73 protein-coding genes (2 of these 73 only partly in view) are annotated in these 53,035 nt (G+C 64.1%); 26 read left to right on the plus strand and 47 right to left on the minus strand.

All coding sequences use genetic code 11. The features are described from left to right. The 12 genes from G6N44_RS28045 to G6N44_RS28095 all read right to left on the minus strand — a co-directional run. Nucleotides 1-160: the 5' portion of a hypothetical protein gene (locus G6N44_RS28045; protein WP_163670548.1), read on the minus strand. The gene continues 116 nt to the left of window position 1, outside the view; the window shows 160 of its 276 coding nt (coding positions 1-160); it begins with the start codon at nt 158-160; its stop codon lies off the left edge, out of view. Between the two features lie 29 nt (nt 161-189). Then, entirely contained in the window at nt 190-1,038 is an 849-nt protein-coding gene (locus tag G6N44_RS28050) for a hypothetical protein (protein WP_088305642.1), read from the minus strand. Between the two features lie 310 nt (nt 1,039-1,348). Then, the gene (locus tag G6N44_RS28055; protein WP_163670550.1) at nt 1,349-1,594 is read right to left on the minus strand and encodes a hypothetical protein; all 246 of its coding nucleotides are present in this window, start codon (nt 1,592-1,594) and stop codon (nt 1,349-1,351) included. Between the two features lie 76 nt (nt 1,595-1,670). Next, the gene (locus tag G6N44_RS28060) at nt 1,671-2,330 is read right to left on the minus strand and encodes a hypothetical protein (protein WP_133062593.1); all 660 of its coding nucleotides are present in this window, start codon (nt 2,328-2,330) and stop codon (nt 1,671-1,673) included. Nucleotides 2,331-2,365: 35 nt separating this feature from the next. Then, entirely contained in the window at nt 2,366-2,959 is a 594-nt protein-coding gene (locus G6N44_RS28065) for a DNA N-6-adenine-methyltransferase (RefSeq protein WP_235683166.1), read from the minus strand. Beyond that, nucleotides 2,956-3,090, minus strand: a complete 135-nt coding sequence (locus G6N44_RS29740) for a hypothetical protein (RefSeq protein WP_264033066.1) — start codon at nt 3,088-3,090, stop codon at nt 2,956-2,958. The genes G6N44_RS28065 and G6N44_RS29740 overlap by 4 nt, the downstream gene beginning before the upstream one ends. Continuing rightward, complete coding sequence (locus G6N44_RS28070) at nt 3,090-3,788, minus strand: NYN domain-containing protein (protein WP_235683167.1); 699 nt, start codon at nt 3,786-3,788, stop codon at nt 3,090-3,092. The genes G6N44_RS29740 and G6N44_RS28070 overlap by 1 nt, the downstream gene beginning before the upstream one ends. Nucleotides 3,789-4,033: 245 nt before the next feature. Then, on the minus strand, nt 4,034-4,621 hold the full coding sequence (locus G6N44_RS28075) for a hypothetical protein (RefSeq protein ID WP_163670552.1): 588 nt from the start codon (nt 4,619-4,621) through the stop codon (nt 4,034-4,036). A gap of 109 nt (nt 4,622-4,730) precedes the next feature. Continuing rightward, the gene (locus G6N44_RS28080) at nt 4,731-5,162 is read right to left on the minus strand and encodes an ASCH domain-containing protein (RefSeq protein ID WP_088305647.1); all 432 of its coding nucleotides are present in this window, start codon (nt 5,160-5,162) and stop codon (nt 4,731-4,733) included. Next, nucleotides 5,159-5,629 carry a hypothetical protein gene (locus tag G6N44_RS28085; protein WP_133062594.1) on the minus strand — a complete coding sequence of 157 codons (471 nt, stop codon included), beginning with the start codon at nt 5,627-5,629 and terminating at the stop codon, nt 5,159-5,161. The genes G6N44_RS28080 and G6N44_RS28085 overlap by 4 nt, the downstream gene beginning before the upstream one ends. Nucleotides 5,630-5,745: 116 nt before the next feature. Next, nucleotides 5,746-6,585 (minus strand): ESX-1 system-associated protein, encoded by an 840-nt coding sequence (locus tag G6N44_RS28090; protein WP_133062595.1) that lies wholly within the window; start codon nt 6,583-6,585, stop codon nt 5,746-5,748. Nucleotides 6,586-6,705: 120 nt separating this feature from the next. Continuing rightward, complete coding sequence (locus G6N44_RS28095) at nt 6,706-7,017, minus strand: hypothetical protein (RefSeq protein WP_088305650.1); 312 nt, start codon at nt 7,015-7,017, stop codon at nt 6,706-6,708. A 413-nt stretch (nt 7,018-7,430) separates the two neighbouring features. Between G6N44_RS28095 and G6N44_RS28100 the strand changes: the two genes are divergently transcribed. Then, nucleotides 7,431-8,372: a hypothetical protein gene (locus tag G6N44_RS28100; protein WP_088305651.1), complete on the plus strand. Its 942-nt coding sequence runs from the start codon at nt 7,431-7,433 to the stop codon at nt 8,370-8,372. Nucleotides 8,373-8,426: 54 nt separating this feature from the next. On the opposite strand, the gene G6N44_RS28105 is transcribed toward G6N44_RS28100, so the two are convergent. The 7 genes from G6N44_RS28105 to G6N44_RS28135 all read right to left on the minus strand — a co-directional run bounded on the left by G6N44_RS28105 (nt 8,427) and on the right by G6N44_RS28135 (nt 12,984). Further along, on the minus strand, nt 8,427-8,783 hold the full coding sequence (locus tag G6N44_RS28105) for a helix-turn-helix domain-containing protein (protein ID WP_088305652.1): 357 nt from the start codon (nt 8,781-8,783) through the stop codon (nt 8,427-8,429). A 67-nt stretch (nt 8,784-8,850) separates the two neighbouring features. Continuing rightward, nucleotides 8,851-9,162: a hypothetical protein gene (locus G6N44_RS28110; protein WP_163670554.1), complete on the minus strand. Its 312-nt coding sequence runs from the start codon at nt 9,160-9,162 to the stop codon at nt 8,851-8,853. Between the two features lie 111 nt (nt 9,163-9,273). After that, complete coding sequence (locus G6N44_RS28115) at nt 9,274-9,927, minus strand: hypothetical protein (RefSeq protein ID WP_163670556.1); 654 nt, start codon at nt 9,925-9,927, stop codon at nt 9,274-9,276. Nucleotides 9,928-10,187: 260 nt separating this feature from the next. Continuing rightward, the gene (locus G6N44_RS28120) at nt 10,188-11,072 is read right to left on the minus strand and encodes a hypothetical protein (protein ID WP_133062598.1); all 885 of its coding nucleotides are present in this window, start codon (nt 11,070-11,072) and stop codon (nt 10,188-10,190) included. A 38-nt stretch (nt 11,073-11,110) separates the two neighbouring features. After that, the gene (locus G6N44_RS28125; RefSeq protein ID WP_163670558.1) at nt 11,111-11,710 is read right to left on the minus strand and encodes an AAA family ATPase; all 600 of its coding nucleotides are present in this window, start codon (nt 11,708-11,710) and stop codon (nt 11,111-11,113) included. Beyond that, nucleotides 11,711-12,667 carry a hypothetical protein gene (locus G6N44_RS28130; RefSeq protein WP_133062599.1) on the minus strand — a complete coding sequence of 319 codons (957 nt, stop codon included), beginning with the start codon at nt 12,665-12,667 and terminating at the stop codon, nt 11,711-11,713. A gap of 92 nt (nt 12,668-12,759) precedes the next feature. Beyond that, a complete protein-coding gene (locus tag G6N44_RS28135; RefSeq protein WP_163670560.1) occupies nt 12,760-12,984 on the minus strand; it encodes a hypothetical protein in 225 nt (74 codons plus the stop codon). A 133-nt stretch (nt 12,985-13,117) separates the two neighbouring features. Between G6N44_RS28135 and G6N44_RS28140 the strand changes: the two genes are divergently transcribed. From G6N44_RS28140 to G6N44_RS28165, 8 genes are all read left to right on the plus strand, one after another. Further along, nucleotides 13,118-13,468, plus strand: coding sequence for a hypothetical protein (locus G6N44_RS28140; protein WP_088305660.1), 351 nt, complete (start codon nt 13,118-13,120; stop codon nt 13,466-13,468). Between the two features lie 132 nt (nt 13,469-13,600). Then, entirely contained in the window at nt 13,601-13,801 is a 201-nt protein-coding gene (locus G6N44_RS28145; RefSeq protein WP_133062600.1) for a hypothetical protein, read from the plus strand. Between the two features lie 97 nt (nt 13,802-13,898). Further along, a complete protein-coding gene (locus tag G6N44_RS29155) occupies nt 13,899-14,075 on the plus strand; it encodes a DUF7461 family protein (protein WP_170309467.1) in 177 nt (58 codons plus the stop codon). 131 nt (nt 14,076-14,206) lie between these two features. After that, nucleotides 14,207-14,404, plus strand: coding sequence for a hypothetical protein (locus G6N44_RS28150; protein WP_163670562.1), 198 nt, complete (start codon nt 14,207-14,209; stop codon nt 14,402-14,404). A 38-nt stretch (nt 14,405-14,442) separates the two neighbouring features. Further along, on the plus strand, nt 14,443-14,787 hold the full coding sequence (locus tag G6N44_RS29305; protein WP_220099801.1) for a DUF6283 family protein: 345 nt from the start codon (nt 14,443-14,445) through the stop codon (nt 14,785-14,787). Between the two features lie 43 nt (nt 14,788-14,830). Then, a complete protein-coding gene (locus tag G6N44_RS28155; protein ID WP_163670564.1) occupies nt 14,831-15,232 on the plus strand; it encodes a hypothetical protein in 402 nt (133 codons plus the stop codon). Continuing rightward, nucleotides 15,229-15,414 carry a hypothetical protein gene (locus G6N44_RS28160; protein ID WP_163670566.1) on the plus strand — a complete coding sequence of 62 codons (186 nt, stop codon included), beginning with the start codon at nt 15,229-15,231 and terminating at the stop codon, nt 15,412-15,414. The genes G6N44_RS28155 and G6N44_RS28160 overlap by 4 nt, the downstream gene beginning before the upstream one ends. 1 nt (nt 15,415) lies before the next feature. Further along, nucleotides 15,416-17,233, plus strand: coding sequence for a type IV secretory system conjugative DNA transfer family protein (locus G6N44_RS28165; RefSeq protein WP_163670568.1), 1,818 nt, complete (start codon nt 15,416-15,418; stop codon nt 17,231-17,233). A 22-nt stretch (nt 17,234-17,255) separates the two neighbouring features. Here the strand turns inward: G6N44_RS28165 and G6N44_RS29935 are convergent, their stop codons facing one another. Further along, nucleotides 17,256-17,390 (minus strand): excalibur calcium-binding domain-containing protein, encoded by a 135-nt coding sequence (locus G6N44_RS29935; protein WP_407666186.1) that lies wholly within the window; start codon nt 17,388-17,390, stop codon nt 17,256-17,258. A gap of 94 nt (nt 17,391-17,484) precedes the next feature. Here G6N44_RS29935 and G6N44_RS29655 point away from each other — a divergent pair, with 94 nt between their 5' ends. Together G6N44_RS29655 and G6N44_RS28175 are read left to right on the plus strand one after the other, a co-directional pair. Continuing rightward, nucleotides 17,485-17,757: a hypothetical protein gene (locus G6N44_RS29655; RefSeq protein ID WP_235683168.1), complete on the plus strand. Its 273-nt coding sequence runs from the start codon at nt 17,485-17,487 to the stop codon at nt 17,755-17,757. A gap of 150 nt (nt 17,758-17,907) precedes the next feature. Continuing rightward, nucleotides 17,908-19,152, plus strand: coding sequence for a TerD family protein (locus G6N44_RS28175; protein ID WP_235683169.1), 1,245 nt, complete (start codon nt 17,908-17,910; stop codon nt 19,150-19,152). Between the two features lie 120 nt (nt 19,153-19,272). Here the strand turns inward: G6N44_RS28175 and G6N44_RS28180 are convergent, their stop codons facing one another. Then, nucleotides 19,273-21,021 (minus strand): hypothetical protein, encoded by a 1,749-nt coding sequence (locus G6N44_RS28180; protein ID WP_163670574.1) that lies wholly within the window; start codon nt 21,019-21,021, stop codon nt 19,273-19,275. 271 nt (nt 21,022-21,292) lie between these two features. Next, nucleotides 21,293-22,036 carry a hypothetical protein gene (locus tag G6N44_RS28185; protein WP_163670576.1) on the minus strand — a complete coding sequence of 248 codons (744 nt, stop codon included), beginning with the start codon at nt 22,034-22,036 and terminating at the stop codon, nt 21,293-21,295. Between the two features lie 210 nt (nt 22,037-22,246). Here G6N44_RS28185 and G6N44_RS28190 point away from each other — a divergent pair, with 210 nt between their 5' ends. Next, complete coding sequence (locus G6N44_RS28190; RefSeq protein WP_163670579.1) at nt 22,247-22,642, plus strand: hypothetical protein; 396 nt, start codon at nt 22,247-22,249, stop codon at nt 22,640-22,642. An 80-nt stretch (nt 22,643-22,722) separates the two neighbouring features. On the opposite strand, the gene G6N44_RS28195 is transcribed toward G6N44_RS28190, so the two are convergent. Both G6N44_RS28195 and G6N44_RS28200 read right to left on the minus strand, forming a co-directional pair. Next, the gene (locus G6N44_RS28195; RefSeq protein ID WP_163670581.1) at nt 22,723-23,013 is read right to left on the minus strand and encodes a hypothetical protein; all 291 of its coding nucleotides are present in this window, start codon (nt 23,011-23,013) and stop codon (nt 22,723-22,725) included. A 41-nt stretch (nt 23,014-23,054) separates the two neighbouring features. After that, complete coding sequence (locus G6N44_RS28200) at nt 23,055-23,270, minus strand: hypothetical protein (RefSeq protein WP_163670583.1); 216 nt, start codon at nt 23,268-23,270, stop codon at nt 23,055-23,057. Nucleotides 23,271-23,669: 399 nt separating this feature from the next. Between G6N44_RS28200 and G6N44_RS28205 the strand changes: the two genes are divergently transcribed. Beyond that, nucleotides 23,670-24,287 (plus strand): hypothetical protein, encoded by a 618-nt coding sequence (locus G6N44_RS28205; protein ID WP_163670585.1) that lies wholly within the window; start codon nt 23,670-23,672, stop codon nt 24,285-24,287. Nucleotides 24,288-24,369: 82 nt separating this feature from the next. Here G6N44_RS28205 and G6N44_RS28210 read toward each other — a convergent pair whose 3' ends face one another. Beyond that, a complete protein-coding gene (locus G6N44_RS28210) occupies nt 24,370-25,173 on the minus strand; it encodes an EspK C-terminal domain-containing protein (protein ID WP_264033073.1) in 804 nt (267 codons plus the stop codon). On the opposite strand from G6N44_RS28210, the gene G6N44_RS28215 reads away from it, so the two are divergent. Then, complete coding sequence (locus G6N44_RS28215) at nt 25,130-25,903, plus strand: hypothetical protein (protein ID WP_163670589.1); 774 nt, start codon at nt 25,130-25,132, stop codon at nt 25,901-25,903. The two genes, G6N44_RS28210 and G6N44_RS28215, sit on opposite strands and share 44 nt — an antisense overlap. A gap of 1,045 nt (nt 25,904-26,948) precedes the next feature. Here G6N44_RS28215 and G6N44_RS28220 read toward each other — a convergent pair. From G6N44_RS28220 to G6N44_RS28285, 14 genes are all read right to left on the minus strand, one after another. Then, nucleotides 26,949-27,605, minus strand: a complete 657-nt coding sequence (locus G6N44_RS28220; protein WP_163670592.1) for a hypothetical protein — start codon at nt 27,603-27,605, stop codon at nt 26,949-26,951. A 149-nt stretch (nt 27,606-27,754) separates the two neighbouring features. Then, entirely contained in the window at nt 27,755-28,105 is a 351-nt protein-coding gene (locus G6N44_RS28225) for a hypothetical protein (RefSeq protein WP_163670594.1), read from the minus strand. Nucleotides 28,106-28,148: 43 nt separating this feature from the next. Then, complete coding sequence (locus G6N44_RS28230; RefSeq protein ID WP_163670596.1) at nt 28,149-28,718, minus strand: hypothetical protein; 570 nt, start codon at nt 28,716-28,718, stop codon at nt 28,149-28,151. A gap of 291 nt (nt 28,719-29,009) precedes the next feature. Beyond that, on the minus strand, nt 29,010-29,450 hold the full coding sequence (locus G6N44_RS28235) for a hypothetical protein (RefSeq protein ID WP_163670598.1): 441 nt from the start codon (nt 29,448-29,450) through the stop codon (nt 29,010-29,012). Then, the gene (locus G6N44_RS28240; protein WP_163670600.1) at nt 29,437-29,736 is read right to left on the minus strand and encodes a hypothetical protein; all 300 of its coding nucleotides are present in this window, start codon (nt 29,734-29,736) and stop codon (nt 29,437-29,439) included. Before G6N44_RS28240 ends, G6N44_RS28235 begins: the two co-directional genes overlap by 14 nt. 198 nt (nt 29,737-29,934) lie before the next feature. After that, nucleotides 29,935-30,291 carry a hypothetical protein gene (locus tag G6N44_RS28245; RefSeq protein WP_163670602.1) on the minus strand — a complete coding sequence of 119 codons (357 nt, stop codon included), beginning with the start codon at nt 30,289-30,291 and terminating at the stop codon, nt 29,935-29,937. Between the two features lie 410 nt (nt 30,292-30,701). Beyond that, nucleotides 30,702-32,204, minus strand: coding sequence for an IMP dehydrogenase (locus G6N44_RS28250; protein ID WP_163670603.1), 1,503 nt, complete (start codon nt 32,202-32,204; stop codon nt 30,702-30,704). A gap of 233 nt (nt 32,205-32,437) precedes the next feature. Continuing rightward, complete coding sequence (locus G6N44_RS28255) at nt 32,438-33,586, minus strand: tetratricopeptide repeat protein (protein ID WP_163670604.1); 1,149 nt, start codon at nt 33,584-33,586, stop codon at nt 32,438-32,440. A gap of 83 nt (nt 33,587-33,669) precedes the next feature. Continuing rightward, the gene (locus tag G6N44_RS28260; RefSeq protein ID WP_163670605.1) at nt 33,670-34,068 is read right to left on the minus strand and encodes a type II toxin-antitoxin system death-on-curing family toxin; all 399 of its coding nucleotides are present in this window, start codon (nt 34,066-34,068) and stop codon (nt 33,670-33,672) included. Next, nucleotides 34,065-34,268: an antitoxin Phd gene (locus tag G6N44_RS28265; RefSeq protein WP_163670607.1), complete on the minus strand. Its 204-nt coding sequence runs from the start codon at nt 34,266-34,268 to the stop codon at nt 34,065-34,067. Before G6N44_RS28265 ends, G6N44_RS28260 begins: the two co-directional genes overlap by 4 nt. 60 nt (nt 34,269-34,328) lie before the next feature. After that, nucleotides 34,329-34,766: a hypothetical protein gene (locus tag G6N44_RS28270; protein ID WP_163670609.1), complete on the minus strand. Its 438-nt coding sequence runs from the start codon at nt 34,764-34,766 to the stop codon at nt 34,329-34,331. A 2-nt stretch (nt 34,767-34,768) separates the two neighbouring features. Then, on the minus strand, nt 34,769-35,110 hold the full coding sequence (locus G6N44_RS28275) for a hypothetical protein (protein ID WP_163670611.1): 342 nt from the start codon (nt 35,108-35,110) through the stop codon (nt 34,769-34,771). Nucleotides 35,111-35,227: 117 nt separating this feature from the next. Continuing rightward, nucleotides 35,228-36,079 carry a zeta toxin family protein gene (locus G6N44_RS28280; RefSeq protein ID WP_163670613.1) on the minus strand — a complete coding sequence of 284 codons (852 nt, stop codon included), beginning with the start codon at nt 36,077-36,079 and terminating at the stop codon, nt 35,228-35,230. A 3-nt stretch (nt 36,080-36,082) separates the two neighbouring features. Then, on the minus strand, nt 36,083-36,547 hold the full coding sequence (locus G6N44_RS28285) for a winged helix-turn-helix domain-containing protein (RefSeq protein ID WP_163670615.1): 465 nt from the start codon (nt 36,545-36,547) through the stop codon (nt 36,083-36,085). Nucleotides 36,548-37,060: 513 nt separating this feature from the next. On the opposite strand from G6N44_RS28285, the gene G6N44_RS28290 reads away from it, so the two are divergent. After that, complete coding sequence (locus G6N44_RS28290; RefSeq protein ID WP_163670617.1) at nt 37,061-38,005, plus strand: hypothetical protein; 945 nt, start codon at nt 37,061-37,063, stop codon at nt 38,003-38,005. A 79-nt stretch (nt 38,006-38,084) separates the two neighbouring features. On the opposite strand, the gene G6N44_RS28295 is transcribed toward G6N44_RS28290, so the two are convergent. Beyond that, entirely contained in the window at nt 38,085-38,921 is an 837-nt protein-coding gene (locus G6N44_RS28295; protein WP_163670619.1) for a CPBP family glutamic-type intramembrane protease, read from the minus strand. Nucleotides 38,922-39,228: 307 nt separating this feature from the next. On the opposite strand from G6N44_RS28295, the gene G6N44_RS28300 reads away from it, so the two are divergent. Next, on the plus strand, nt 39,229-40,524 hold the full coding sequence (locus tag G6N44_RS28300) for an integrase core domain-containing protein (RefSeq protein WP_163670621.1): 1,296 nt from the start codon (nt 39,229-39,231) through the stop codon (nt 40,522-40,524). A gap of 468 nt (nt 40,525-40,992) precedes the next feature. Here G6N44_RS28300 and G6N44_RS28305 read toward each other — a convergent pair whose 3' ends face one another. Together G6N44_RS28305 and G6N44_RS28310 are read right to left on the minus strand one after the other, a co-directional pair. Then, the gene (locus G6N44_RS28305) at nt 40,993-42,174 is read right to left on the minus strand and encodes a hypothetical protein (protein ID WP_163670623.1); all 1,182 of its coding nucleotides are present in this window, start codon (nt 42,172-42,174) and stop codon (nt 40,993-40,995) included. Nucleotides 42,175-42,464: 290 nt separating this feature from the next. Continuing rightward, entirely contained in the window at nt 42,465-42,857 is a 393-nt protein-coding gene (locus G6N44_RS28310) for a hypothetical protein (protein ID WP_163670625.1), read from the minus strand. A gap of 269 nt (nt 42,858-43,126) precedes the next feature. Here G6N44_RS28310 and G6N44_RS28315 point away from each other — a divergent pair, with 269 nt between their 5' ends. From G6N44_RS28315 to G6N44_RS29745, 6 genes are all read left to right on the plus strand, one after another. Further along, nucleotides 43,127-43,489 (plus strand): hypothetical protein, encoded by a 363-nt coding sequence (locus G6N44_RS28315; protein WP_163670627.1) that lies wholly within the window; start codon nt 43,127-43,129, stop codon nt 43,487-43,489. A 562-nt stretch (nt 43,490-44,051) separates the two neighbouring features. After that, nucleotides 44,052-44,204: a hypothetical protein gene (locus G6N44_RS28320; RefSeq protein WP_163670436.1), complete on the plus strand. Its 153-nt coding sequence runs from the start codon at nt 44,052-44,054 to the stop codon at nt 44,202-44,204. Nucleotides 44,205-44,213: 9 nt separating this feature from the next. Then, nucleotides 44,214-44,471 carry a hypothetical protein gene (locus G6N44_RS28325; RefSeq protein WP_163670629.1) on the plus strand — a complete coding sequence of 86 codons (258 nt, stop codon included), beginning with the start codon at nt 44,214-44,216 and terminating at the stop codon, nt 44,469-44,471. Nucleotides 44,472-45,258: 787 nt separating this feature from the next. Then, nucleotides 45,259-45,735 carry a hypothetical protein gene (locus G6N44_RS28330; protein ID WP_163670631.1) on the plus strand — a complete coding sequence of 159 codons (477 nt, stop codon included), beginning with the start codon at nt 45,259-45,261 and terminating at the stop codon, nt 45,733-45,735. After that, the gene (locus tag G6N44_RS28335; protein WP_163670633.1) at nt 45,732-46,316 is read left to right on the plus strand and encodes a 3'-5' exoribonuclease domain-containing protein; all 585 of its coding nucleotides are present in this window, start codon (nt 45,732-45,734) and stop codon (nt 46,314-46,316) included. Before G6N44_RS28330 ends, G6N44_RS28335 begins: the two co-directional genes overlap by 4 nt. Before the next feature lie 619 nt (nt 46,317-46,935). Next, a complete protein-coding gene (locus tag G6N44_RS29745) occupies nt 46,936-47,487 on the plus strand; it encodes a DUF4326 domain-containing protein (protein WP_163670636.1) in 552 nt (183 codons plus the stop codon). Here the strand turns inward: G6N44_RS29745 and G6N44_RS28345 are convergent. Beyond that, nucleotides 47,480-48,178 carry a sensor domain-containing protein gene (locus tag G6N44_RS28345; protein ID WP_157923470.1) on the minus strand — a complete coding sequence of 233 codons (699 nt, stop codon included), beginning with the start codon at nt 48,176-48,178 and terminating at the stop codon, nt 47,480-47,482. The genes G6N44_RS29745 and G6N44_RS28345 overlap by 8 nt on opposite strands. 2 nt (nt 48,179-48,180) lie before the next feature. Next, nucleotides 48,181-48,945 (minus strand): hypothetical protein, encoded by a 765-nt coding sequence (locus G6N44_RS28350; protein WP_088305695.1) that lies wholly within the window; start codon nt 48,943-48,945, stop codon nt 48,181-48,183. Between the two features lie 147 nt (nt 48,946-49,092). On the opposite strand from G6N44_RS28350, the gene G6N44_RS28355 reads away from it, so the two are divergent. The 3 genes from G6N44_RS28355 to G6N44_RS28365 are packed head-to-tail and all read left to right on the plus strand — an operon-like array spanning nt 49,093 to nt 51,061. Next, a complete protein-coding gene (locus G6N44_RS28355; RefSeq protein ID WP_163670638.1) occupies nt 49,093-49,617 on the plus strand; it encodes a hypothetical protein in 525 nt (174 codons plus the stop codon). Nucleotides 49,618-49,640: 23 nt separating this feature from the next. Continuing rightward, entirely contained in the window at nt 49,641-50,462 is an 822-nt protein-coding gene (locus tag G6N44_RS28360) for a DUF3137 domain-containing protein (RefSeq protein ID WP_088305697.1), read from the plus strand. 29 nt (nt 50,463-50,491) lie between these two features. Beyond that, entirely contained in the window at nt 50,492-51,061 is a 570-nt protein-coding gene (locus G6N44_RS28365; RefSeq protein ID WP_163670640.1) for a LemA family protein, read from the plus strand. A gap of 17 nt (nt 51,062-51,078) precedes the next feature. Here G6N44_RS28365 and G6N44_RS28370 read toward each other — a convergent pair whose 3' ends face one another. Beyond that, on the minus strand, nt 51,079-51,579 hold the full coding sequence (locus G6N44_RS28370; protein WP_088305699.1) for a hypothetical protein: 501 nt from the start codon (nt 51,577-51,579) through the stop codon (nt 51,079-51,081). A gap of 286 nt (nt 51,580-51,865) precedes the next feature. On the opposite strand from G6N44_RS28370, the gene G6N44_RS28375 reads away from it, so the two are divergent. After that, complete coding sequence (locus tag G6N44_RS28375) at nt 51,866-52,159, plus strand: hypothetical protein (protein WP_163670642.1); 294 nt, start codon at nt 51,866-51,868, stop codon at nt 52,157-52,159. Nucleotides 52,160-52,206: 47 nt separating this feature from the next. On the opposite strand, the gene G6N44_RS28380 is transcribed toward G6N44_RS28375, so the two are convergent. Beyond that, entirely contained in the window at nt 52,207-52,752 is a 546-nt protein-coding gene (locus G6N44_RS28380; RefSeq protein ID WP_237164558.1) for a hypothetical protein, read from the minus strand. Nucleotides 52,753-52,860: 108 nt separating this feature from the next. Further along, on the minus strand, nt 52,861-53,035 hold the 3' portion of the coding sequence (locus G6N44_RS28385; protein WP_088305701.1) for a hypothetical protein. Its footprint extends 95 nt past the window's final position; 175 of the gene's 270 nt are visible here — the last part of the coding sequence; its start codon lies beyond the right edge, outside the window; its stop codon occupies nt 52,861-52,863.

Here is a 53,035-nt window from a genome sequence, read left to right on the forward strand (position 1 = left end):
TTGGCTCGGTCTGGGGCCGGAGGCGCACCGGGGCGCGGCACTGGCCCGTCCAGGTGGTCTTGGCCGGGGGAAGCGCGGCCGGGGTGCCTGCGCTGCTGATGTGCGACGGTTCGCCGTCGTCCAGGGAGAGGTCACCGATGGTGCCTACTGTTTGAAGCATTGTGGTGTCCCCCTTCTTGATTCGTGCGATCAGCTGGTCAAGGCTTTGCGGTGAATGGTGTCGATGCTCTTGGTGACGTTCGCCGTGAGGCGTTCGGGGACGATGACGCCGGCGGCGTCGAGCAGCTCCAGGGCCTTGGTGAGGGCGTTGTGGGCGTGGGCCTCGGTGAGGGCGGGGTCGCGGGCCTGGCGCATCAGCTTTTGGGCCTGGTCGATCTTGCGGCTTTCCTCGGGAGAGAGTTTGTGGCCGTTGTGGCTGATGCCGCGGCGGGCCTTGCTGCGGGCGTTTTCGTCGGCGACGCCGAATGCTCGGCGCGCGTTCTCGGCGGCTTCGGCGAATGCGATGACCAGAGACGACTCGCTCGGAATGGTCTCGGTGCACAGGTTTCGCGCGGCGCCGTAGGCGGTGTAGAAGGCGGCTGTGGCCGGCTCGCTGACGTCACCGAGAAGGGGTCGGGTGAAGTACACAGATTCGGGATCGGTCTCGAATTCCATGAGCGCTTCGCTGGTCTTGTCGAGCGCGTTGAGGCCTTGGGTCCACAGGGCGATCTGGCCGTCGCGGCGGGCTTGCTGTTCACGCTTGTCGACACCGCGCTTGGTCAGGTGCCGCCAGGCGAACCACGCCAGCACAGCCATGACCAGGACGGTGAGAGCGATGATGGCGACGAGTCCCACGATGGTCCAGTCGGCGGGTTCGGCCGGCATGTTCGGTGCCGATGGTGCTGCCGGCGGGGTTGTGGCGGGCGCTTGGGAGCTGGAGTGGTCCTGGTTGCTGTTGGCCTCGATGATGCTGGCGCCCGACTTCAGCATCATGGGAAGCAAGTAGATGACCGCCAGTAGGGCAATGCCGAACGTGATGAGTGATCTCAACTCGCGCATCGAATTTGCGCCTTTCGTCGTTGATCGGCCGAGTCGGCCTTGGCGGTCTCCGCGCGCTTGAGGCGGCCACAGGCGTGGGAGACTTCGGTGCAACCCGTTATCGGGTTGCCACTCCCGTCCGGGTCGCCGTCGTCACTGCGGGTCCATTCCATGCTCGTTCGCTCACCACTGGTCGCGGGGCTGAGCAAATCGGAGCAGGGCCGTCATACTTATCGATTGTTGCGCTCAATATCGGTGCCCCGTATGGAATTTCGGTGCGAGTTCTGCGGCATTCCCCTGTTACCGAGGAATGCGTGAAAACGATGCGGACCTACCCCGCCTGCAGTCCTGCCGCGCGGGCGCGTTGCAGCTCGGCACGCGATCGTTGCGCCTGCACACGCGTTCCGCCCTCAAACCCCATCGCATAGATACGCGCGGCAACTCGGTGCAGTTCCCAGATGCCCGATTCGTCGAGCGGTGACCGGTCTTCCTTGTTGTCGCGGGCGAAGTGCTCCGAGAAGACGTATTCCTCGACCGCCTGGGTGACCTCGGTGGGAACTGGAATGATCTCGCTCATCGAGATCCCCGGCCGCCGCCCAGGCGTGCTGTGGCATGTGGTCGGTCCAGAATCGTCGCAGTGAGCGCCCGTCCAATTAGCACGGGGCCCACGCCCGGGTCCGGCGCGGCAAGATCGCGGGCTGGCGCCGCGGCGCCGCCGGGAGTACCACGGTGCGGAATCGCTCGGATAGCGCAGAGGGCTCCTCGGGAGACTTCGCGCCGTCCTCGGGCATCCAGCTCATGGGCCGCCGGCCGGGCGGCGCGGTAGCGACATCGAAGTCGTTGAGGTCAGTCGCGGCCAACAGGAGATGCACTCCAGGTTCGGGGTCGATGGCCAGGGTATGCAGTTCCGGGAAGTACTGGAGCCACCAGCTGTAGTCGTTGACCACGAGCACCAATGGTTGGCCGGCACCGCGGTCCCGGCGCCGCTGCAGCTGTCGGTTGAACAGGTCCAGGGTGACGTTCGGATCGTCAGCGTTGAGCACCGTGGACGGGTTGATCGTCATGACCCCGGGAAGGCCCAGAAGGTCAGTGCAACTGTGCGGTCGGGTGGGTGTTTCGAACAGCACCATTCGCAGCTGGTCGGGGCATGGGGGGATCTGCACGACACATTGGCCCGCCGCCCGCATGAGCTCAGGTGTCTTGCCGACACCCCGCGGGCCGATCCAGCGGACGTGCGGACGGTGCCCGCTCAACGTCACCTCGGTGGCGATACCGGAGGCCGACCGCCCCAACACCACTCTCAAATCCCTCACTGTTCCTACCCCTCACCGGATGTTTGATTCGGTCATCACGCGTCCTCGAACGGCAGCGTTGGGTCGCTGGCCGGTAACTGCCAACCGGTTTCTCGATCGACAAGGACAGCGCCCAGCTGTCCACGTTCGATCGCGCGGGCGAGGATGTCGACGTTGTTGCGCCCGAACGCGACCAGCACGCTGGGGGCGCCGCAGTCGTTGGCCGCCGCTGTTCCGTCGGAATGGTGAAAGACCAAGCGGCGCTGCAGAAAGCACACCGCGTCCGCGCGCCGCCACACGTGGTTCATGAAGCCTGTCGTGTCGGTCCGGGCGAAGATCAGCGCGATTCCGTCGCCGTGGTCAGCCAATCGCGACACCCACCGGTGCACCTGGGCCCCGTAGGGCGGGTTCAGCCATACCCGGCCAGACCAGGGTGCGCTCAGGCCATCGTCAGGAAGGCAGATATGACGGCGAGCGGTCGGCCAGCGCGTGGGGTCCGGCGCCGCACAGGGGTCGAGGTCGAACTCGCCCAGTGCTGCCAGGAGGTGTCTGGGCGTCAGCCATACATCGGTGCCCCCAGCGAACGGCTGGAAGGCCATCCCCCGACGGGTCGGTGCCGGGGTATCCGCAACGGCGAGCGGTGTACTCACAGCATTCCCGCACCTTGAGCGACGGCCAGCGTCAATGCCGCGCCCAACAGCATCACGAACAACGTCACGACGATCACGGCGGCAATGTGCTGGCGCCAATGCCCCAACGAGGTGTGGTTTCTTCCGTCCATCAGCCTTGCCCCTGCCTTGATCCGTAGCCAACCCGTTCGATGAGGTAATCGTGCTCGTCACGGCAGGCCGCGAAATCTTCGACTTCCATTCGGGTGCACCACAATCGCCCGGCCTCACTGTCGCCATGAAGGTGGCCTACCTGCTGGCCCGCACCCCCAAACCACTGGAACCCTTCGACCCGGGCTTCTCGGGATCGCTGCACTGCGGCGACCGCGGGATCCAGATCGTGGTCGTGACTGGCCAACACGACCAAATCCACATCGGGGCGCGCCGCGGCTTCCACGACGGCCAAGGCGCACAGCACATCGACACCTTTTTCGGTGACATCGACTTCTGGCTGTACCTGCGCTCCTGCCGGGCCCACACTGTAGGCAGCGCGCAGGACCCGGTAGCGCAGCGGCTGATGGACCACGCGCACCGCGGGGTCGGCCTCCCACCGCTGCTGGTGCGCCAGATTCCGCTGGTACCCGTAGAGGTCGAATTGAGGCTCGGGCAATCCTCGAAATACCACTACCTCGACCAGTTCCGCGGGCAGTGGCGACACCCGGTTGCGTACCGCGATGAGGCGACGGGCGAATCGCCCTGGCGAGATGAGGCTGTCTGCAGCGGCAGTGCTGGGGACGAAGTGGTCGCGGGCGCAGAGGTGAACGTTCTGGTAGTCGATGACAACGACGGCCCGCAGCGGTGTGATGGTCACCGGGTCACCGCCCCTGGGGCCGCGGGCGCGAAGGGTGTGGACGGCGCCAACCGCCCCTGCAGGCGATTGTCAGGTCGTGGACAGCCGTTCATGCCTATCGATTGTGGTCAGACACAACAGGGCCGCGTCCGGATTTTTTGGGCCAGTTTCTCCCCGGTCGCGGGGACGATCCCAGTGCCGCTCGGACAGTTGCGCCCCGGCCGGCACAGCCGTTCAGCCGCCACTCGCGGCCTCGGGTGTTGGGGTCACAGTTTGTAGCAGCTGTAGACCAGGCGGTGGCCGTCGAGGAGCTCGCTGAGATCGGTGATGAACTCCTCACCGATCGGGTCCCAGTTCCACATCTTGACCCCGAGGGTCCCGAATGCCCAGGGGTGCGACCATTCCCAGTCATTGAGGCCGACGTCTTCACCGCAGGATGCACACGCCACCTCACCGCTGCCGCCGTCAACCCACGTCAGCATGGCCGGCCGGAATGCCGTGACAAACCTGCCATCACCGTCGCCGGCGAGTTCGAGCGGTTCTCGATGACCGCATCGCGGGCAGGTCACCGAGTCGAGATCACTGGCCCAGTACACCGATCGAGTGGCGTCGATGGACAGGCCGTTGGTCCACAGGCGAGGCGCGGTAACGGGAACCGAGCCGCGGCCCACGATCGCGTAGGAATAGTTTTCCCCCGGTGCATAGCCGCCTTCTTCGGCGCCTAGCACGCAATCGCTGAGTTCGGCGGCCACGATCTGATCGTTGATCAGCCACGACAGCACCCGTTGCTTGAGCCTGGGTGCATCTTCGTCGGTCGCATCGACGTCGACCAGGGTCTGCGCATAGTCGCCCACACCTCGACCATAAATGCCGCCCACCACACCTGAGCGCACCAATTTCCACCGATGAACGTGCCGCCATCGCGCGCAGGCGACCACCACAACAACGTCGCAACCCCGACGTCTACAGGGCCTCCAGCCGGCGCACCACATCGGGCGGCGGTGTCCACAACCCCAGCGCCCCTTTGCACGCGATGGGTTCGTCTAGCGCGCGTGGGTGCTCCAACACCAAGTGGGTGATGCGATCGCGTTGGCGGCCACCGAATTCGACGTAGGACGACTCCCCCCACGGTTTGTGGCACCCGGCGTTTTCGTGGCAGTCCACCAGATCGACCAGCCCGATGATCGCGCCCATCGTCAACGCCGATGGATACAGGGACCGGCCTTTCGTAGCCTCTTCAATCAGGGGGCTGCGGTCACCGCGTTCTGACCATCGTTGTCCGGCATGGATGGCCAAAACGCCTCGGTACGACCACAGCTGCGTGCGATTCTCGATGTTCTTGCCGCCGTGGATGATTGCCCACGCCCACGGCTGTTGTACGGTGAGAGCCTTCACAATGCGGCGGCTGCCATAGCGGGCTGCTGCGCGGCCAGGGGCTCGACGTTGGCGAACTCGACCCAGCACGAGTCGTCGATCCAGTCGTCTTCCACGTCGTACTGGCCGATCGGGTATTGCGCTACGCCAGTGGGATATTCCCAGTCGACGTAGTTCACGATGCAGCCCTCGTAGGGCACTGTCCAGCCCCACCCTTCGCGCCAGAGGTGCGTCACACCGTGAAACTCGCGTTCCTCGTGCTCGTATCCACTAGGCACGCTGTTGTCATGGTTGATGTCATGCTCAATAGGCACGCCGCCGAACCAGTGCGGCTCTCCGCACCGCAGAAATCCTTTGCACCCGTTGCCGTCTGGGCAGATCAGGGTATAAGACCGTTCGTCGGGATGCTCAGGGAAAACGGCTTCACCGCGCTGGCGCGCTGCTTCACGGTCGGCATCCAAACCGATAACGAGGATGTGGTGGCTCACGACGGCTCCTTCGAGGGCGTGCGACGTCGCGTCGCATTCCATCGATTGTGGCCGCCACTATGGTGGGCCTGCGGGGGTTTTCGAGGCCAGTTTGACTGCCACGCCCTGCGCGGCTGTCAGTTCGCAGCTGAGCAGCTCTGCCGGATCACTTCTCCGAGTGCTTTCACGGCCTTCCAATACGCATCGTCGCTGACGCGATAGGTGGGGAGCCGGTTGGCGTACTCGAGTTCGTAGGCCGCTTGCGCGCGCAACAGGCCGGCCAGGAACTGGTCCTGGGTTGCGTCTGCCAGACGTCTGGCGTCTGCGGCCTGCGCCTTCAGTACCGGAATCACCGCCAATGCCACGGCTCGCTGTTCGGCGGGCCACTGCACCGACGAGACCTGCGGATCCATTCGGACCCAGTCCTTCTGTTTGCCGGCATAGCTGTCGGTGAGCTGGTTCCACTCCTCACACACAGGGTCCTTGCGCAGCGGCACGACAGGTTCAGCGGCCACCGCTGGGGGCGCTGGCGCGGTCTCGGTGACTGTGACCGACACCGGGGCGGCGGCTTCGGCCGACGGCCCCGCGGTGAAATGTCCAATCAGCCCTCCAGCCAAGCCTCCGACGATCAGCCCGATCGCCGCGGCGGCACCGATGGCCCGCTTGGCCTTGGCCCGGCCAGCTCCTGATGCCATGCGGCGCCGCTCGTGGCCGACGACGACGCCGAACGCGGCATCTCGGCGAGAGCGGATCTCAGTGACTGCTACTTCGATCGCGGCCGCCGGGGTGCCGATATCGGCGAGCTCTTTGACGAACCGGGCCACGCCGACGAGCTCACCGCTGTACCTGGGTCGGGGAGCAGGCTCCTCGGCTGGCAGGAACCGCTCGACGAAGTCGATCCGCAGGCCCGACTCCTCGGCCATCTCCGACGCGGAGAGCCAGCGGTTGGCCGCAGGATAGGACCCACTGCTGCTCATACGTTCGTCACCCTCACCCGAGCCTGCGCACCGTTTCGTCGAGGCATTGTAGGGCGACATTGCGCACGAGTGCACCGCCCAGGTTCAGTCGCGCGCGTCGGCCTTCTCTTCGCTGAGGCGTCACCAGATGTTGCGCGCCTTAGCCTCCCATTCGGCTTGGCCGGCAGCGACGTGGCGCAGTTGGGTCGCCAGCGCTCCAACGCCGTCCGGGGACGCTGTTCCTGCCGACTGGATCCGCTCGGCCAGGTCCCACACCGACCGTGCCAAGGCTCCCGGGCCTCCCGGGCCCGCTGACAGGACTTCGGCCAAGTCCTGTAGCCGCTTCACTACCGAAGCCAAAGCGGTCGGGCTATCGATCTGGGCCTGACCGAGCTGTTCTCCAATACCGGCAACGTCAATAGCTGCGGCACTGATCTGTTCCGAAGTCAACATTCCCCCCCTTGCTGTTCATCGCGTTGACCTGAGTGTATTGCCAGACTCGCTGGCTGGTGGGCTTGCCACTTTGTTCAGAGCTTCGAATCCGGTCCCGCGTTCGCCTTCCCAATGAGACGATCAAATCGGTTCCTAGCAAATCACGGGAGGGGCCGCTGATGACCCGGTTTCATCGCGCAAACGCCGACCCCGCGGTGTCCCCGCTACCTAGCCGGCACTGCGTGACGCAACGGATCACTGGGCGCCGGGCGCGACGTTCTGCGATGAGATCTTCACTCGTCGGAGTTGCCGTTGCGCTGGCCGCAGGGTGCTCGGGTAGCCCTCATATGGGTGCAGGCATGGGCGGGATGTCTGGAAATCTCCTTTCGGAGTGCGTCGATGCGATCGGCCCCAATTCCACACCGGAGCAACTCGTGGACGCCGCACTCGCCGCGGAGGTGACCAATCCCCTCACAGGTCAGCCGATCACTGTTTCGCAGCAATTGGCACAGGACAAAATTCCTGTCACAGAGAAGTTCCACCGCGATCTTGTCGAGAGCATTTTCACGGATGTCCCGGCCGGCGGTGACGCGGCGTTCGCCTCCGCCGCCTGCCAGGTGCCGGGCTGGGACATCCGAAACGGCAGCTTCGTCTACATGTTCGGCCCGATCCCGTCGAATGCAGCTGATCATGACAGAGTCGCCAAGACTCCCCACTTGCTTCGCGGTTTCGGCCGCCAGCAGTGCTCAGGCAGGAGCGGCGATCCCAAACGATGGGACCAAGAAGAGCACGCGCTCAAGACCACGATTGATGAAGCTAGAGCGGATCCCGAGGCCTACAAACGTTCGCAGCTGGCTGAGACCGACGAATACATAGCCAACGGCGGGAAGTTCCTTGCGACGAGCCCGCTGGCCGCTGATCCGGTGTTCCTCGCGATAGTCAAAGACTCGCGCGAGCGGCTCAACGCCGAACCCGCGCAAGAGACAGTCAAACGACTCGAGGCTGCCTTCGCGATCAGTCAACAACTCCCCTTTGAACACCAGTGCCCCCAGTTCCGCCATGGTGTACCGACATTGGGGCGCGAGAAACCATTCGAGTGGGCCGAAGGGTTCGGCGGTGCACAGCCCGAATCGATCTCGCTGGCCTCGACGGCCAGCAGCTCGGTCAGCGACATCACCTGGCAGTCGTGGGGTCAGCCCCGAGCCATCGGCCATGGAGTCACGTTCCACGGTGTCGACGAACCCAAGTCCGAGATCTTCGTCATCGCATTCGACCTAGGCGACTGCGACGGTCATCCTGCCTACCGCAAGGTGGTCCGGACTTCTGACCCCGACGAGTTCGACCCAGGCGACGCAACCGACGTTTGCCCTGAATAGACACCCGAGTCTTCCTGTGCGCCACAGTGACTTGCGCAGTCACAGAGCGGGCAACTACACGACCGGTTCGCCGGCGTAGGCGATCTGACCTCCGCTTCGGATGATGGCCTCGGCCGCGGCGCTGCGATGGAGGCGGGCCGGGATGGGCCGCAGCTGTGGGTGGGCCTCCCATAGTCGCTCATCGGTCTCGAAGGTGATTAACGGGTCGCGATCGCCTGCGGCGAGCTCGTCGACCAGCTGCGCATATCGCCGTTCGAGTTGGGCGATCTGCTCGACATTGCGTTCCGAGATCCCCTGGGCGCCGCGCTCCCAGCGGCGGACGTTTCGTTCGTCGACGCCGAGTACCTGAGCGAGTCCTTCAGCGGTGAGGCCGAGACGTTCTCGGCGGCAGCGGATTTCAGCCGGATTCATAGCTCAGCAGGCCTCCTTAGGCTCTGTATGTGCGGTGCGCGACGGAGCGCCGCGGCGGGCAGCGGGTTCACCACCACCCGGCTTCGCGGCCCTGACGATCGATTGCGCACAGTTCGACGACCGTGGTGGAGCACAGGCGCTTGTACTCATCGACAGCCTTTCCTGCCGCTTCCTGGCGGCTGGCGCCACGGCGCGCGATCGACGTGGTTACCCCGAAAGGATGACGGGCCTCAGTCTGAGCCGTCCACACGGGCCGGCGCACAGCGCCGGTGAGCAAGTCGACCGAGCGGACCTTGACCACCTCGCCGATCACGCGTCCGTCCAGCATGATCGCGTACTGCCCGATTCCGGTCCTGCGGAAGGTGACGGTTTCAGTCATGGGGTGCCTCCTTGGGCGGTTGCGGTCTGGGTAATCCCTGACCGGACTTCCACCACCGTACACCCGGTAAACCGGGTGTACAAGTGTTTGTCTCCTAGACTGCGCGCATGCCTACTGAGCAGCCGTCGGCGCCGCGTCGAGATCGACGACTGGCGCTGACTGCGTCGGATTCTCATCGGCACTGAATACATCGGCGACCACGGCCGCATCAGTGGCCGCGGTGCGCCATTCGATGATCTGCGCCCGATCGGTGCCCCCCGCTACCTGACGCTGCCACTCGCTGATCACCGTGTCTGTCAGGTCGGCGTGACGAATCACCCGACGCTCCACCAGAACGAACCCACCCTCAGTCAGCCAGTCGACGTAGCGCTCAGGCCCTATGAAGGCCCGCTCAAAGGCCCGCTGCCGGGCTCGTCGCACCCGCAGTCCTTGCGGTAGTCGCTTGAGCCGCGGCGACACCAACCGCACCGTCTTGGACCACGACAGGAAAGTGCCCCCGAACATGGCCGCCAGGTGCTGCCCGGCTCCTTCACCGTGTAGTCGCGCCTGTTCGACCATCGCGTCGCTGGCTCCGGTCGTGCGCGCGTAGCGGGCGCAGGATTGCGCCATCTCTTCGCGTTGCTCTCTGGGCTCGCCGGCATCGAGGTTTTTCAACCAGTAGGCGGCGGCCGAGACCTGACGTAGCGCGCGGGTCTGCTCACGAGCTGCGGTGCGGTCGCGGTATTGGCTGGCGCGCCGAAGCCGTTCCCGGTCAGTGGGAATCACGTCACTCTCCTTTCCTGAGCTCCCGCAGCGCGATTCGCGCTGCGACACGACGGTGTGCGCCGCAGGCCCAGATCCGTTCGGCCACGGGTGTATTCGAATCGCATACCTGCATCATGCGCTGGGGGTACGACATGCTCGGCGGTGCGAAATGTTCTGGGCTATAGGCGATAGGACTATCCACCGGCGCGAATCGCTGTGCGCAGCTGTCGTTTGATGCCAGCCGCGGGCAGCGCCGCACCCCCGGGTGCACACCACGCGTACTAGTGGTTGCGCATCTGTGCGACGGTGACCGGTCGCCACCGGGCCAAGCCACCCGGGCCGTCGAAGTGTTCCGGCGCTGCCCGCCACAGAGGCGGATACGCAGTGATGACGGGGTGACCCGACTCCCCGGCGAAATTGCGGGGATGATCGTGGCCCGCCTTCTCCGGTTCCAGGTGCGTGACAGCGACGATTGCAGCCGGCGCTGTCCAGATTTCGAACAGAGTGTGCGGCGGCAGCGCGTTGGGCCCCAACCCCAGGTCGCTGTTGACATACGAGGCACGTGCTCGACTGCCCGAAGACCATGGCTCGGCCACGCACGCGATGTCATTGATCAAGACGGCGTTCGGGTTCTGGCCAGCGCGCATACTCATGGAGCGGTAGAAGGGTATCGGGCTGGCGGTCAGCCCCAGCGCGTGTGCGATTGTCTGTGCCAGGTGACCGAATCTCACCGCGGCGGTCCAGATTTCGCGCTGCTCGTGGCGCCAGTCCCAGTTGGGTTCGTTCATGAGTCGCATGTGTTGTCTCTCGGCGACGGTGGCATGCTCACCAACCAGACGCCCTAGGGGCGCGAGTGGCATCGCGGAGCTGATCGCCAGCTCGGTCAGAAACTGCTGCCGCTTCACCAGGTTGTCGACGGGAATGTGTGTGTTGCCAAGGAAATCGCGTGCCGCGAATTCGTCGCGGAGGCGGCCGGTGTCCACTGAGACCGCGAGTAGCGCCAGGACGAGCAGTTCGCGGCGATTGTGCGGATTCTCGGGCTCCACGCCGCCCAGTAGGTCCTTGGCGGCACGACTGACTTGCCAGCCGGAGCCGCCCGCGTCGAGCCAGTCGTCCAGGGCCCGCCAATGATCCAGCAGCGCCCCATACTTCACCGGCGGTTTCACCGCGACATGTTGGGCATGCCGGGTGCGCCTCGGCCACCTCACAGGCGAGCCAGAGAGTCGATTGGTTCGAGGGTCCACTGAGCATTTCGGCTCATGTCCACGATGACCTCCTCCGGCACGAAGCGGCCACCGGATGCGGCCCGACGGCGGTTGCGGCGCAGACATTCGTCTACCGGCGTAAGCAGGGTGACACGTTCGTAGCGAGCACCGTGCCGTCCGGCCAGCGCTACCCACTGGGCCAGATGCTCGGCTTCGAGGTTGGTAGCGTCAATCACGATGGACTTACCATCCCGGAGCGCGAGAACGGCCAAGCGCCTCTCCACGCCAGTGACGATCAGTTCCTGCAACTCGGTGAGCCCACGGTACTTGCGGTACAGCAGGAATCGAATCTGGTCACGGTTGATGATGACGCGATGCCCCGGGTCGAGATCCCGCCAGGCGCGGGCCCAGGTGCTCTTGCCTGAACCTGGCAGTCCTTGCAGGATGAACACCACCGGATGAATTGGCATGCCATTATCGTAATGCGGTACCGCATTAATGGCAAGCCATATTTTCGGTGGGTCAACAACGCCCCAACGCCATCTACCTTTCGACCGGGCGCAGCCTGGAAAACTGATGATGCCGACCGCCAGCAGCACCTATCGAGGACAGGTGTCGAACTGTTCTCGCAGCTGGTTCTGCAACGCGATCTCATCAGCTGACAGGTACTTTTCGGGATGCTGCTCCAGGTGGGAGTCGGGGTAGCTGCAATCCCCGACATCAACTGACCCCTCGTACTGCTTGGTGATGTCCTGCGGCGCCGTATGCCAGGTCAACCAAAGCGGACGGCCGGGGCCCGCACCGACGATGCTGATGATGTCAACCAGCGCACGGTAGGTGGATTGACGGCTCACCACGACTCCAAGATCGGCGATCGTCGCATCACGCACAGCGATCCGGTTGAGTTGGGCCGGCATGGTCTCGATCTGCCGGTGGATGCGTTGCTCTTGGTCACGCGACAGCGGCAGGGTCACCCGCCAGTTCGGTGCCGCAGAGTCGACAGGTAGCAGATTCACGGTGCCGGCCGTGACACCGACGTTTCGAACCGCCTGCAGCACTTCCGGTATCGGCGTGGACAGTTGCCGGACCGTCAGCCAGTTATTGGTAGCCCAGTCGATCTGCACAGTGGGCGACGTCGAAGCGATGGCAGCTGCCAACGAGCGCAGCGCTGTGCTGTCAGTAGCAACATCGGCTGCATTGAGTGACTTGACGTCTCGCACGACGGTGACCGCTGGCACCTCGCCAATCCGCAGTCGCAGCCGTTTCAGGTAATCGGCCGAACCATCACCGTGCGCACTGGATACCGCTTGCGCAACGCCGCTGATCTGGCCCGCCTCGGCGGCCGGCATCTGCACGTTGAGCGTGGCTATCGAGTCCAGCTCATCCTCGTCGTAGCCCACCCAGGCCTTCGCCACCCCGGGCATGGAGCTGATCGTCACCTCCAGTGGGTCGGTGTCGATCATTCGCACAACCCGGCACGCCGCGGTCAGTCCCACCAACACGCCTACCACGGCCAGCAGAGCTGCCGCCCTCAACCTCCAGCGCCGAACATCCATCGTGGCATTCTCTCCGCACACCGCCCTGCATCGGAGCACCAATTTCGACCCGGGGATGTTGCACCGCACCGCGGTGCAGGACTGACGGCCGCTCAGCCGTTTCCTTGCCTCAAGGTGGCAATGAGCACAGAACGAACCGGAGCGTTCTCGTCCGCCGCCAAATCGACCAAGGCACGCATGACGTCGGCCTTACTCAGTGTTCGACGGCCCGTTTCGCGACGAAGGCCATACAGAAGCTCGTCCCACTGGCCAACCTCGTTTCCGTCGAGCCTGATCGACCAGTTCACCTTGCCGGGGTCCACATCGGGCGACGTCACAGAACGTGATTCTAGAGCTCCTGCACGCATGCGCGCAATACGTCTTGCGCGCATGCGCGCATGCATGTAAATTTGCGCACAGACACAGCGGGAAACGCATAGTGCCGCTCCCGAGAACAGGCAGAGGTGGCCCATGAGCGCGACTGCGACACCGAACCGCTACGCGAACAAGGCCGTCATGAAGCGCGACACTGAACGCGGCTCAGGACAAGAACGCATCGTGGCCGCCGCGACGCTCTACGGCTGGTCCGAGGTCGACTACCGAGCGATTGACATCCCATCCAGCGAGCGCGCTTGGACCAACGGGGATCACGTCTTCTACGTCCGCCTCGGTGAAGCGGGCCAGGTGCTCACGGCGTGGTCCTACCGCGGCGCTGTCGAGGACCGGGCCGCGCGCGCTCGCTCGTCAGTCATCGGCGCCGTGACCGACGGACGCGATAAGGCCAGCCGCGCAGTCGATCTGCTCGCACAGGCCACTCGATGAGCACCACCGCATCGGGCATCACACCATCCGCCGCCGCCGAGGCGACGACCGAACGACTCGTGCAGGCCGGTTGCCGTCGAAAAGGTCGAAAAGTCGGCCGCGCCTGCCAGAACCAAGGAGCATGATCGGATCATGGCGACACCCGCGCACCTGGCTCCACAAAACTGCTTCGTCTGCGGCGGCGCCGCGCACGCCGACACTGATCACACGTTCCGGTCCAATGCTGCAGCCCTCGCCGAGGCCCGCGAACACGATCGGCGCACCGTCCACCACTACCCGGGGGGCCAGACCTCATCGGCTGCGGCCTACGTCGCAGAACACCGGCCGTACTGACCGGTCTGCTCAGCAGACCGGCCCGAACACGACACCCGCAATTGCGTTCCGGCGCAACGCTGCGTCCCCGCAGACTATCGGCCCTACGGAGGATCACATGAGTGAGCTAGGCAAGCAGATCGCGGAACTGGACGACCAGTGGAAGCACGCTTGCGACGTGGCAACCGCCAGCATCGGCCAGCCGGATCGGGCAGAGAACGTCGCCTATCGAGACGAGCTTGCAACCCAACTGGCACAGCTGAAAGCCCGAGCTGGGTCGGATGTGCGGCGGTGACGAATGCCTGCGAGATGTTCGCCCTCAATCCAGATACCCTGCCGCGCAACGCACCCTTCGCCTTCACAGTCGCATCCGGGCCGGACGGAAGCAACCCCACCGCGACGACGAACCCGACGATAGGAGAACCCATGACAGCCCCCTTGATTGTCGGCGATCAGGTTCGCCATGCCGATCGTCGCGAGGACGGCATCATCGTGCAGCGTGTCGCAGCGTGGACGCCGAACGAACTCACCACCTACGCCCCTGACGCGGGCATGGTGCAGGTGAACTGGGATGGGGAGCGCCAGCCACACTGGGAGTACTACGCAGAGCTGATCCGCGCGTGAGCCCGGCCAGCCGCTCAGAGGTGGGCAAGCCGATCACCGTGCCACTAGAGCTATCGCACTGTGTTCGGCCCTGCGCGAATTGCCCATGGCGCACAGACTCCCCAGCAGGCGAGTTTCCGGCCGAGCGGTATGAGACATTGCGAGCGACAGCCGGATCTCCCGGACGCGAAGCGGGGCTTGGCGCCCCGATCTTCGCCTGCCACAAATCCGAGCCCGGCCGCGACCGCGCGTGCGCAGGTTGGCTTGCCGTCGCCGGCGTCGATCACCTCGGTATCCGACTCGCCGTCGCCCTCGGCCGCCTGCCGACCACCGTTCTTCAGCCCGGTGCAGACTGGCCAGAGCTGTTCAGCTCATACGACGAGATGGCGGAGCGGAACACGTGAAGTACGACATACGGATAACCCGAACGCCAGTGGAGGTCTCAGCATGACCGATGAGCTGCACTTCGCCCAGGCCTGCGTCGGCGCGGCCACGCACCTGCACACGACTGCAGACGAGCTTGCCGCCAACCCCGACGACCCAGACGCGGTCGGCAAGGCCGGCCGCGATACCCTCACGGCCCTCGAACAACTCGCCGGTATGCATCCGCCGGCGCCGATCCTCGCCTCGCTTCAGCGGATAGCCACAGACTTGAGCACAGCTGGCGCCAGAACCACCGACAAGACCCCTGACGACCAGATGCCCGACACGGCCCGTGGAGACCAGGTCCCCGACAAGGCCCGTGGGCACCAGATGCTCGACACGATCCGAGGAGCCGCCGACGCCATCGGCCAAATCGCCCAGGATTACGCGCGGCAGCACGCCAAAGGACAAGGCACCTGGCAATGAACGCGACTGTCCTCACCTGGCTCGTCCGCCGCGCCGGCATCCCGTTCGACGCCACCATCTGGGTACCTAAGACCGGCACCGTCGACGACGCGAAGGCCGAGGCCCGCCGCGAGCACGGGCCCAACGCCCAGGCCGTCCGCCGCCCCGGCGACCCACACTGGACCGAACTCGAAACCAGCTGACATGAACCCCAGCCCCGTGACCGCCGACGAGATGCCAGACCACATCGACCTGGCCCCCGGCGTGCAGCTGCCGCTGGAGATTGTGACCGCGGCTGTAGCAATCCTGGCAAATCGTGGAGCGGGCAAGTCCGGGGTCGCGCACCACCTCGTCGAGCTGATGTACGGCGCAGGCCTGCCCGTGGTGGTCGTCGACGTCAAGGGTGACTGGTGGGGGATTCGCTCCAGCGCCGACGGCACCAGCCCCGGGCTGCCGTTCTATATTTTCGGCGGCGACCACGGCGACCTGCCCCTGGAGCCAACCGCCGGCGAGCTGCTGGCCGATCTCATCGTCGACGACCGCATCCCCGCGGTCCTCGACCTGTCCCACATGAGCAAGACCCAGGCCCGCACCTTCGCCACGGCGTTCGCCGAGCGTCTCTACCACCGCAACCGTGACCCGCTGCACGTCGTGATCGAAGAAGCCGACGTCCTTGTTCCACAACGCGCTTCAGCTGCGACCGCCCGATTGCTCGGGGCGATGGAGGACCTCGCCAAACGCGGTCGTCAGCGCGGCATCGGCATGACGATCTGCTCGCAACGCGCCCAGGAAACCGCGAAATCTGTCTTGGACTTGATGGAGACCGTCATCCTGCTGCGCACGACCGGCCCGCGCTCCATCAAGGCCGTCCAGGAATGGATTTCGGTCAACGCCGACCACGACGACACAACCGCCCGCACAGTCATCTCCTCCCTGCCATCACTGCCCACCGGTCACGGTTGGATCTGGAGCCCGGGGTTCCTGCGAATCCTCGAACGCGTCGAATTTCCGATGTTCACCACTTTCGACTCCCACGCCACCCCCAAGCCCGGCCAGCGACGCATCGTCCCCAACAAGCGCGCAGTGATCGACCTGGACAAGCTCGGCGCCGAGATCGCCGCCACCCGCCAACGCGCTCAGGGCAACGATCCGCGCCGCCTGCGCGCCGAAATCCAGTCCCTGCGCAACGAATTGGCCGCAGTCAACCAGCGCGCAGACCAGGCCGCCGCGCACGCTGCCACCCTCAGCCACCAGTTGGCCGACCGCGACGACCAGCTCAACACTCTGCGCGCCCAGGTCGACGAGCTCACCCGCGACAACGCGCACACCGCCGCCGTTGAATCACTGCGCGCGGCGATCGACCTGATCGAGGCCTCGATCGACACACTGTCCACCGGCCGCCCTGCACCGCCCGACCCACCAGCTCCACGGGCTACGCCCGCCCCAACGCCCGTCGAGCCGACGGCCCCGCCGAAACCAGCGCCAGCACCGCCACGGCCGCCCAGCCCACCGTCAGAGCCCACCACCACGCGGTTCCGCGCGGGCGCCCACCGCATGATCACCGCCCTGGCCACCATGGCCCCACTGCGACTGACCAAAGCTCAGTGGGCAACCGTCGCGCACATGAAGCACACTGGCGGCACCTGGTCGACATACCTCGGCGAGATCCGCCGCGCCGGACTGATCCACGAGACCCCCGCCGGCTTCACCCTGACCCAGGCCGGCTGGGACTACATCGGCCACCGTCCTGAACCGATGACCGCCCACCAGTTGCAGCAGCACTACCTCGACATCTTGCGCGCCGGCGCCGCACGAATGCTCCAGGCCGTCATCGACGCCCACCCCGAAGGCCTCTCGAAAGCTGAGCTCGCCGACGTCTCCGGGGTGACCGCTTCAGGCGGGACGTTCTCCACCTATCTCGGCGATCTTCGCCGCAACGGCCTCGTTGAGCAACGAGGTGACCAGATCGTCGCCACAGACATCCTCATGTACGGCGCCAGTGCCCCACCCAGATCCCACTAAGGGCCGTGAAAGACTCAGCTGCTCAGCCAGCCTCGCACGCAACGCCGTCGCCATCTCGATCGAGATTGGGACTGTAGCCCGGCTCCCCGCGATGTAGCGGTGCCGCGCCGGCAGCACGAGCAGCAGCGCAGCTGGAGAACGGCGTCATCGCGGGCATGTATTGCTCCCACGGCCCTGAGTTTTCGGGCGACCCGCCGGGTACCGGTACGGGGCGTCCGCCGTCGCTCGGCGGCGGCTGGACCACATGCTCAGTGTCAGAGCTCGGCGCCACCGACGGAACGGCAGAAGTCTCGACGATGCTGGGTGCAGCAGAGGTGGTCGTAACCGTGGTCGTGGTGATCTGCGTCGTGGTGGTGGTCAGTGGGGTCGTGGTGGTCGCCGACGTTGGGGCCGGGTCCCGGCCATCCTCACTTTGTGAGCATCCGATGGCACCCACCAGGAGCATTGCCACCAGCGGTACGACGGCAATCGTGCGCACCGCGGATCCGACCGTGCACCACATCGACGTCATGGCCAGAGTTTAAGGACCTCCTCGACGGCGCTGTCGGCCGCTCCTGTCATAGTGCAGCGAGCGGTTCTGAGCAGGTCAACGCGACGATAGAGGGGAAACGGGCGTGGTGGATGTCTCCAAGGGGTCCAAGACAGATCTGGCGGCCGCCAGGTACACGGTCAGCGTGACAGCGAACAATGCGGCCGCGGTGGACCTGTTGGCGGTGGCACTCGATGCGAGTGGACAGGTCCGCTCCGACTCGGACTTCGTGTTCTTCAACAATCCCTCGGCCGCCGGTATCACGCTGGTTGACGGCCACACCGCCCAAATCGACCTACAGGCGGTGCCTGCCGACGTCGAGCGACTGGTGGTGGCCGCCAGCACCGAAGCGCAAGGGTTGCGGTTCGCCGATGTCACGGCCCTAGCCGTCAATGTCGGCTCGCAGGCAGACACAATCCGATTCATCCCGCCGGCGTTGAGCACCGAGACCGTGGTGCAGCTGGTCGCCTTGTACCGGCGCTCAGGCCGCTGGCGCCTCGACGCGATCGGCCAGGGCTACGCAGATGGATTGGCTTCGTTTGCACGCAATTTCGGGATCTCCGTCGACGATGAGCCGAGCCCGGTAACCCCACCAGAAGCGCCGCAGCCCGCACCGAGCACCCCGGCGGCCAAGCCGATCAACATGACCAAGGTTGCGGTCGTGCTGACCAAGGATTCCCCGACAAAGACTGCCACCATCGACCTCCGCAAGAGCCAGGGCGATCCCAACTGGGTCCTGACTGTCGGCCTCGAGTGGGACGGCCGAGGCGCCACCTACGACACCAATGGTCGCGTAAAGTCCTGGGGCACGGGCGATTTGGATGTCTATTTCTTCTGCCGCAATGAGGTTACCAACGAATACGTGGTCATCAGCGGGGACCGCGGCCGGCAAGGCAGCCTTCAGAAGTGGCCTCACGTGCAGCACTATGGCGACAGCCAAAACCCCGGCAAGGGAAACAAGCCCGCCGTCGAACAGGTGCAGGTCCTACCCCAGGAGAACGGCGATCTCCTAGTTAATATTTACCAGAGCGTCGATAATGGTATGGGCGCCATCAACACCTTCGGCCGGCCCCGGTGCGCGATCCGCTACGGCCGCGCCGGCCGCGACGGACTGCCCGGGCCCGACGCCGACGAGATCCTGGTCTATGTCGGCAACAACAAGAACTCGTACTGGGCCACAGTGGCCCACATCGACGTCCAAGACGGCATCCTCACCGTCGACGGCGACACTCGCTACAGCGCACGGTTCAACGAACGCATGCCCGGTCTAGACACCGCCGGCAAATGGGTTCGAGAGCCCGACGGCGGACCCGTCGGACAAAGCAAAAGCAAGAACAAAGGCCAAGGCTTGACGCGCTACAGCGGGCACTGCCAGCCGTCGAAACGCTAGCCAGGCAGCGGGCGCGCCAGAAACGCGGCCCGAGAAGGCCATTCAGTCTCTACCAACCCGCTGACATATCGACCTGCTGACCCAGGAATGGCGCACGGCCCGTGAGCCGGAGACCCGCACCTAACGGAACGCCAGGCCCACCACATACGCGGCGGGAACCGTCACGCTGTCATGCATCCCATCCGGAGTGAACTCCAACGAGCCGTTGGCCTGGACCGACTCAACAGTCCCGTCGATCTCCTCTACGCACCACCCCGCGCCATCGAACGATCGGCACTCGACTTCCAGTCGAGCTTCCATACTGCGCCCGCCACCAGCTGGAAAGCCGATTGAGAGCAGCTCGTAGTCGTCGACGCCGTAGACGAAGTGCGCACGTTCAAGTGCACACCTCACCGCGAACCACGACCACGGTTCATCGGCGTACGGCCGTGGCGGCACGGCTCCAGGACGCAAGGGCCGGGAATGTTCGTACCAGTAGGGATTGGCCGCCGAAGCATTGTCTCTGAGCGCCCGAGCTTCCTCAACCACACTCGACGGCTTCCGACGCGCCACGAATTCCCCTTCCACCAAGGCAACTCCGTGTTGACGCAGCATCTTGACCGACTGGCGCCGCTGGTCGGTGATCGGCTCACTCCGCAGCGGCGTCCGCAATTCGGCCGTGTGCGCCGCCGCCCACGCCGGGGCTCGAACGACGGCCACCTTCTCCTCGAAACCAAACGGGCGGCGCTCCACAGCGACTGGCCCACCGATCACCTCGAACTGCGACAGGTAGGCGATGGCCTCCATCCCATCCCCGGTGAGAGGCCACCACGGAATGCAAATCAGGTGAGTGCACTCATTGCTTGCGTCGAGGTGACTATCGAGCAGCCCTGCCGCGGCCATATCGAGCCTTGCGATCCAGTCCCGTATCAGCACGCGCCGGTGGTCCTGGGCGATCCTCAACGCCCAACTATGCACCGAATCGCCAGGCTCCACCGTCGGCTCATGCAGGGCACAGGTGGGCAATGAGGCCAAGTCATGGACATGGGGGAATTCATCGTCGAGGTAGGCGGCCGCGATCGCCGCGAGATCCGACCCAGTCGGGGAGCCACTCTTGAGGGCGTGCCTCCAAATGCCGGCCACCACACGCCACGGCTCAGCTTGTTTGTAGGTCGACGCCGGCGAGAACATACGGGTGTAGGCGTCCTGAGCGACCCCGCAGCCAGAGATCTTCAGCACCGCGGCCGACTCCTGCAACACCGCACTTTCGGTTTCGACCATGAGCACGGCCCGCTCCAAGACCGCAGAAATTCCAGGGTTCTCACCGATACTGTCGGCTACACACTCGGCTACCACTTTGACTTCGTCGCGGTACGCGCCCAGCGCGCTACGCAGTCCCGCTACCGCCTCTGTCCAATCCTTGCCCTTCACAGCACGCAGCCGCTCGTCCCAGACTCGACCAGTCAGCGGCTGTCTGGCTTTCCATCGGGCGAACTGTAACCACGTCCAAGCTTCGTCAGCGCTACGTCGTCCATCCTCCAGCCAGTCAAGTCCACGGAACAACTCTGCCGCCACGGCCACAAAAGCATCCGCTGGCGCGGAGATGGAAACTGCACGCGCGCAGCTCATGCATATAGAACCGATCGATTCTGAAAAGCCGAGAGCAGGCGACCGATCTGTTACCCACGGGGCGGGGCGTTTCTCGTTCGGGGAATACCACTGGCGAAACCCTGGCATGTGCTTGCATCGACTACGCCGGTGCGCCCAGTGGAACTTCGCTTTTGCCGAGGCCTGGTACAGCGGGATGGTCGCTTCGGCGAGGCTGCGCGGCAGGTCGATGCCCAACGCGGCGAACCGTTGCGGCGTAGCCGCGGCGAGGTCGGCGAGCATAAGGGCAGTATGCCCCTCCCGGAGGGTTCCGGACTGTAGTTGTGGAAGCGAGCCGCGCATCACAATTCACTTCACAAATCTTCTGCCCTGCAATCGGTCCCGCACCCCTATCACATCTGATGGCAACCGTCTGCCCCACTAGCGACACGTCCGGGAACCAAGAATTCAGCCCAATCACGCTGCGCACCTGCAGGTTGCAAGATCACAAGTACGAGCTCAAGGGGCAAGCGTGAGAGCGCGCAATCCCGCGTTGGAAATGCGACGCCGATCGTCAATTCCCTGTCTGCATACCGTCGAGCACCGCGTTGTACCGAGGGATCAGAGCCGGGTCGGTCGGGTGGCTGCCGCCTTCGGTGTAACGCAGGAAGACCGTGCCCTTCAGATAGCCCGACGGATAAATCGATGCCCACTTCGCCGCCGAGTCGACGTCAGGGAACTGATAGACCGAAAAGTAGTCGGTCGTCACCAGCTGAACGCAGCCCGCTTTCTGGCAGATCCGCGACGAGTTGTCCCGCGGATCCACAACCGGCAGGCCCGCGGCTGAGATCGCATCAACGACCTGCTGGGCGGTCAACGCCGCGGGCGCCGCTGTAGGCAGCGGGTCGGGCGGGCACTTCCCACCGTCGACCAGGGCGACCTCGTGCTGCGCCTCATCAAGGCCTGTGCGCGCCGCGCCAATGGCGCCGATCGCGAACTTGCCGTTGCCTAGTCGGTTGTCGACGTCACGGGTGCCGCCGGCCGAGCAGTTGATCGAGACAAAGTAGCCGTCGTCTTTGTCCTCAAACTTGCGTTGGAGATCGGCGATGATCGCCTCCGCTTCCCCATGGGTCGGCATTTTGCTGACGTATACCTCAAGGCTGCTGGGCTTCTTGCCGATCTCCAATCGGTAGGCCGGCGCTGCAGTGCCCACGTCGCTCGGCGCCGCGGCGTCAGTCGAGGATTCGGTGGCGCACGCCCCCACAATGGCGACTGACAGCACGGCGCCGAGCAGCAAGACCTTGTTCACGCTGGCCATCGTGTCAGATTCGGCCCTGGTTGGACGGACACTCGCCTACTTCGCGAACACTTCTCGCAGCATGTAGGAACATGGCGCAACAATTGCAGCAGCCTGCGCGCCTCTCAGACCGCTGCGCTCCCCCGCACTCCCCGGACCGCACACGAGGCTGGTTGTCGGTCGCCGCCGATAGAGTGCGCCCCACCCGCTCAGACAAAGGAGCAACCAACCGTGAGCATCGTGATGAGCGACGTACTGGCATTGAGAGAGGCCGCCACAGCGCGCATCAAAGACCGCACTGATGATCCCAATTCCTTTGCCTACCACACAGGTTCAGCCAACGCCGCCAGGGCAGTGCTCTACGCGCTCGCAGCAGGCGAAACCGTCACCGAGAACGACCTAGAGCACACGCTCACCACGCTCACCGCACGTCTCCAACAGTCCCTCGAACACCAACACCACTGGTACTACAGCGGCGAGATCGCGATGACAACCTACCTTCTGCAGCAATGGCCCACCGGAAAAGTCGACGCCGAAACCTCCTGCGCGCAACCGGCCCTGGCCACGCACACACCGAGTCGGCCATTGATCCGGAGCGCCTCAGTCGCCACTGCCGAGAACACTTGAGCTCGTCCATCGATCTCACCTCCGGCAGGTGCGTGGCCACAACCATGTGCTGAACGCCCGCAACATGTTTCGACTGAGAACTAGCCGCCTGAGCGTCGGGTGAAGGCACGAAAGTCCTCCTCCATCGCGCCGAGTGCCCTTTGGAGTTGGGTGAGAATGCCAACGGTGGCTTGCGCTGCCTCGGCGGTTTTGGCTGCTGAAATTGCAGATGCTCTGGCTGCGTACGCGTTGGCCACTTCGGCGCATGCCCGCGCATAGTTGATTGCGCTCTCGCCAGTGGGCGCGTGTTGGGCGTTGAGGATCTCGGAGGCTTGTCCGAGCAGTTTGGCAACGATGTCTTCGGGTTGCGCTCTGGTGGGGTTGATGGTCATGTGCCGGACCGTAAAGGTTGGCGACTGACCTTGTCTAACACCTAGGCCACATTCGTTTCCTGGACCCCCGTTTCACCGCTGTTGCGGGGGTCCAACGCCCTGAGCGAGCGCTCAATATTGTTGAGCATGTTGACGGCGATCTCGGTGAGGTCTGCGGTTCTGTTTGCCGCGTTGGCGGTCGCGGTCGCGGCGATGGCAGTGGCCAGCTCGGAGGCGTAGTTGATCTCAGCGGTCCCGACGGGTGCGTGCGGGGTCATGCACCGGAACCTATGGCGGTAACCGTCGCCATGGGTGCCACGAAGGGTGTGTCGTCCCGGTCGCCACGGTGGTGCGCTTCCGGCGCAGCATGCCGTCATCTCTGCCATCTCCGCTGGCGATCGCGGCCATTAGCCCTACAGTAGATTCATGCAGGTACTGGGGGGGCTCACTGTTGGCGTGATCGTCGCGCTCTTATTCGCGGTCGTATTCGTCGGCGTTTTCGTACACCACTTTTGGCCGCTACTACTAGCCGGATACGTAATCTGGGGCCTCGTTAAGCTGGTGCAGCATTTCCGTAGAGACAGCACCTACGGCGCGCCGCCCCCCATCCCTGCTGACTATTACCGCAGCTAGACGTCATGGCCGAATCGGGGCTCAGCAAGATCGGGGGGTAACGCATGGAAGGCTGGTTGGAGCGCACCGGCGAGCATTGGCCGGCAGCGACATCTAGACGTGGTCAGCCTGAGCAATGGTGGGACTATGCGCACACCGCTGCCGTGGGGCTGCTCGACGGGAAGCCGCCTCCACCTGTGCAGGTATACGGTCCTGTGCTGATGCGCGGCGAGGCGGCATTCTTTACGGCCAGCGCCGACTATTCGCGGCTGTATAGCGGCGACGGTAGCTACACATCGACAGGCCTGCTCGCACTGGGGAGCCCGGGATTCATGATCGGGGCCTTCGCCGCCAGCGGCTACATCAACCACCGCCGCAAAGCCGCCGCGCGGCGCGACGCTCAGCAGCGGTGGAGAGATTCCCAGCGGGTTGGCTTGATCGGAACCAGCCAGCGGTTACTGGTGAACGTCGCCAGACATGGGTGGTTGTCGTTCGACTATGGCGCCGTCACCGAGTACTACCCCGACCTTGGCAAGCGAACGCTCACCTTGGGTTTCGGTCAGGAGGCCTCGCCGATGCGCTTATCAGGCCCCCCGGTGTTGGCTGCGTGCGTTTTGGTTAGCGCGGCGGTCGCCCCTGACTCGTGGCATCAGGACCCACGCCTGGCGCCGCTCCTCAGGTGATCCGATCAGATCTGGTCAGGTCATTCGAACTTGGGTCCGAAGTGGCAACTTCTGAACGATCGTTGACAGGGATGAACGGCTGTCACGCAGACGCTGGCACCTTCAACTGATCGAGGTTCCACTGCCAGTAGCCGTAATCGGAGTACCGGTCCCGCGCATCCTGCGCATCGCTAGCTGCGCGCACCGCAACTTCAGCACCTGCCAACTGGGCCTCACAGAACGCCTTCCACGCAGCCACCCGCACCGCGGTGTCCAACTCCGGACTCAAACTCAGTGTGACGTTCAGCCAGAGGTCACTGGCCCGAGCAGGGTCTGCCGTCACCTGCTCAGCCGCCGACGGCAGCAGCGAAGCCAAGGCCGCCACAGTCTTTCCCTCGACCTCACCAGCCAATTCCGGATCAACGACCTCCAGCCGTTCCAAGCCACCGATCATCGACTCTTGAGCAGGCAAGTCATCAGGCGAGACCGTATGCACCTCAACACGACTCACATCATTGATCCCGATGGCCTGCTCGAAGCCCGCCAGGAGAATCAGGGGGTCCCCGGTCGCAACAGCCCACGCCTGAACCGCGCGGACCGGCTGACCGATCCACGACATCCGAACAGCAGCAGGAATGTCCCCGTGCGCGAAAACATGCGATGAAGCCAACATTGCACTGTCCGGCCGCGGCAAGCGCACCGAAGCCGGAAGCCAACCCAGCCCAATATTGTTGGCCACCACCAACATTCCATCCGCCCGACCACCCACACACCACAACAGCTCAGGCCAGCGCCGCGTCGCAGCATGCAGCGCCGCGCACAACGTACGGGCCTCACTAGCCACACGACCCCGGCTATCGCCGGTGGCCTGCGCGATCGATCGCCGCACCACCTCGGCGCGCGACATCGCCGCCGGCACCACCGACGACGCACCCACACCCGCCGGCGAAGCTGGCGCACTCACCGGCGGCGGAGGCGCGGCGGCCGACATCGGCGCCGGCGCGGGCCCTCCACCAGCAGGCGAAGACATCAACGGCGGCATCATCCCGCCCATACCACCCATGCCGCCCGCTGGCACATGCGATACAGGCTGCGCTGTCACCGGGGTCGCGGCCGCAGGAGCAGGCGCGGCAGTCGCCGCCGCGGGGGGAACAACCGGGGTCGCCGAAGGCGGCGGAGTCATCGGCGCGACCGGCCCAGCCCCACCCGACGGCGCTGCTGGCGGCGGCACGAACGCTCCAGCTCCAGGCGTGTTGTTCAACAACGACCCCGATGCCGCGCTCAACGGCTTATCGAACGCGGCCGGCGACACCGGTGTTGCCCCACCAGGACTGCCCAGCGGCGAAGACGGCAACGACGGCAACGACGGCGGCTTGGGCGCGCCACCGCCACCAAGTGGCGACGACGGCATCGACGGCGAACCTATGCCCCCAGGCATAGGGCTGGACGGACTGGTCGTCGTATTCGGCGTACCCATGTCATGGCCAACCTCAGCGGGCGCAGGCTCGGAGGTGCCGTCGGTCGTGGCTCGATGGTCGGGGGACGATTTGTCGTCAGAACCGATGTCTGTGCCGGCATCACCCTTGCTGGCGTTGTTGCCGTCCGCTTTCTCGCCCGACTTCCCCTCAGACCCTTGATCTGCGCCCTTCTTTGAGTCCTTCTTGCCTGCGCCGTCACCCTTCGAATCACTTTGAGAGCCAACGTCAGCACCGGAAGCGGGGCCCGGCGCCTGTGGTGCAGGGCTCTCCGGGTGCGATCCGAAACTGGCGGGTTGCACGCTGTGCTCAGCGGGCTGCACTCTCGGTGCAGTTGCGGCAGGAGGCAGAGTCGGCGACGGCTCAATTACCGGCACCGCCGGTATCCGGCCTGCACCTTGGGCAACAGTCCGCACATTCTCGGCGTGGACCTCGTTGATTCGCGCAATGATGTCGCAAGCGCGGAGCCAGGCTGGCCGATTGGTGTTGTTCTCGATGCCGCGGATGTCTTCGTGTGCCCTGTCTACCCTGTCCCGGATCTCCATCTTGACATCGTCAACAGTGTCAACGGCCTGTTGAACCCATTTTCGCCAGTCCTCCGAATAGTCGGCCGTGTCGATTGCCTGGCGGACAGTACGGTCAGCGAAGTCTCGGATCGGCTCGAACAGGTCGCCGCCAAAGGTGTCGTAGATCTCCCACCTGTTGCTTCGCGAAGTCGCAACAGTTGCCTCGGTGCGGATCACCCTGGCATTTGCCGCGGCGAGATATCCAGCGAGTGTTGCCGACGACACCTGCGGCCATGCAACACCCGCTGTCATCGCAGCAGCGTATTTGCCTGTAGGGCGATCATCGACACCCATAGTGGTCACCGCGGCCATAAGTCCCTATTCTGCCGGGCGTTGGGCAGTCACCTGCGATGAAATCGTGCAGAGTTAGACGTAACGCGTCGTCGACTCAACAGACGACGCTGCGGCTTCGTCCTTCTCCTCAACATGACCGTGCGTAACACCAGAGCGAGTGCTGAGTTCAACACCCCGTTGAGCGTCCGCCTCCTCCCGAGCTGTGAGCTCGGACTCTGCGAGAGGCATCGCTTGCAGTGCCACTGAAATTGGGTCAGCTCCGCCAACCGGGGCCGCAAAAGCCGCCGATGGTGAGCATGTACTACCCACCACCGGCGGCGCTGCGCGCATCGACATCGAGGACGCCACTACGGCTGCAACCTTTCGCAAACCCGCACGAGGCCGCCGCTCGCGGCGAACATGTTGCGGTAGTTCTGGTAGTCCACCGGCGTGTACGTTCCATCACCTAGCACCGTCGACAACTTCGAAGAGCCGTCGAGCATGCCGTCGATCAGCATCTTTAGCGTCGGGTTTTCAGCCCGAGCCTGCAGGTCGGCCAGTCCGGTGTCCCAGCGACCGAAGTACTCGATCAAACGCTGGTTGGTGGCCCGCTCGTCGGCCGTCCAGGCCGATGCCGGCAGATCCTTGCCCGCGATCGATGTCGGGAGTCCGTCAGCTGCCGCCGCTTCGGCGATGTTGTTGGAGGCAACGTTGTACTCGCGGCACCACGCCACATCCGCGTCCGTGAACTCCTGTGCGACAGGCACTCCGGGCACCTCCACCGTCTTGGCGGTGGCAGCCGGTGACGGGGCAGTCCCCCGACCGGCGGCGAATGCGCCTCCACCGAGCGCCAAACCTGCTACGGCGACGGCCGCCACAACCAGCCACCGACGACCGCGGCGCGGCCCGCGAGGCGCCGGCGGCGGCGGGGGAAGCTGCGGTGCCGGCGCAGTCGGCGCAGCACCGAATCCAGGAGCCCCGAACGACTGGGCAGCTCCCGGAACGGCCGGATACTGCAGCACCATGCTCGTCATCGTACCGACTACCTCCGTTCTCGGATAGCTGCGAAGTGGGACTTTGCGCCCGTGCGTCGAGTATAGGGCCTATGTCCGACATGTTCAATCGGATATGCGGCCAATACCCGATCGTTCTCACGCCGATTTCGGCCGCTCGGTCATTCGCTCCCAGCGCCCTCGCCGCCTAGCTGCCCTTCGACCATCTCGACAAACGCCAGGTACTCGGCGGCGGCTATGTGCGGATGCCTGTGGCCGGTGCTGAGCATTCCCAGCAGTGCGTCGTCTTCGAGTTCACGAGTTGCCGCGTCCAGGTTTTCTGTGAGGTCGAGTTTCGCCGCCAGGGCTTTGGCGAAGTTGTCCACAATCTGGCCCAGCCTCAAGTGGGGTTGTTCTCGCCAGTAGGCGCCAAGCTCGCTCAAGAGTTGGTCGATGCGTTCTGGCCGGCGCCCGCCAGGTCCGCCCGGTGCGAACGCAATGCTGTCGATGGGACGTGGTGGTCGAGAGGACATGGTGCTTGCTCCTTGCTGACTAAGCGATCGGTCAATCAATCTGCTACGGCTGCAATCTCTCGCACACGGCGACTAGCCCACCACTGGATGCAGAAGCGTTCCGGAACAGTGTGAAGTCGGCGGGAGTGTAGGTGTCGTCGCCGAGCACCGTCGACAACTTCGATGACCCATCCAGCATGCCGTCGATCAGCATCTTTAGCGTCGGGTTCTCGACCTGGGCGCGCAGATCTGCCAGTCCGGTGTCCCAGCGACCGAAGTACTCGATCAGGCGCTGGTTGCTGGCCCGCTCATCAGGTGTCCAGGCCGACGCCGGCAGATCCTTGCCCGCGATCGATGTCGGCAAGCCGTCAGCCTTCGCCGCATCAGAGATGCGTGTGGAGGTGACGTTGTACTCGCGGCACCACGCCACATCCGCGTCGGTGAATGCTTGGGCGACAGGCATTCCGCGCACCTCGACGGTTTGGACCGCGGCCTGCGGGGTGGGGGCGGTGCTTCGACCGGTCGCGAATGCTCCGCTCATCAGCGCCAGGCCGCCGACTGCCGCGGCTGCAATACACCACCATCTGCGTGGCTGCTTTGGCGGGAACGGTGGCGTCGAGTTGACGGTCGACATGACTCTCTTCTCGGTCCGTTGGGGTGCGGGCCGCATGTTGCGGTTGATGTCGCCGTGCCGTGGGTGGTCGGGGAAGCCAGCGCGTCAGCCACGGCCTGGCGGATCGACGTCACCCCTGGGTTCCTGCTCGACTGGCCGCTGAACACTCAGAGCCGGAGCTCGACTTGTGCAGCGGCGCTGTGGGATGGGCACAGTCGTTGATTGTGCCCAGGCCGCGGCCGGCCGCGTCCGAGTTTTTGCCGCCATTTTGCGTACACGAGGTACCGCGGCGCGGGGCTGGGTGGGTTTGGACTACTTGGGGCGGAAAAGGATTGGCACTTTCACGGTGCCCGGTTGGGAGGGGCGGCATCCGCTCTGCTCGACTTTCGACAGCAGGCCGGTGCCGGTGTCACCGTCCCATTCGAAGATGAGCTTTCCTTGGCCATTCGAGTTATCAGCGCAGATCGGCAGCAAGCCAACGACTTGTGAGCTCCATTTGTTGTCGGTCGTGTGGGCGGCCACGAGTTCACCCAGTACCGCCGATGTGATGGTGGCGTAACAGCCCACGGTCAGGCGGGCGCACTCGGGGACGATGGTCCAGGTGTCGAGCACTGTGCCTTGCTTGTTGAGGACTTCGTAGTCGCCGGTCATCAACTTGCCGTCGGCAGCTGCTGGTGCGGCCAGTGAGACCGCTGATGCGCACACGATCGCCGCAGCCATCACCAGCTGTGTGATCTTTCTATTTGTAGGCATCGACACATCCGGCGATCGCGTCGTCGAGGTCGATGCCGTCAGGTTCGGGGTTGTCTTCACCCGACACGACCTCCTTGTAGGCCAGTTCGTTGGCAAACGCGGACTTCACTGCACGAGTGCAGGCGTCCTTGACGTCGCTTACGCCATGATTCTCGGCGATCCACCTGGCATGTGCGCTCTCAGTTTTGCCGAGATCGTATGAGTACTGATCTCGACCGATCGAACAGGCCGCGGAGGCCAGCAGCACCGCCGCCGCGCAGCAGAAGTACACAAGTCGTCGTCCCACCGGCACTCCAGTCTGCACGTCAGCGATCCCCGAACGAGCCATCGTCAAACGACGCCCCGGCGTGGGTCAATGGACCCTATCGGATCGACGATGCTTGAAACGGTCGGTTCCCTGGTTTGATCCGAAACAACCATCCGTCCTGGAGCAAACGCACCTGGGCGTGCTGGGTGAAGTTGTCAAATGGTGTCGCTGTTGCGACTACATGTCGGTCCATCGAGAGATGCCCGGATTCAGTCTGGCCGCGACCTCGTACACATGCCGATTGTCCCCCTCGTAGAAACCGGGAACTCGGCCGTGGCCAGCTGGTAACGCTCCGGAGGACAACCATTCGGTGAAGGTGTCGAACATCGCGGCCAGGTTTAAGAACGTTGTGGCGGGGATGTCGCCCAAGAAGTCGTCGATCACCCGGTGGTTGCCGTTCTCGTCGGCCTGGGTCTCGACCAGGAACACGTTGCCGTCCTCTTGAAGGAATGGAAACGCGTCCTGCCACGGCGGTTCAGCGTATTCATTCGATCGCCGGTGATCCCACTCTTCGAGCGCGTCCTCGAAGCTCAACAGCCAGTAAATGCCGTAGAACGACGGCTGATCGAGCTCGTACTGATATCCCGGGACCAGGTTGAAGCCCCGTAGAACTCGCGAACGTCCGATGGCGGTTGAGGCAGGCTGGCGCGGCCAAGGAGTTCGTCCATCCGCTCTGTCGGAAGGCCCGGGCGAAGGTAGCGGGTGAACTCGTCACCGGCTGCCGATAGCCGCTCGAACAGCCGGGTCGCTGATTCAACTACTCCCACCGATTCAGACTACGGGCCCCGCAGTATCACCGATGTTCGGTGACCTCCGATGGTTCTAACTGTCAAGGCCGGGTCTCGCAGATCAACGGTGTGCGCGGCATTTTCAGGCAGGGAGCGCTTGCAGTTGACCCATCGGTGAGCGCTTCAGTCTTCGCGTTGGCAGGTGCCCAATCACAGTCAGTTGAGATTGGTGCGGGTGGTGCGGATATCGATGTTGGCGTGCGCTTCCTGGAAGCTTTGATCGGAAACCAGAGTTAGCCGGGCATTGTCGTGGAATTGTCGGAGTGTGGTGGCGCCGCATGAGGTCATGGTGGCTTTGATCTTGGCGATCGTCAGTGCGAGACCGTCGTTGAGGTCGCCGGCGTAGGGCACGAAGCCATCGACGCCTTCTTCGAACGTCAGCCCCCCGGTGCCGGGTTGTTCGTACCGTTGCCAGTTGCGGGCCCGGTGGGAGCCTTCGCCCCAATATTCTTTGACATAGCCCTCGGCGGTAGGCACTTTCGCCCCGGGTGCTTGGTCGAAACGGGCGAAGTACCGACCCATCATGACGAAGTCGGCTCCCATCGCCAAGGCAAGTGCCACGTGATAATCCAGCTGAAGGCCACCGTCAGAGCACACCGGCACATACTGGCCTGTGCGCTGGGCGTAGGCGTCGCGAGCGGCCGCGACATCAAGCACAGCGGTGGCTTGGCCGCGGCCGATACCTGTCTGGTCACGGGTGATGCAGATCGACCCACCCCCAACACCGACTTTGACGAAGTCGGCACCAGCGTCAGCTAGATAGTCGAATGCTTGCCCGTCGACGACGTTGCCTGCGCCGATGACTACGTCGGGATAGTGGGTTTTCACCCAGTCCAATGCGTGGGCTTGCCACTCGCTGTAGCCGTCGGAGGAGTCCAGGCACAACGCGTCAGCACCCGCGGCGATGAGCGCAGGGACCCGCTCTCGGTAGTCGTGAGTGTTGACCCCCGCACCGACCCGCAGCTGCTTATCGGCGTCCACCAACTGATGGGGGTGGCGCTTGTTGTCGGTGTAATCAGATCGAAAGACCAAGTGCTGCAGTCTATTATCGTTTGCGCCGATCACGGGGAGGCAGTCCAGGCGCCCCTCCCAGAGTATGGTGTTGGCCTCAGTCAGCGTTATGGGCGATCTAGCGACGGCAAGGTCGGCAATTGCCACCATGCGGCTGGTCACGGGCGCCTTGAGATCGTGGCGCTGCGGATGAAAGTCGCGGGAGCTGATCAACCCGATCAGCTGGCCGTGCGCGGTGCCGTCCGCGGTGACGGCAGCGGTGTCATGATCGGTGCGCACCATCGCATCCCACAGCTTGCCCAGAGTGGTTTCGGGTTGCACGTTGGTGTCGCTGACGACGAAGCCGGCCTTGAATGCCTTCACCGCTTCGATATCGGCGACCTGCTCGGCGATAGGGCGATTGTGATGCAGAAAGCTCAGCCCGCCGTGGCGGGCCAATGCGATCGCCAACTGCGGCGAACTGACGGCCTGCATGATCGCGGAAGTGAACGGCGCATGCAGTTGGAGTCTCGACTGTTGCCCGACGGCGTGACGCGCCAGCGGTGCCACGAGTTGCACGTCATCAGCGCGACATTCGGTTGACGTCTTGTTGGGCAGGAGCAGGAACTCATTGAATGTGCGGGAGATGCCCTCAACAATCTGTGCCATAGACCAGCTTGGCCGATCGCCACATGAAAGATCAAATCAGCCGCGCCACCCTTCCAGCGCTCGAAGAATTGCCGCTATTCCGCATGCGATTGCGGCGCAGACACGAACCACGGTGGTGTCCCGGCTCTCGGTACGAACAGATTTCGCGGGCGGGCCAGTCCAGTAGGCGGAGACGCATTCGTCGTAGTTGACCGCGAAGAGTTAGACACTGCCGCCTGACGCCTTCGCAGTCATCAGAGGAGAGCTGACGCGAGATAGTGTCGGGTTAGGCCAACATCGCGGTGCTGCGCTCCGAGCACACGGATCTGATCAGCCAACACGGCGCGCAGATCAGCGGCCTGTTTCTTGGAGCCGGCCAGGTACATGCGGGTCTGCAGTGTCACCGGATCGTCGGGCCCCAGGGCCGACAGCTCGTCGACGAGCAACACCTCAAGTGCTGCGATACGCGCGCCGATGCCGTGCGCGGAGTGCTCGAGTGCGAACGCGTGGTCTCGACGGGCTTGGAAGGTCTGACGGTCTGCGGGCCCGTACACGCGAGCAAGGTCGCTGATAAGGCTCTCGTAGTCAGCCAGTCCCCCAGCGATGTCGCCGGCGGACAGCTTCTGGCCGGCGAGCGCGCCCCTGATGTCGAGGACCTCGCGGTCATCGGGTCCCCGCTCGCGAGTCAGGGTGGCGAGGTCTGTGTGCAGCTCGACGACACCGTCCACCTCGGAGTCGATGCCGCCGATCAGCTCGGCGACGGCGTCGTCGACTTTGATCCGCTGCTCCTCGTTGAGTTCGTCGTTGCCGGTTTCGTACAGCTCCTCGTCGATGTAGATGTCCCGGGCCATGTCGGCGAGATCGTTGAGCGCGGTGCGCCAATATTCGAGCGTGGTGGCCGCCGCGGTGGTGTTGGGGTGGTCGGGTCCCAGGTTCCGCGTGTTGGCGGCCAGGATCTCCTCGTAGGCGTGCACTGCGCCGCCGGGGTTGTCTGTCCAGTCGCGAATGTCGCTGTAGCTGTGCCGGATTGACACCGTGGTCAGGTGGTCGGGCCCGAGTATTGACACTGCACGCGGCCACAACCGCTCGTATTCGGCCAGGGCCGCATCGCGGTCTCCGTTCCTCGCTAGCCAGTAGGCCCGCATCCCGGCGGCCGCCAACGTGACGGCGTTGTCGGCGCCCAGCACGGCCACACACCGGTCGGTGGTGATCTCAAGGTCGACGAGTGCAGCGATCGGATCGCCGGCCAAGCCACGTTGGTTACCCAGGTTGGCGCGCGCCGCAAGCGTCGTTTCATGGTCGGGACCGAGTCGGCTGACGTGGTCGAGTACTTGCCGAAGCCCATCCGCCACAGACTCTTCCGACCACTGGGGTGATCCGGATCCGGTTGCGTTGTCAGACATGTCGACTCACAGTCGCACTGCCCGGTGTTGACCGGCATCTGGATGCGGGCGTACCCAACATCATGAGATTGCCCACCTAGTGCTCATGGCCGGACACCGCCACCATCGGCAAACTCGTGCAGCGACTCGGCGATGGATTCGACCGAAGTCTCTACTCCGGTGGCGACATTGAGGACCAGGCATTCCGCTGCGTCCACGTCGTATTCGGCGGCCAACTCGACACCGTTGATAGTCAGGAAGATCCACGTTGCAGCCCACGCGGTTGTTACATTGCCGTCAACGAAGGCATGGTTGCGGGCCAGGGACTGCAGGAGCGCGGCAGCCTTGCTCAGTACATCCGGATAGGCGTCGAGACCGAAAACTGTTGCGCTCGGCCGAGCGAGCGCTGACTCCAGCAGTCCGTAGTCGGTAACTGCAGGCACTTCCCCGAGGGCGGCCGTGCCCGCGACAAGGACATCGTCGCGATCGAGATAGCGGATCACTTTTCACGCAACCGCCGGTTCAGCTCGGCAGATCGCTGAGCTACTAGCTGCGCGGCTGCCGCCACCTGTTGCTTGTGGCGATCCGCGCGCTGCATGGCGGCGTCGTGCACGAAATCCTTCAAGCTCTGGTCAGCTTCCTGGGCGGCTGTCCGGATGCTAGCGAGCTCGGCGTCGTCGAACGGGACGTTCAAAGCGGCCATACCCACAACGGTACCGGAATAGGTACCATTTGCGGTACCCGCAGGTTTGTGGTGCCTTGACTAGGCGTAATGCCCCAGGATGATCAGCAATCCGGAGAATCCCACCCAGACGAGTGCCGAGCCGACGAGGCCGCGGGTCCACCATGGCTTGGGCAGGGCGAGGGGTAGGACCGCGGTGCAAAAGATGCTGAGTGGGATGTAGCCGAGCAGGCCCATCACGAGTCCGTAGCCGTGGACGTCGCGGTTGGGGCCCCCATACATCGAGGACAGCATCATGAAGATCGCGAGAAGCAGTGCCGCACCGGCTGTTCCGCCAGCGATCGCGGCCACGACCCGGACCACGGTCGTGGCCTGACTCTCTGTGCCAATGGGTTTCGCGGGCGGGGCAGTCCAGTGGGCGTAGCGGTAGTCGTAGTGGTTGAGCGGCGGGGCGGCGTGAGTGCTCCACGTGGGCGGTGGTGGTGTGCCTGTTCCGGGCCCGGCTGGGTGCTCAGCCATGGTCACGACCCTCGTTGATTTGCTCGGCGTTTCGCGCTGATGGTTCGGCCGCCGAGAACGATGTACGGGGTGTTGAAGTAGGCGTGGGACAGCGTCATGACGGCGACCATGAGGAAGACCAGCACGCTGATGTACCAGCCGCTGAAAAGGAACGCCAGCGCGGCCAGGAGGCCAGCCACGGAGTATCCGGCCCAGTAGGCGCGGCGTTCGACAGCTGGCGAGGACGTCAGATGGACGACGGCGCCGCCCAGAAGCCACACCACGGCGGCGGCGATGAGCAACGCGATGGATGCAGGGGGCAAGGTCGACTCCCCCATGCTCGTTGTTGCCAAATACGCTGTCACGATCATTCCTCCGCGGTGTGGGGCCAAGTTCTTGCATCAAGCTTGACACCGCATCGGGGGTGGTCAGTGCACCAGTTTCCGGCGGCCGCCCTAGTCACGTCGTTGACTCAGGGGCCGCTATTGGCGGTAGAAGCGCTCCTCTGTGATTTCGAGGGCGCCGGTGGGCTGCCGGCCCAAGATCATGACGTGCACATTCGGGATGTCTCCAGATTGTGCCGTGTCGATGAGCTGCAGTGCGTTCGTAATGCAAACGCATCGGCCGGTGGCCGGGTAGCAGATGTCGATTGCCTCGGCTGGTGTGAATCGGCCGCCCAGGTGATCTGATCCGTTGACCCAGGCGAGTCGGCCTTCCCACCATCGGGATAGGGCTTGCTGATGGGCCTGCGCCTGCCCGACCTCGACGCCGTACACCTCGATGGTCTCGTACTGGGCGTCGGCGAGCTCGCGATAGAGGTGCTGGCCGTGCGGTTGCCAGGTGAGCGTGCCCTCTATGACGATGTTTTCGTTTCGGCCGATGCAGATTTTGCGGAGCTGGTCGGCAAGCTGGACTGATTCGTTGTGCACGAGCGCGGCCAGCTCGCGTGGCGCCACGGTGTATCTGTCGGCGAGCACCTCAGTGAGGAGCTCGTCGTAGATGCCGTCCTCGAGTGCTTGTTCGATGAGGTCGTCTTTGATGGCGTCGGCGTCGATGATGCGGTAGTCGGCCAGGTTGGCGACCCGGGCTTTGATAGCACTGCTTTTACCTGAAGCTGGGGCTCCAGCAGAGATCACGCTGAGTCCATCGCTGCGCGGGTTCCCTTGTGCGAGATGGCGTTCGATGACCTCTCTGTGAAAGAACCGTCGCCGGGTGGAGGTTGCGTACCGTCGCTCGGTGCGGCCGGGCGCGTCACGGTGCAGTGGGCCTCCGGAGGCCGACCGGGCCGTGAGTTGTTCAGCAACCTGGGTGCGCAGGTTGTCGTAATCGGTCACCGGCTAAGCGCCCGTGAGGTGGCGGTGGGCTAGACGTTCGAATTCGTCGTCGGTGAGTAGGCCGCGGTAGAAGGCCATTTCGATCTCGTCCCAGTCGCGGCTCATGTAGGCGTCGGTGGCGACGCCTTCGACGCGAGCTACCCCACCGAAGGAGTATTGCCATTCCAGAAGTCGCTTCATCATGGTGTCGGTGTCGATGAGTCCGGCTGTGCGGAGGTCGATGAGCTCGGCGGGTTTCTCGTCGAGTTGGTCCGGGTCGTCGGTGAATCGGCGCAGGATGCGCTGGACAGTGGGCTGCGAGTGGCTGCCTACGAGATCGCTGATCTCCCGCTGGGACAGTCCGCCGCGGGTGGCAGCCTCGTAGATCGAGCGTTCGAGGTAGCGCTTGTAGGTGCGCAGCAGGGCGGCATTGGTTGCCAGCTTCTTCTTGACCTCGCCCTTGCTCTCTTCAGCCACGCCGGTCGACATCGTTTCCCACCTTCCGCTTCCGCACTGATTCATCTTGAATCAGTTTCCAGTGTAGAACTGTCCTCCGATTGCCGCCACCCATGTCGCCAACCACCCCCCACAAGCCGCGCGGCGGGCAACGAGCACGCCCGGGCTGAGCCTGAATCACCGCTGCACTGCACACCAGCTCCCAGTTATGGGCGAGGCCTGCGGACGTCGCCGCATGCCTGGCGATAAGCACCTGACGGCCCGGCACTGTCTAGTTTCGCCACCTTGCGGCACATGGATCGGTAGTGTGCCGCGCTACAGAAGCAGACAGGTAAACCGACGACCGATTTACCGTAGGCGCAGCGGCATCCGTAATAGGAACTGAGCATTCGCAGGAAAGTAGGCCTACCGGTGCGATCGCGGACCCTAGAGAACCGGCTTGCGGTGGCCACGTCGTCTCTGCTGGCATTTGCGACGGTGGGCTGCTCAATCGGGTCGGGCTCTGAGGTGGATCGCTGGGCCGCCCTCCCCCACACGATGGGCTGCATGTTCCTGCCAGGCGATCAGCTCGCTGACCCACCCGGCGCCGGCCTTGTGCGTCAAGTGACCTTGTCGCATGGTGGCGGGAACCGCCTCCGCCTCGACGTCGAGTTCAAGATCCGTGTCCCGCCGGAGCCGAGACTGATCGCTGGCCGCTACGGACCACAGGAAGCGCCAGGCAGCATAACCACGATCATTGAGATCCGTCCGAAGCACGTTCAGGGAGACAAGCTCATCGAAGTGTCCTCACCGTCACCGAAAGCTGGACACGGCTGGACCGCAGACATTTCGATGTTCGATGAATCAAACCCAGACATTCTGGACTCCGTCAGCGTGCGCGGTCGCACCCTCACCCTTGTCCTCGACCTCAACGCGCAAGAAGAAATCCTCGGGACCGGCGAGTTTCAGGCTGATGTCGATATCGTGCAAATGGTTGCAGGACAGCCCGATTCAACAGGTTTACCCAATGTCTTCCCGGTGCGCTCGCCTCAATGCCTGTGGTCCACTCCTCCCATCGAGAAGCCGGCGAGCCCAAGTACGCCCGCGGCACCTTCGGCGAATCCATCACCTCCAGATTTGACCGGTGCGCCGGCAGCCGCGGACGGGTCAGCACGCTATGTGCGAACGAAGTCGGGCAAGGTTCGCTGCGTCGTCGACCCCGGTGAAGTGGTATGCGAGCGAACCTCAGTCGAAGGATTTCCCCAAGCCCCTGCCAGTACGACAGGCGCGGGCCGATGGAACTTGGCGAAGGTGGACACTAACGGCACCCTCACCTGGGCGGAGGGAAACATCGGCGGCGCCGATCTCGACGACGACCTTGTTCTGGAATACGACCAGGTGCAGCAACTCAACGGCTGGAACATCGAACCCACAAGCGGTGGAACGCGATTCACCAACACCCCCAGCGGGCATGGAGTGTTCGTGAGCATCGACAACGTGTACACGTACTAGCCGATCCGGCACTATCCCGAGTCGACCTACGATTCCAGCCGTCCTCCGGTGGGGATCCGCCAGCGATTGGTCAACCGATCTAGATCCTCAGCAACACGGGCAACTCTCTCATCGGTGTGACGAAGAGTCGCCTCGCCACAGACAAGGAACCGATAAGCACGGTCCCCAGCACCAGCCCTATGAGGATGACCAACATGTAGGCCGGGACTATCCCGTCGGCGTGGTCGGTGTAGGGGCCGTTGGTCGTCATCAGCACGTTGAGCAGACCGTGCCCGACGATCACAGGCCACAGCGATCGGCTGAGATACACCAGCAGCAGTGACGCGGTCGACCACACCGCACACCACACCGCCACGAGCGCGACGGCCGGGATGAGGGCACGGCTGTCGGAGGCATAGTAGAGATGCATGACCGTGCGTGTACCAGAACTACACAGAGCCAGCGGGATCACCGTTGTCATCCGAAGCCGCGGCCACAGCAGCACGATCAGACCGACGTAAACGGGTTCTTCTACCACCCCCGCGACACTGGCTTTGGCGGCGGCCAGGACCCAGTCGTTAAGGCTCCCTGGCGCGAGCGGGTAGCTGACCGTTTCAACCCCGAAAAAGGCGCGCCCTGCATGCCAGAGCCATAACGCGGCGCAACTCACGGCCATGAAGGTCAACGCGACCGCAGAACCGAACCCGACTGTTGCAGAACAGGAATGCCGAGGGTGTCGCGGCAGGTTTCTATGGCGGTCACCGTAGGACACCCACGATCGGACCAGGACGAACGTAGCGAGCGCGACGCAAGCGGACAACACCGAGAAGGCGAAATGCTGAATCGAAGGCGAAACCGCACGAAGGCCGTGTCCTGGCAGCAAGGGCAAGACCCCTGCCACCGCCGCCGATGTTTGGTTGGCCACCAGCGCCGTCACGTACACAGCCCACCGAGCGCCGGGACTACGTGGCGAACACCGCGCCACCAGGGCGGTGAACGCAATGGCAGCCAACGTCGCTACAGCGCCGGCGGCGGGCACGTCCCAGAGCGCTCTCCAAGCCAGGCCGACGCACATCACAGCCCATCCGGACAGCAGCCACGTTCTGTTGGCGATCATCGAACGCCTTCCTTCTTCCACGATTTCGTGACGTGTTATGTCTCAGGACATCGGTGACAGTTCTGCATCAGGACATCGGTGACAGTTCCGATGGTCTTGGTGGTGACACTTCCGACCCCAGGCTCGGGTGGTGGCCGTTAATGAACCTATCGATCCTCGTGTTCGCCTCGCCATCTCGCAGTGGCCTGAGGATGCACCTCGCGGGGCGGTGACGACGTTCTGCGCCGAGCACGGTATATCTCGAAAGTCGTTCTACGCGTTGCGTAAACGCGCCCAAATCGACGGGCCGGCCGCGGTGCTCGAACCCAGGACTCGACGCCCAAAGACCAGCCCGTCGACATGGAGCGATGAGATCAAGGATCAGGCCATGAAGGTTCGTACCGCCCTTGAGCAGTCCGGTCTGGATCACGGGCCGATCAGCGTGCACGAGAAGATGCGCGTGATGGGTCTGGGGCAGGTCCCGTCCACGGCGTCGCTGGCACGCCTCTTCCGCGAGGCCGGAGTGGCACGCCAGGAGCCGAAGAAAAAGCCCCGCTCAGCCTGGCGGCGGTTCGTGTATCCGGCCCCGAACGCGTGCTGGCAACTCGACGCCACGGAGTACGTCTTGACCCGTGGACGCAAGTGTGTGGTCTTCCAACTCATCGATGACCACTCCCGCTACGCCGTGGCCTCGCACGTGGCCTGGGGTGAAACCGCCGAGGCTGCGATCGCCGTCTTCGACAAAGCTGTCACCAATCATGGGGTGCCCCAACGACTCCTGTCCGACAACGGAGCAGCACTGAACCCGTCGCGGCGCGGGTGCATCGGCCAACTCGTCACCCACGTGGGCGCTCTGGGCGTGGAGGCGATCACGGGCAAGCCCTACAAGCCCACCACCCAAGGCAAAAACGAACGCTTCCACCAAACCCTGTTCCGCTACCTCGACAAACAGCCTCTCGCCGAGACACTCAACGAACTGCAAGCCCAGGTCGACACGTTCGACCACATCTACAACACCGAGCGCCCTCATCAAGGGCTGCCCGGCCGCGTCACCCCGCTGACCGCGTGGGAAGCGACCCCCAAGGCCGATGCACCCCGACCGAAACCTGACCGACCCACCTTCCAACGCATCCCCAGCCGGCACCAACGGCCCCGACCGCAGCTGCCCGCCGACCTGCCCGCCGGCACGCACCTCAGAACGGTGACCACATCAGGCACGATCGGCCTGGACTCGGTGTCCTACAAGGTCGACGTGAACCTCACGTTCGAGCACGTCCTCGTCGTCAGCGCCGGCAACAACACCGGCGATGCGGTCATCATTACCGACCTGCACGGCGAAGTCCTCGCCGAGCACACCCGCCCCGCACCCGGCATCACCTACGTCGGCAACGGCCGACCCCCAGGAACCCGCCCCAAGACCACAGAACCGTCACCGAAGTCCTGATACACCAACTGTCACCCATGTCCTAATGCAGAACTGTCACCGATGTCCTGATACATCACACACGATTTCGTGACGGACACGAGGCCAGCTCGAACAGTTATTCGACACTGCACGGCTGACTCTAAGCACAACTTTCCGACAGTGGTTGCCTCGGCCGGTGTGTCGCTTTTTCATCCACAACGTGGGTACTGGCTACCAACGGTGGCCCGCGAACACCTCGACCCCGGTTGGCCACAGGCCGAAACGACTTCGCACATCACCTGGTCTGCACGGAGTCCAAGTAGCCCATGGAGGACCGCGAGCTGCGATGCGTGAGCGTCGCCGCAATTACTCCATGGCTGCTGCGAGCACTTCTGCTGCTGCGCTGCCTGGAGTCGAGTACTGCGGCAGGCTATGGCTGTCAGCGTGCGCTCGGGCCGCTAGATGGGAGGATCTGCCGATCGTTTCGCACGGCTGGTTCGTCGGCCTTCAGGCAGAGCGGCCAGAGGGCAGCCCGGCAAGGATGCCGGCGGCCTCGATCGCTGGAAGCTCCGCGATGTCCCTCCAGCTGACCGCCACGGTGGAGATCTTGTCGAGGCAGGATTGGATCTCACGTTTTACCAAGGGCAGTTCGGGATCGCCTGTGCTCGCGCGAGTGAGACGGTCTACGAGTTTGGCGAGTCGTTCCAGGGCGGCCCGTTCAGTCGGGGTGCGGTCTCCTAGTCCGGTTTTTGTGGCGTACTCGTTGGCGGCGTACCACGCCGACCAGGCGGTGTCGGCGAGTTGACCGACGGTGTTGATGCGATGTTGTGGCGCATCGTCGACCAGGTCTTCGACGGCGGTGGCGAGGTCGTGCATTGCGTTCTCGTAGGCCACGGTGGTGGGGACGGTTCCGGTGGTGTCGCGCAGGAGTGGTTTGGTGAGGTACCACGCTTCAGTGTCGAGCTTGTAGGCGAGCCATTCGCTGTGCAGGTCGATCAGGGTTTGACGGGCTTGCGCGACGGTCAGTTGGCCCGAGTCGCCGGTGTTGGTCCGCGTCTGCGAGTCAGGTGAGGATTCTTCGAGCGATTGCTCCGGCTGACGTCGAGCGGAGCGGGGGCCGTTTGACGCACGAGTGGCGGCTGCCAGGCGCATGGCCTCTTCAAAGGACAGCGCAGTCGACCGTCTCGCGTCGACGACCTTTGTTGCGACGTCGACAGTGAGAGCCAGACCGAGCAGGGTGCCCACCACGACGGCGACCATTGGGAGATCACCCGACATCTTGTTCAGGAGCAGCACTGCCAACGCGAAAACACCGGCTGACGCCAATGCCTGCAGTGGGCCCTGCAGTCTGCCATCGGCGGATCCGGTGCCTTCAAGGATCTGCTTGACACGGATAACCTGGTCGTCGCCATCAAGCTGCGGCACCATCGGATCGAGCAGGATCGCCTCGATCGGGGTGGTCGCCGCCAGCTCGGCAACCTCGCCGTGGTTACTGCGGTAAAGGAGAGTGCGCCGCTCAGCAGCGACCCGACGCTGAAGTCTGCGGCCCAGCCGAGGATCATTCTCGTAGTTGGCCAGGGCGTGGAGCCTGTCGGGCAGGGAAGCCTCGTTGACGACCGCGCTGAGCTCGCTGTTGCACGAGATACCGTGGGACTCCTGCGAATTCGGTTCCTCGTGAATGTCAGGCATGTCTGGGCCCCTCATTTGTCGTTGATCGGTGCGCGGCGGATCGAGGGCCGATGCGATGAGGCGCACCCCTAGGGGGCGATGCACACCGATGTTCGGTGCTGACTGAGCTCGTTGATTCTACCGACGCCTGAGACCACGCGGTGTCTCTCTGTGAGTTTCGCGCGGCGGGCCTCTTCCGGGGGTTCACCCCGTCGACGTTCATCAGCGATCGACAGCGATTCGGCCAGCAGGGCGACGCCGGGTGGTGCACCGCGGCGCTCTCGCGCCTGGCCTCTGTGCGAGCGAGCGTTTTACCAGGCACTGTGACCGCCACCGTGGTTCTCGCCGCCGCAGGAGCATGAGCAGGCCGGACCGACGGCGCTCATGCAGCGGTCGTCGCACGTCCGGTCGGCAACGTAGGTGCCTTTGATGCGGACGACGTTGACGTGAGGCGAGTGGCAGGCGGGGCAGGGTGTGCTCAATGCGCGGTCAAGGTCGTAGCGATCGCGCAGGGTGAACGTCCGGCCGGCGATCTCAGCGGTCTGGGTGACCGAGGGGCGGCCGAGGCGTTCCCGGAGGGTGCGGGTGATGGTGTAGTCGCGGCGTCCGGCCGCTTTGCAGTCGCGGCAGCGAAGGATGACGTGTCCGGTGCTGCGGGTGACCTGGGCGTCGGCAGCAGGAGTGGTCGCCGATGTTGTTGCCATGGTGGTCGCGCTCCTCACAGATTTATTGGCTTGCCATTTATACTAACGTCGGCCCCTCGAATTGGCAAGCCATTTGCTCGGGCGCCGCTCCCTGCCGGACGTCACCGCTGCCCGCCAGGCACCCCTTCCCTCAACGGTCACCCGGTGTGCGGAAGGTCCGCCGGAGACGTCAGCGACTGAGCCGAAGAAATCCGAATCACTTACTCCGAGCCGCAATAGGCCGAATTTTTCTGATCCGCACCCCCCCAACGACCTATACCGTTATCCCCATGAGCGGAGGCATGGACGGTGCAAAGGCATCCGTTCGTCGTGCGGCCGCAGCCAAGCCGAAGTTGGATTGCTCGTGCGGCCGAACCGTTTACAGCAATGCCGGTATTCGCGCCCATCAGAAAGCCTGTGAGGTCAGCCTCCGCCAATACGGCTGGCCCCTCGACGATGCGATGCGCCGAGCGGTATTCGAGGAATACGGCACCAAAGCGGCGGTCGCCATACTGCGGCACGTCCAACTCGGACTCGGCGCGATCTATCTGACACGACGCCTGGCCGGCCACAAGACCGAGATGCGATGGACCGACTTCCGCGACACCGTGTGGCGCCTGGCCGACGAGGCTGCCACCCACCCGGCGTCGTGATGGCAGCGGAGTTTGAGCGATGCACTGGCCCTGGGCGGGAATGGCGTTACGTGCTCGTTGCCGCGGGTGGAAGTACTTCGCCCACCGACTGATCGACTGAAGTCAGGAGACACGATGAGCGAATTGCCCAGCGCGGTAGTGCAGAACCCCGCGTGCGGGGTGTGTGGATGCGAAACCACCTTCGATGACGGATATTTCGTCTGCGAGGACTGCCAGCTCCGCTTCGACCAGCCCAACTTCGGCGCATCATTCCTCGATCCGACAGTCCAACCATGCGGAGCGCGGTGTGACAACGCATGGCACGGCGATCACAAAATCCAACCGGGCGCGGGCTACGACTGCGGCGCATGCAAGCTGCCGACCGGTCACACCTCGATTCTTCACTGGACGGGATGTCTCCCCCGCTCCATCGCGAGCTGACCGAAGCGATCCGTGATGGGCGACGATGATGCCAAGGACGACGTGGAGCTGGATGAGTACGTGTGGAGCGAGCGGACGACATTCTCACCGTGGTCCACAAACGCAAAATTTATCGGCACAACCTACGGAGAACTGATCATAAATGAGCACCATTCCAGAAGGTTTGAAAGACATCCTCATCGAAGCGATCGAAGAGGAACTGGAACTCGGCGGCGATGCAGGGTCCGTAGTGGCCTGCGTGGAGAACACGCTCGCCGAAGAGCGCTACGACATCAGGCCGAGCGACCCGACATAAGGAATTGTGATGAGCGCCCACGAGCAGCACTGCAACGTCATTCACGGCGCCGGCACGCAATGCGAACATGTGCCACCCGATGACGATGACGACGACGTGGAGCCAGACGACCACGTGGGCTCGATCGGTGAACAGTTGCACGAGGCATACCAGGACGGCTGGGCCGCCGGATACACCGCCGGGATCGCCGCCGAGAAGGAACGCCGCAACAGTCGGGAGAGACGAAATCGCAAGCTACGCAAGCTCCGACCGCGCAGGCTGACGTAAGGAGATGGACGATGCTCGATCAATGCCCTGATTGCGGGGTGGATCTAGAGGACCGCGGCACCGACGTTCACTGCTGGAAATGCGGCAGGGACGTGGCGAGCGGCCGACGACAGTCGTGGATATGCCGAACGATCCGAGGCGATTTCTGACCGCGAAGACTTCATCGCGCGTCACCGCTGAACCTCACGGAAGGAACGGTGGCATGGCAGACAACAACCCCCAATGCACCTGCCCGTACAACCACGCTGGCGACAATCCACACTGCCCGACACACGGAACGCAAGCGTGCCCCTGCGGTCGCTCAGGACTGCACCCGGGCACGCTCGAATGCCTCACGAAGCTGATGTAAGGCGATGAGATGAGCGTCGGTCTAGGGCGAGTAACGCATGCGATGGTGGGCGCAGAGGTGATGCATAAGCCAACCGGCGCGCTGGTCACTATTGAGCGGGTGTCACCGCCGAGCGGTGTTTACGTCGACTTCGGAGAGGGCCCAGAGCTTCACGATGCCGAGGACTTCCGGCGCTGATCCGCTGGAAATCCCGACCTGGCCCAGGAGGTGCAAATGTACAACTGCAAGGCCGAGCTTTGCCCGATGTGGGTGGGGACGATTGCCTGTGTGAGGTGTTCGACCTCGATCCAGACAACCCGCCGCGCAATGGGACATTCACCGTCACCGTCGCCGACACCCTCCCGTAAGGGATCCCGTTCCATGGCGCTGCAAATTCTTGGCTGGGTTTTACACCTGGGCGATCAACCTGGCTTGTCCTAGATGGAAGGGAGAAAAGCCATGAGTAGAGACGCCATGCTGCCCTGCTTCAAGTGCGGCAAGACACTCATCAATGCTGACGAGGAATCGCAGAACCAGCCACGGGAGGGCACCGAGTTCCGCACCTACGGCCACTACGGCTCGACGTGTTGGGACAGCGTCGACGGAGAGGAACTGGTACTCAACGTCTGTGACGACTGTCTGCGGGAACACGCCGAACGCGTGGCCCAGCACAAGCGGTTCCGGCCAGTTGTCACGACTGGCCGGCTGTTGGTTGGCAAGCACTGGGTCGAGCGCCCCCTGGTGCCCTACACCGGACACCCCGACGACGGCGAGCTGATGATCGAACCCGAGGAGGTCGGTACCGAGATGCCCAACACAGAGTGGCCCGACAACGCCGCTGAGCTTCGTGAGTACGCCGTGAAACTGGCCGACGACCTGACAAATAGCACCGCGGACCGCCGCGCCACACCCAGTCGACCACAGGAAAGCCGATGACCATCAGCTATTGCTATGACACCGAATTCCTGGACGACGGCTCGACAATCGACCTGATCTCGATCGGCATCGTCTGCGAGGACGGCCGCGAGTACTACGCCGTCAACAGCGACATGCCCCGAGAACGAATCAGCCGCGACGACTGGCTATGCCAGAACGTCGTTCCGCACCTGCCCCTCGTCGACGGCAAGATCGAGCAGCTCGCGGGAAACAGAGGCTGCGTCTGGGCGCTCGACATGACGTCCCCCTTGGTCAAGCCGAAGCAATGGATAGCCGACGACGTTCGGGAATTCTTGCTGCCCGCTGCCAGCGATCACAATCCCGAGCTGTGGGCCTACTTCGGCGCCTATGACCACGTGGTGCTCGCGCAGCTCTGGGGAAAGATGATCTCGCTGCCCGCCGGCATTCCGATGTACACCCACGACCTTAAGCAGGAGATGGACCGGCTCGGCATCGCAAGCACCGCTGTCCCGCACAACCAGGACGCGCACGACGCGCTCGCTGACGCGCGGCGGAATTGGGCCATGCTGCGCGAGATCCGCCGCCCCCAGATCACAGATGGAACTGGGGCGTTGGCGTGACCACGCGGGAGTTTATGGATCGGGTGCGGCGAGAGATCGAAACTCATGCGCATGAGGGCTGGCAGCTTCAACAGAGCGTCCAGGGTGGTTGGTATTGCGCGGCGTGTGGTCAATCCGTCGGTGCCGACGGGCACTTCGATGGTTCAACCGACGACAAACGCCTAGCCGCCCGGGGCTCTTGTCCCGACGCTGGCCAGGGCTGCGAATGCCGGCCAGGGCCAGTGCGGTGTCTGCATTGCGCCGTGCGAATCGTCATGGTTACCCCGCTGATCGGGATGCCGCGGTGGGAACACACGCTGCCGAGCGGTGATTCGTTTCTGCGCTGCCGTCGCTGGCCGTACGCGGTTGCCGAGCCCGAACCGTGGACGCTGCAGTCAATGCCCGAGTGCCAGCTGGTAATCGTGGCGCCCACGTGCCATCCATCACAAGCCCAGGAGTGACTGTGGACGACTGCTATGTGTGCGGTGACGGTGTGGTGAATGACGGCCGCGGGTGGCGACACAGCGACGATCGCGCGATCGATGTTGATGGTCAAACGGTCTTCACGAACTGCCAATGGGGAAAGCCGTTCGCCCCAAATTCAACACACCAACACGCCAGCTCGTCGTAAGGGAACACGATGCGGTCAGTAGCGCAGAGGGATTCAGCCGATGCCGCTGCTGGCTGCCCAACTCCAGGCTGCGTCGACACGCGGTGTGTTTGGTGTGGCTCTGCGCGTTCGGAATGCACCGGAAACCGATCCGGTCCGCCCAGATGCTGTCCCGACTGCCATCACCCCCAGCGCCTTCAACGTAAGCGTGTCAAAGGCTTTCATCTACCGGACTCATCGATAAGCATGGCGCGGCCAAGCCGGCACGGCAATCCATTCCGGGTCGTGGGGCTTTCCGTCGTGGGAATGAGCTGGCCCGAGGTGACCGAATGGGACCGCGCCGTAGTCGCCATGCCGGATGCCGAGGTGCTCTATACGTGCGCGCCAGATCGCTGTGCAGCTGTGGCGCACGCCGTGGCCCTGTATCGCCAATTGCTGAGGTTCCGTCAAAGCAACTGGTCCCCTGCGCGTTTCGACAGCTGGTTGCAACCGGTGCGACGCCGCGACCTTGCTTGCTACTGCGCGCTCGACCAGCCGTGCCATGCTGATGTGCTGCTTGAGATCGCGGGCGGCCTCAGCTGATTCTGCTTTCGATTTGACTGGCGGCGGCGCCGGCGACTGTGTCGGGCTCTGTGGTTGAGACAGCCACGATAGTGCTTCCGTGCAACCGGTACTCGCTCGACTCGACGTGGCGGTTTGGCATGTCGACCTTGAGGTTCGGGTTGCGCCTGTAGGTGAGGGTCGTCGGTGTGATCGCGCCGACGGACAGCAGATAGGCCCGATCAGTCGCAGCACTGCACGCCCTGATGTTCTGGGCGGTCCGGGCGAAGACGGCGGCCGCGGCTTGAGGGCTGTCATAGTTGGCGACCACCTGGATGAGCCATCGCTGCCGCGGTGCGCCCATCGAGCCGGCCGCGTACCCGACCGGTGCCGGTTGGCCGCCGGCGAAGTCGATCGCGGCCACCCAGTTGCAGGGATCGCCGGCGCCGCCAGGGTAGTCGGCGGGGTCGCGGGGCGCGGTCTCCACCGGGTCTGGGCGATCGAACTGCACGCCGTCGGGGTTGTGCTTTCGGATGGTGGCGTTGACCTCGTCGACTTTCAGCAGCGCCTTGCTCGGGTCGATCGGCGCCGGGTTGTCAGCCAGTTGCACTGCGCGCTTCGCAGCTGGCTGGCCGGCGGTCGGCGGGGCGGTTGCGGCACTGCACACGACTACTCCCGCCAGCAGTGCCTGGGCGCAGGCGGCGGCGATCACGGTGTGGCGGGATCGAGTCACGCTCAGCACTCCCAGATCTTGCATAGTTGCGGGTTCATCGCTGAGAAGATCGCCGTGTCGTCGGGTGGTGGCGCGGCAGTGGGGCTGGCCGTCCACAGGCTCAGTTCGGTCACTGAGCTGCCGACCACAGCCAGATACAGGTGGGCGGTGAGCTTTTCGGCCGGGTTCTCGATAGACGCGGCGAACTGCTTGCAGCCACCGCGCTCGATGCTGGGGCAATGGGAAGCGGCTGTGGTGACAGTCAACCGAGTGCCGGCGGCACTTGCGGCGCAGTGGGCGATGACGTTTTGGAGCTCTGTGAACAGTTGGTGGGCGGTTTGGCCCATAGTCCACGGATCGCCCGGGTAGTGCAGGATCTGTTGCTGGACCGACCACTGGTCGGCGCTGTTGTCGGCCCGGGCCCTGGCCACGTCGATGCCTTCAGCTCCGATGAGCCGTTTGGCCGGCGCGGTGATCTGGCAGAGGCCCTCGGCCCGGAACGCATTGTCTGTGGGCGGGCCAGCGATCGCGGCGAACGCGGGCCAGTGGTCGACGCCGCTGGCCGGCAGGCGATCCGGATCGATCCATGCCGCAGCCGGCACACTGGTCGTGGCCAACCGTATCGAGGTGAGCTCAGACACGGCGGGGATCGCCGCTGCTGTCGCAGTTCTCATCGCGGATGACGGCACTGCCGTCCAGGCGCAAGCCATCGCGAGCACTGCGAGGACCACGGCAGCAGCCACTGTCCGCCGGCGTGCTCCGCGATCGACCTTCACGGCATGGGTCATACCGATGATGCTAAGCCGCACCGACCGAGTGCCGGCGCAGCAGTCTGGCGGCCCGACAATGCTGGGTCTCACTGCGTGGTCCGCGCTGGAGCGCCAACGGGAAATTGGTGCATTTCCCGGCACGTGTGAGCCCTCAGAATGAGAGGCATGAATCGGATCCTGCAGGCAGTTGGCGGCGCGCTCCTCATGGTTGCCGCGGCGCCGGCGCTTCCTGTCCATGCCGCACCGGCTGTTCCTGATTTCGAGTCTTATCCCGCGGTGTCGGCCGACGACTACACCGTGCGGCCGGGGCTGGCGTACTCGGTGCGCGGATTCCGCACTCCCAGTGGGTTGTACTGCACGTCGTCGATGCATCGCGCGATGTATGCGCTGGACTGCACGGGACCGTTGGTCGGCGCTCCTGACGGCGCAAACTGGGTGAGTCTGTACGAATCGGGCACCGTGGTGAGCCCGGTGAAGTTCAGCAGGAGTGAAAGACCACAGCCTGCAGGAGTCCCCGAGTTCGAGGGGACGCCCATCAACCTGCTGCCCAAAAACACTGCCTATGCCTTCGACGACGCGATCTGCGTGTGGACCGACACCATCCAATTGGCGTGCCGGATGGGGTCGGGTGAACAGTTCAACGGTTTCGTCGCCACGGCGCACGCGATCACCACGTTCGGCAATCGGTGATCGCCGCAGCGTCTGGGGCCGACATGAGCGAGCCGAGCTTCCTGACGCCGCTGCCCTGGCGGTCGGTGATGCCAGCGCAGGGCTTGTTGAACTGGCTGAGCTCGGTGACGTTCATTGTGCTCGTGCTGGTGCAGATCCTGTACTGGCCGTTGATGTTTGGCTTGTTGGTTCCCAGTATCACCGTGGCGCTGGCCAGCCCTCTGCTTGCCTTCGTGCCCAGCGGCATCATCGTCAGCGCGCTGCGTCGACGGGAGAAGAAGCGCTGGGCACGCGCGCATGGTTTTGCGTTCCACGATCGGCCCGGCTGGCCTTTGCCGCAATATGATGTGGCGCCGTTCAACATTGGGCGCGCCCGGCGCCGGCGGATCGTGGATGCGATCACCGGGCAGGTGGGCGAATTTCCTGTGTGCCAGTTGCATTACCGGTGGTGGAACAACAACAAGGTGCAGTTTTCGAGCCACTTCAGAAACGTCTTCACGCTGACGTTGCCGCACGCCCTGCCGCCACTTTCGATCGGCCCGACGATAAGCCCGGATGCTGGAAAGACGGTCCGGTTTGAGTCGATCGATTTCAATGAGGTGTGGTCGGTCGTGTGCCCGGACGCGCGCTTCGCCAAAGCGGTGATTACTCCGAGGACCATGGATGGGCTTCTGGGTCTGGATCTACCGGTCACCGCGAATACCCGCATCGTCATTGCCGGCCACGATCTGGTGGCCATCAGTATGGGTGGCAGCCGCGGCAGTGACATCACTCGAGTGTTCTCGGCGCTTCAGATCATCGCCGAAGGAATTCCGGATTACGTGTGGGATGAGTTTGAGGTCGACCGGCAGGAGTCGCGCGGATGAGCTGGTGGGTGTGGTTGATCGTTGCGGTCGTGGTGATCACGGTGGTGAGTTGGCCGGTCGCCGCGCACAACCGGTTGGTGTCGATGCAGATCACCGTGGTGGAGGCATGGCGCGGCATTGACGTTGAGCTGGAGCGGCGGTGGGAGTTGATTCCGAGTCTGGTGGAAGTCGCCCGCTCCTATGCACGTCATGAGGCTGATGTGCTGGCCCGTGTCGCTGGGGAGCGCAAACCGTCCCGGGTGGATGCGAACACGTCGAATGCGTTGCAGCAGCTGCACGATCGCGTGATCGCAGAACAGTCCGCGTCTGAGTCTGAGCTGAGCGTGGCGTTGAACCAGTTGTTGACTGTGGCTGAGGCCTATCCTCAGCTGCGTTCTGCCGAGCACTATCGGCGACTGATGGAGGCGCTTAGTGAGGCTGGTGACCGCGTCGCCGCCGCCCGGCGCCTCTACAACGGCAATGTCACACGGTTCAACGCCGCGCTGCGTAGCTTTCCGACCTCAGCCGTCGCAAGGTTCACGGGGATCGATGCTGCGGATTTTCTCGATGTTGCGCAGCCGGGCCATTCGGGTGTCCCGCCGGTGCGCGCGGGAGAATAGTTGCGTCTGCTGAGAAGCTAGCGGGCGCCGGACAGTGCCGGTCGACGTGTATCGATGCCCAGATATCGCTGCACATCGAGGATCTCGCCCTCGTCGAAGCGTTCCCGCAGAGCGGTCGCCACAATCTCGAAGCATTCGGCTCTGCGAATGGGTCTGCCGCAGGCACGGACCAGGGCGTGGTGGTAGGTGCCGAACACCGTGGCCAAGAGTGCTTCGTCGGTCCTCCAGGCCCACGCCAGCAGGCCAGCGACGGTGGTGCCGGCATCGTCAAATCGACCGCCGCGGCGGGCTTTCGCTGCGGTCGTGCTGGCTTCGCGTTCACACAGCGCGGTGATCATGGCCTCCATCAGCCGGGGGTCGTCGATCACTTTGGCTCGGGTGGGTACGAGGTGTCCCACGATCCGTGAGCCTTTCGCGATGTGGGTGATGACACCGTTTTCGAGGTCGGCGATCAGCGAGTTGAATCCTGCCCGCGCATCGGATACCGAGCGGAGTCGAAATGGCCGGATGTTCACCATGTACACCCACGCTACACACGTCGACGTCGGCCGTCTTGATATATCCGGCACGCATCCAGCAAAGGCCCGAACTGGTTGAGGTGGCGTGCTGGTTCAGTTGTTTCAGGTCGCCAACAGGGGCGCCAGCGATGCTCGCCGAGGGTGCTACTGCCGCCCGTGTGCGCGGTTTGGAGTCCTGCGCTGTGCGCGCTTGGCCGGCCATGATCCAATACGTCGGCGCGCCATGCGCATCGGGCGCAGCATTGGACGCAAGGAGACGGGTGCAATGAAGCCGAGGACTTTTATCGTGGCGGTCGGTGCTGTGGCGATCCTCGCCGGGATTTTCGTTGGCACGAACCGCTTCTCGGTGTCGTCCAACGGTATCAGCGCCGAGTGCATGTCGTACTTTGAGAAAGATAGCGGCGTGCTGAACTTCGAGTCCGGGGTCAACTCTTTCACGCCTGGCGCGGACCTGCTTTCCGTGAAGTGCGAGTCCAAGAAAGAGCTGTTCGGGATGCTCACGTGGGCGTTGGTTGCAGTCGGTGCGCTGATGATCGTCGGTGGCGTGGTAGTACGCGTGAGGAATTCCGCTGAAGGTTAGGGTGCGCGACTGACTGCCCAGCTTCGCCTGCTGCGAGCGCGGGACCCTCAGCGCATGTTCGCGAAGGGCAGGCGGCCGGCGTGATCGCGCGTGAACTCGTCGAGTAGGCGGCGCTCGATCAGTGGTGCCTGGGCGTCGGTTGTGATCAGCCATCCCACGAGAAGTTGGGCGCTGTCGGCAAGCTGCCAGATCCGTCGCCCGCCAGAATGTGGGGCCGGGCGGCCTGCTCCAAAGTCTCGGTACTCCTTGAGTCGGGTCCACAGTCCACGTCTGCGCCGGGTTCCGGCTTGTGCTTTCCCGATGTAGACCACCTCGGCTCCATCAATCCAGAGGGACTCGAGTTCGGCGAGCGGCGCTGTCGGGTCGTTGCCTTTGAAGTGCCCCGCCGGGCTGAGCGGCAGGAACGTGGGCTGGTCGGGCGCGGTTCGAACCACGCAGTAGACCCCTGGATCGGCGGGAACTACGGCGACGGTGAGTGCTGAGAACGGTAGGAAGCCTTGAAATCCTGTCGCCTGCATTGCATCCCGGGTCCACGACGCGATGTGGTGCCGGTCAGAGGGTTTCGGGATCCGCCTGGTGGTCTCACTGGTCATCACGATGGCGTGGCGATGAGTCTGCGGCGGCGTTTGGGCGGGGACTGGTCCGGTCCGGCCATTTCGACCCACGGGTTGGTGGACCTGTACGGCGGTCTGGGGCCGAGCTCACTGCCCGTCGCTTTGGTTTGACATTGTCTGGCATAGGTCGCGGGACCGTTGAATGGTTTCTTCGTGGGTCTCCTTGTCGCTGAACGAGACAGCAGCCATACGTTTGGCGCAGTCGTCGACGCGTCGTTGTTCTGCTGAGGGGACCATCGCCCACACCAGCAGAGCGGCGACG

The sequence above is a fragment of the Mycolicibacterium alvei genome (genome assembly GCF_010727325.1).
Taxonomy (GTDB): domain Bacteria; phylum Actinomycetota; class Actinomycetes; order Mycobacteriales; family Mycobacteriaceae; genus Mycobacterium; species Mycobacterium alvei.

Coding starts and splice junctions, on each gene's coding strand:
- G6N44_RS28050 (WP_088305642.1), bottom strand. CDS start 1,038: ATGCGCGAGTTGAGATCACTCATCACGTTCGGCATTGCCCTACTGGCG.
- G6N44_RS28055 (WP_163670550.1), bottom strand. CDS start 1,594: ATGAGCGAGATCATTCCAGTTCCCACCGAGGTCACCCAGGCGGTCGAG.
- G6N44_RS29740 (WP_264033066.1), bottom strand. CDS start 3,090: ATGGACGGAAGAAACCACACCTCGTTGGGGCATTGGCGCCAGCACATT.
- G6N44_RS28090 (WP_133062595.1), bottom strand. CDS start 6,585: ATGAGCAGCAGTGGGTCCTATCCTGCGGCCAACCGCTGGCTCTCCGCG.
- G6N44_RS28095 (WP_088305650.1), bottom strand. CDS start 7,017: ATGTTGACTTCGGAACAGATCAGTGCCGCAGCTATTGACGTTGCCGGT.
- G6N44_RS28105 (WP_088305652.1), bottom strand. CDS start 8,783: ATGAATCCGGCTGAAATCCGCTGCCGCCGAGAACGTCTCGGCCTCACC.
- G6N44_RS28110 (WP_163670554.1), bottom strand. CDS start 9,162: ATGACTGAAACCGTCACCTTCCGCAGGACCGGAATCGGGCAGTACGCG.
- G6N44_RS28130 (WP_133062599.1), bottom strand. CDS start 12,667: ATGGATGTTCGGCGCTGGAGGTTGAGGGCGGCAGCTCTGCTGGCCGTG.
- G6N44_RS28140 (WP_088305660.1), top strand. CDS start 13,118: ATGAGCGCGACTGCGACACCGAACCGCTACGCGAACAAGGCCGTCATG.
- G6N44_RS28145 (WP_133062600.1), top strand. CDS start 13,601: ATGGCGACACCCGCGCACCTGGCTCCACAAAACTGCTTCGTCTGCGGC.
- G6N44_RS29155 (WP_170309467.1), top strand. CDS start 13,899: ATGAGTGAGCTAGGCAAGCAGATCGCGGAACTGGACGACCAGTGGAAG.
- G6N44_RS28150 (WP_163670562.1), top strand. CDS start 14,207: ATGACAGCCCCCTTGATTGTCGGCGATCAGGTTCGCCATGCCGATCGT.
- G6N44_RS28155 (WP_163670564.1), top strand. CDS start 14,831: ATGACCGATGAGCTGCACTTCGCCCAGGCCTGCGTCGGCGCGGCCACG.
- G6N44_RS28160 (WP_163670566.1), top strand. CDS start 15,229: ATGAACGCGACTGTCCTCACCTGGCTCGTCCGCCGCGCCGGCATCCCG.
- G6N44_RS28165 (WP_163670568.1), top strand. CDS start 15,416: ATGAACCCCAGCCCCGTGACCGCCGACGAGATGCCAGACCACATCGAC.
- G6N44_RS29935 (WP_407666186.1), bottom strand. CDS start 17,390: ATGCCCGCGATGACGCCGTTCTCCAGCTGCGCTGCTGCTCGTGCTGCC.
- G6N44_RS28180 (WP_163670574.1), bottom strand. CDS start 21,021: ATGCTCGCCGACCTCGCCGCGGCTACGCCGCAACGGTTCGCCGCGTTG.
- G6N44_RS28185 (WP_163670576.1), bottom strand. CDS start 22,036: ATGGCCAGCGTGAACAAGGTCTTGCTGCTCGGCGCCGTGCTGTCAGTC.
- G6N44_RS28195 (WP_163670581.1), bottom strand. CDS start 23,013: ATGACCATCAACCCCACCAGAGCGCAACCCGAAGACATCGTTGCCAAA.
- G6N44_RS28200 (WP_163670583.1), bottom strand. CDS start 23,270: ATGACCCCGCACGCACCCGTCGGGACCGCTGAGATCAACTACGCCTCC.
- G6N44_RS28205 (WP_163670585.1), top strand. CDS start 23,670: ATGGAAGGCTGGTTGGAGCGCACCGGCGAGCATTGGCCGGCAGCGACA.
- G6N44_RS28210 (WP_264033073.1), bottom strand. CDS start 25,173: ATGTCGCGCGCCGAGGTGGTGCGGCGATCGATCGCGCAGGCCACCGGC.
- G6N44_RS28220 (WP_163670592.1), bottom strand. CDS start 27,605: ATGGTGCTGCAGTATCCGGCCGTTCCGGGAGCTGCCCAGTCGTTCGGG.
- G6N44_RS28225 (WP_163670594.1), bottom strand. CDS start 28,105: ATGTCCTCTCGACCACCACGTCCCATCGACAGCATTGCGTTCGCACCG.
- G6N44_RS28230 (WP_163670596.1), bottom strand. CDS start 28,718: ATGTCGACCGTCAACTCGACGCCACCGTTCCCGCCAAAGCAGCCACGC.
- G6N44_RS28235 (WP_163670598.1), bottom strand. CDS start 29,450: ATGCCTACAAATAGAAAGATCACACAGCTGGTGATGGCTGCGGCGATC.
- G6N44_RS28250 (WP_163670603.1), bottom strand. CDS start 32,204: ATGGCACAGATTGTTGAGGGCATCTCCCGCACATTCAATGAGTTCCTG.
- G6N44_RS28255 (WP_163670604.1), bottom strand. CDS start 33,586: ATGTCTGACAACGCAACCGGATCCGGATCACCCCAGTGGTCGGAAGAG.
- G6N44_RS28265 (WP_163670607.1), bottom strand. CDS start 34,268: ATGGCCGCTTTGAACGTCCCGTTCGACGACGCCGAGCTCGCTAGCATC.
- G6N44_RS28270 (WP_163670609.1), bottom strand. CDS start 34,766: ATGGCTGAGCACCCAGCCGGGCCCGGAACAGGCACACCACCACCGCCC.
- G6N44_RS28285 (WP_163670615.1), bottom strand. CDS start 36,547: ATGTCGACCGGCGTGGCTGAAGAGAGCAAGGGCGAGGTCAAGAAGAAG.
- G6N44_RS28290 (WP_163670617.1), top strand. CDS start 37,061: ATGTTCCTGCCAGGCGATCAGCTCGCTGACCCACCCGGCGCCGGCCTT.
- G6N44_RS28305 (WP_163670623.1), bottom strand. CDS start 42,174: ATGCCTGACATTCACGAGGAACCGAATTCGCAGGAGTCCCACGGTATC.
- G6N44_RS28310 (WP_163670625.1), bottom strand. CDS start 42,857: ATGGCAACAACATCGGCGACCACTCCTGCTGCCGACGCCCAGGTCACC.
- G6N44_RS28315 (WP_163670627.1), top strand. CDS start 43,127: ATGAGCGGAGGCATGGACGGTGCAAAGGCATCCGTTCGTCGTGCGGCC.
- G6N44_RS28320 (WP_163670436.1), top strand. CDS start 44,052: ATGAGCACCATTCCAGAAGGTTTGAAAGACATCCTCATCGAAGCGATC.
- G6N44_RS28325 (WP_163670629.1), top strand. CDS start 44,214: ATGAGCGCCCACGAGCAGCACTGCAACGTCATTCACGGCGCCGGCACG.
- G6N44_RS28330 (WP_163670631.1), top strand. CDS start 45,259: ATGAGTAGAGACGCCATGCTGCCCTGCTTCAAGTGCGGCAAGACACTC.
- G6N44_RS28335 (WP_163670633.1), top strand. CDS start 45,732: ATGACCATCAGCTATTGCTATGACACCGAATTCCTGGACGACGGCTCG.
- G6N44_RS29745 (WP_163670636.1), top strand. CDS start 46,936: ATGCGGTCAGTAGCGCAGAGGGATTCAGCCGATGCCGCTGCTGGCTGC.
- G6N44_RS28350 (WP_088305695.1), bottom strand. CDS start 48,945: ATGACCCATGCCGTGAAGGTCGATCGCGGAGCACGCCGGCGGACAGTG.
- G6N44_RS28355 (WP_163670638.1), top strand. CDS start 49,093: ATGAATCGGATCCTGCAGGCAGTTGGCGGCGCGCTCCTCATGGTTGCC.
- G6N44_RS28360 (WP_088305697.1), top strand. CDS start 49,641: ATGAGCGAGCCGAGCTTCCTGACGCCGCTGCCCTGGCGGTCGGTGATG.
- G6N44_RS28370 (WP_088305699.1), bottom strand. CDS start 51,579: ATGGTGAACATCCGGCCATTTCGACTCCGCTCGGTATCCGATGCGCGG.
- G6N44_RS28380 (WP_237164558.1), bottom strand. CDS start 52,752: ATGACCAGTGAGACCACCAGGCGGATCCCGAAACCCTCTGACCGGCAC.